Here is a 56,256-nt window from a genome sequence, read left to right on the forward strand (position 1 = left end):
CTGCTTTCTTTGTAGAGATTGGAACTCATGTGCTAAGCCCGATAAAAGAGCCCACAAAGCTGTTTGGAATAGCACTTCTAATAGGAGCTTTTGAGATACTATTGGCATTTGTGATAAGAACTATTGATAAAATCCTATCCGGCGATAAATTCGCAGCTTTCTTGGAGTATGGAGGTATACTAACAATAGCAATGTACACAGGAGCGGTTTACGCAGCAATAAGAAATGGAGCCGATGTGATGAAGACTGTCTCGGATCCTCTCTTTCAGGCAATGGTCATACCGCTATTGATAACAGCAACCGCACCAATGCTCAAATCTATGAAGGAGGGACATGGACTACTTCATGGAATGCCGGAAATGGTGTCAACACTTATAGAAAGCACCTTAGCTCTCCTTAGCAATTCTCTCTCATTCATAAGGTTAGCTGCCTTTGCAGTAGCTCACGAGACCTTTGGCGTTCTTGCAGGGATGTTCACTGTGGGCTCCACCTCGATAACTCCAGAAAATCTGATACACCTGCTGACTAATCCCGTTTCCCTAATAGCCTTCACCTTCATCAACATAGCTGTTATAGGGCTTGAAGGGCTACTATCCTTTATACAAGCAATGAGGCTCACATTCTACGAGTTCTTCACGAAGTTCTATTCTGCTAACGGCAGACCATTCCTGCGAGTGAGGGAGCTTCTCTCAGCCTGATGTGTTAGAGTTAAACTTTTAAAGAGAAACATCGCAGGTTCCACTAAAGGAGGTGCTTTCCGATGGACAAGGTGAAGCTGCTCAGAATATCCCTTTTGGTCCTATTAATACTTCCTCTGGTCGTATTTTCTGCATCAGTTAAAATAGTGTTTGCACAGACAGATCAAGCTAAACCAACAGATATATACAGATCACTAGGAGCTGCTTTGGCTGTTGCTGGAAGCACAATAGGAGCGGGAATAGCTTTATACGGTATAAACATAGGAGGATCAGCTCTTCTTGCTGAAAGACCAGAGGCATTCACTCAAGTTCTTCTGCTTGCTGGTTTGTCAGAGGGAATTGCTATCTATGGGCTCCTCATAGCGTTCCTACTGATGGGATAACGAAACTGCTTTCATTCAGTGTAAAGTTTGTTAACTATAATAACTGTGAGGACCGCTAAGTTTAGATATAAAAATAGTTTTTGGGCTGTACCTGATATATAGGGAAAAGCCTAGAATGAGCACAGGCGAGAAGATAGATGTGAGAGCTTCGTCCGTTCACCTGAAGGTCCCATGAAATAAGGAAGATCTATCATTATGGAAGTTAACATTAGACCAGAACAATGATTAGTAAAGCGAAAGCATATCATATATTTTTTCTGGCTCGATTCTGCTCAGCTTTCCAAGTATAACTGTTCTTACAGCCCAGGATTCCCATTCTGCAGCTACTACATAGCTAAATGGGAATATTGGGGAGAAAGGCTTCATTCGAGCTAGATTCCTTATTTTAGAATATAACTCTTTAAATAAACTTAGATCTAGCGTCCACGGAACTCCATATTTCTTGTAGATCTCCATTAGTTCTGAGGCCATTGATTTATGAGCTTCTGTAGATAGAAGAGTCTTGAGAGATTCCTCAAATGTGCCTGACTCTGAAAGAACTTTCCTCACATTTTGGGATAGAAATTCGAACATAGAACTATATACTTCCCTCCCTGCTCCCATCAGTTGGGATCTTAGTATGATCCCTAGAGCGTAATTCTCCACGTACATTCTAAACACTTCCCACATTTCCGTCCTTTTTGCCCATGCCATTATCTCCATCAAATAGGCCCTATCTATCCCTATATCTAGTGAAGGTATATCCATCTGGCCAGATGAAAGCCATTTTGAGATGAAATCTTTCAGTCTGTTTCGGGGAAGAAGGTCGCATATCTGACTTACATCGCCAGCTCTTAGGATAGAATCTATGTTCAATATAAATCCGCTTATAGGTAGAAATCTTTCCTCTGATACGCCTTCCTTCCTTATCAAGAGGGAGAATACCTTTCTTTTAAGGTTTTCAACATCATATTTTGCTAGATAGCGAACAACGGCTTCCCCAACAATATCCCCCTTTGATATCTCTAGGAATGTCCTTATCCTCCTGCCGAGCATTCTAAGGGTTACATCCGTCACTTTATCAGCCGATTTCAGATCTTCTTGCTTTTCTATGAACATACCATACTCTGTTGAACTTATCTCCTTGAAAAGAGACTCCCAGTCTGGAATCATTGCCCAAGATCTTATTTTATCAGGATTTAAAAGATGAGTCATCAGACCATGCGTCCTTACTACCAAATAACTCTCCTTTGACATTCACTCACCTCTCTTTATCTGTCTGTACTTCTTTATAGTCAAGAATTCCTCTAGATCTTCCTCCTCGAGCAATTCCTCTACATATTTTATTGCTGCAACATAGTCAGGAATCACTATCTTTTCAAGTGCATTCACTTTTCTCATTGTCTGAGCTAAGGCCTCTGCTATTCTTTCAAACCTAGCCTCTGCATTTACTAGCGGCATCATCTCTTTTATGGCTTCAGAAAGCTTTACTGCAGCAGCCATAACTGCTGAATTAAGAGAAGGTGAGACTGCAAGCCTGAACTCAGATGCTGTTATCTCTGGAGTCTCAACTCCGACAACGCTTTTAGTCCTAACTTCTATCTTCAGAGGCGTCGCTAAAAGGGCTGCCTTTCTCATCTCCTGAGGCCCGGCTACTGCATATGCCATCTTCACCATGAAAAATGCTTCTTCTAGCTTCTTATCTATATCCTTCCTGGCATGAAGCTGTTTCAATAGCTCTTGACTTTCCCTTATAAGCTGGTCCCTTTTCATCTTGAGTGCCTCTATTCCCATTTGCAAAAGAGCCGCTCTTTCTCTCAGCCTGATAAGAAATCCTTTTGTGGGAAGTATTCTTCCAACAGACCTAAAGCTCATCAGATCCCCTCATATACTACTGCCTTCTCCTCTCTCAGCTTTGGATGAAACTTTCTTATGGTTCCATCGCTTATTCTAGTTAGTTCTCCTTCAGGAAGCATTGATAAGACATCCCAGGCTATGTCGAGAGTTTCCTCTATTGTTCTTCTTTCCTTAAAGCCCTGTGATAGGAGTCTCTCTTCAAATCTCTTGGCAAACTCCAGATAGAGCCTCTCCCTCTCGCTTAAGCCCGCCTCTCCTACTATTTTCACAAGCTCTCTAGCCTTAACTCCCTGGCTATATGAAGCATAAAGCTGATCCGACACCTCTTTATGATCCTCCCTTGTTTTTCCAGCACCTATTCCATCTTTCATAAGCCTGCTCAAGCTGGGAAGGACATTTATAGGTGGATATATCCCTCTGTTGAAGAGGTCTAGATCCAAGAAGATCTGCCCCTCAGTTATATATCCCGTGAGATCTGGTATAGGATGAGTAAGATCACCTCCGGGCATTGTCAATATTGGCATGAATGTTATAGAGCCGGGTTTTCCCTTTATCCTTCCAGCTCTCTCATATATAGAGGCTAGGTCACTATACATGTATCCCGGATAGCCTTTTCTGCTGGGAACTTCTTCTCTTGCTGAACTGAGCTCCCTTAACGCCTCGCAATTTGATGTTATTATCCCATTGGCCACAATTAGCCTGCTTGTGGCTGGAACAGTGATATCATAAACAAAATCATGCTCGCTGGAAACCTCTGCTATGCTAACTATCTTGTCAAGCACATAGTTGCCATTGCACATCCTTCTAAGTGCAACATAATCTGGATCCTCATTGTTTACAAACCTGCTGAGCCTGTTCAACCACCTCTCCAGCGTCTTTCTCGATATTCTCTTCCTCAGATTCTCGAAATCAGATATATTACCTGAAGCTTCTATTGACTTCTGTGAAATTCCATACCTCTCTCTAAGTCTTTTGAACACCAAAGCTGCCCCCTTAGGCGCTAATCTCGCCTTCTCTGCTTTATATGAATTAAGTTTGGAGAGCATCTCTACCAATTTCATGAGTTTAGCTCTCTTTTCTGAATGAGCTAGCTTAATTCCAGAAGCAAGCCTCAACACGTCAGTTTTACCTCTTACTACAATATCATATACTGTAGATGTCTTCCATCCCCTGCTAACTCTGCTTACAATAGAGCTCTGAACTCCCATCCTTTTCAGAAGAAGCTGGATTCTGTTAGCCCTGAGCCTGCTTGAAGTCGTAATTATCACTGCTTTATTCCTCAGATTTATGCTACCATCTCCATCTATATAACCTGACAGAAATTCTCCTATATATTTTCTCGGCAACCTGACTATAGGCAGAAGTTCCTCCTTCTCTCCAGGCCTAGCCAAGCTCTTGAGAATGGAATAAGCCAAGGCATTTGCAAACCTAATCATAAATACCCCATTTTGGTCCCTCTGAACTTTTGCTCTAGGACCAATGAATGAGGATGTGAAATAGCGAGTGAACTCATCTATAAGCTCCTTGGACTTTGCTGAGAATCCAACTATATATTGTGATTGATATTTTGCGATATATCCATCGGACATAACCCAACCTAATAATCTTAAAATCTCCGGAGTTATTTTATAGTTTGGTATCCTAGTGCTAATTTTCTTCCCAGCTGTAATTCTATCAACATGTCCAGCTATATCTTTCATGCTGATTCCCAGTTCATTTGATATCTTCAGAACATCGGAGAGACTTAATGCTCTCTTAAACTTAGCCTCCGTAAACTTCCTGTAGCTTATTCCTAGCCTATTAGATGAAGCTTTCAGGTTACCATATCTCTCTATAAGCTTCTTTTCAAGCCAATCATCCTTGAAGTGCAGGTAAAACATGTTAGGATTATCCTGTAGAAGAGTTAGTACGTCTGGAACTTCCTCTTCCACTTCTATTGTTTCGATCGAATAGACCTCATCCCCTATTCTCAGCTCCTTTGCTGGAATCATTCTTGGCCCAGAAATGGTATCCACTAAAATCTTATGATCTGGAGTAACTTTAAGGATTGCTCCGCTTCTAAAAGTGATCTCTAGGAGCTTTCCAGAGTAGGCTACTTTCTCAACTGCTCCTACTTTTGCCTTTGTGTGCTGAAATTCGTTCCATGATAGTACTGTATAAGGACATTGTTGTGATGAGATTACTCCCAATTGAAGCAAACCTGACCCATTTCTCATGTCAATAAGTTTTCCTGCTTTTCCAGCAGCTAATTCAACTATCTCACCTATTGGTCTGGTGGTTCCATCCGCTAGAATTACCTCAGTATCCCCAGCAAAGCAATAGTTGGTCATATCGGTTACTATCACTAAAACATCCATGTCCAGATCAAAGGCCAAGTACTCTGCTGCAGTTAGTGCAACCCTTGGTGTGGTTATCCTCTCTATCACTGGGTCATTCGCTAGATTAAGGAACAGAATTGACCTGCTTAATGCACCGAACTCCTCAAATTGTTTCCTGAAGAACAATATATCATCATACTTGAGCCCTACTGCAGCAAACACTATTGCAAATCTCTCCGATTTCCCGGGAACTACCGCCTGTCTTGCTATTTGAGCAGCAACCATGTTATGGGGTAGTCCTGCTTCAGAGAAAAGGGGTAACTTTTGGCCTCTGACTAAGCTCAACATCCCATCAATTACGGATATCCCCGTTTCAACAAATTCGTCTGGGTAATCTCTTTTCACTGGATTTATCGGTGCTCCATTTATGTCCCTATAATCATCGGCTCTGATGGGAGGCCCACCGTCTATAGGCATTCCTGATCCATTGAACACCCTTCCGAGCATCTCATCTGAGACAGGAAGCTTCAACGTGCTCCCTGTGAACTTCACCATGACTTTTGTTTCTAGTCCTTCTGTATCACCCAAAACCTGCAGTATTGTCTTCCCCTTTCCCACTTCTATCACTTGACCAAGCCACTCTCTCCCATCATCGGAGTAGAACCTGACTACCTCCTCATACGATGCATCGGGAACCCCCCTCATGATGACTAGGGGGCCCTTCACCTGTTCTATTCCTCTATACACTTTCCCATAAAGGGCCATCAGGACACCTCCGCAACAAGCCTATTAAGCTCATCCTTTAGTTCTTTTAAGGCCTCTTCCAGCTCCTTATCAAACTCCTTCTCAGGAACGAACTTCAATCTTCTCAATCTCCCCAAAGAGGAGAGTCTCTGCATTTTTGATATAGGCACACCATAATCAAGCAGAGGCCGAGCCTCTCTGTAAAACTGTATTAAGGCTTTTAGAAGCTTAGCCTGCTTCTTTGGGGAGCAGAATGTATCCACTTCATGGTATGCATTTTGAACTAAGTAGCCTTCTCTTATTAGTTCTGCCTCCAAGAGAAGAAGTCTGTTTTCCTCTGAGAGGGCTGCCTCACCAACTACTCTAGCCACTTCCTCTAGTCCAGATGCCCTCTGAAGTATATCCATAGCCTCGGTTCTCAAGCTCAGCATATCCTCCCCAGAATTTCTCATCCACCACTCTTCAAGTCCAGATACATATTTAGAGAAGCTTCTAAGCCAATTTATTGATGGAAAATGTCTTCTAAATGCAAGATCTTTGTCTAAGGCCCAGAAAGCTCCTACGTATCTCATGGTATGCTGGGTCACAGGCTCGTTAAGATCTCCTCCGGAGGGGCTTACGGCTCCTATTATTGCCACTGATCCGATCTCATTTCTATTGCCCAGAACCTTCACTCTTCCAGCCCTCTCATAGAATGATGCTATATAATCAGGAAGATACGCAGGATATCCTTTTTCCGATGGTATTTCCTCAAGCCTAGAGCTAAGCTCCCTCAGCGCCTCAGCCCATCTAGATGTGGAATCTGCTGTCAGTACCACATGAAGGCCCATATCCCTAAAGTACTCAGCATACGTAATCCCCATGAATATGCTGGCTTCTCTTGCAGGAACAGGCATGTTGCTTGTGTTTGCTATCAACACGCTTCTCTCGAGAAGGGGTCTTCCGGTCTTTGGATCTATCAGCTTTGGAAATGTATGAAGAAGATCTGTCATCTCATTACCTCTTTCACCACAGCCTACATAAACTACCACATCAGCATCAGCCCACTTCGAGATCTGATGAAGAGTTACTGTCTTTCCGGTACCAAATCCTCCTGGAACAGCAGAAGTGCCTCCCTTTACTATCGGAAAGAAAGTATCTATAACTCTTTGTCCTGTAAGAAGAAGCTCCACTGGCTCTAACTTTTCCTTAAATGGTCTAGGGTATCTCACAGGCCATTTATGATACATCTTCAGGTCAACTTTTCTCCCTGCCCTTTCAAGAGTAGCTATCACTTCCTCAACAGTATAATCTCCTTCGCTAGCTATTTCAGTTACTTTGCATCTTCCCGTCCTCGGAGGAACCATTATTTTGTGATCTATCGCTCCTTCCCTCACAGTTCCCAGTACGTCTCCATCCTCCACTGTATCTCCTTTTTTCACAACAGGCTTAAACGTCCACTTCTTGTCTCTTGGAAGCGTGGGAACTTTTATCCCTCTTGTTATAAATGGCCCTCCGGCTATCTCTGCCACAGCTTCTAGAGGTCTTCCGAGACCATCAAGAACAGATCCAAGTAAACCAGGTCCTAGTTCCGCTGAAAGTGGCTCTCCTGTTCTTTCAACAGGTTCTCCAGGCTTAAGTCCGCCCGTCGGCTCATAAACTTGAATTACTGCTACATCTCCCTCTACCTTAACTATCTCCCCAATCAGCCTTTCTTCTCCAACAAGCACTACCTCTCTTATTTTAGCCCCTTTTAGATTCTCTGCAAAAACGACAGGACCTCTTATGTGGAGTATCTCTCCCTTTGCAAATACCTCCTCCATCTAGCTCCCTCCCAATATCATATCTAGTATCCTCCTCTGATTTCTGTCAAAGTAGTCTCTAAGCCTCCCCTCAAAAGTTCCATAAAATCTTATGGAATCATCTTCATTTCTCATGATCACTCCTCCCAAGGATTGGATGCTCCTATCATCCAGCCTTATCTCCACGTTCATCTCTTTAGAGATTCTTTCACTTATCTTTTTGATCATTTCCTTGTCCTTCTCTCTAGATGCCACATAAACAACTTTACTTCCAAGCACATTAATGCCCTCTTTAATATATCTCTCGAGCACTTCCTCGTAGTTTATTTTTCCCTTCCCATCCGAGATTTTTGCCAGTTCTTCTTCTATTCTAGCCTCTATTTCTCTTAGAATGCTCTTTTTAGCCTCCATTAATATTTTCTTGGCCTCTATTTCAGCAACGCTTTTTCTTCTCATAGCCTCTTCTGCAGCTTCTCTTTCTGCTTTTTCCCTCTTAGCCATCATTATTCTCTCTGCCTCCCTTCTTGCTTCTTCTATTATTCTCTCTGCCTCCTTTTTTGCCTCCTCTATTATCTCTTCTGCTCTTCTCTTTGCCATGCTGAGAATTGCATTGACTATGACTTCAGCCCCTTCCTCACTCACCGAAGATCACCTCCCGAACCAGTATATCTAGCACATCATTTATTCTCATGTCTAACATCTTCTTTATTCTCTCTGCCTCCTTTTTTGCCTCCTCCACTATCGAGTCAATATCAGAATTAGTCGAATGATCGATCTTCACCTGAGCCCTTCTTGCTTCTTCTATTATTCTCTCTGCCTCCTTTTTTGCCTCCTCTATTATCTCTTCTGCTCTTCTCTTTGCCTCTTCCACCATATTCGAGGATTTTTTTTCGGCATCCATCAGTACTTCTACAAGTCTAGGCATAACATCACCTCATATCTCCACCTCAGATGAGCCTATTGCCCTGGCTAGATAAGATTTTAGCTCATTTAACCTGATTCCTCTGGAACCTTCCATATCAGGTACCACTGCAAATACAGGAGTTATCCTCCCTCTATTTATAAGATCCATTCTTACGGGTGCTATTTTTTCAGCAACCCTCTCATTCACAAAAATAACCAAGGGCAGATTTTGCTCCTCCTTGAAAAACCTGAAAAGCTCTCTCGTTTCTTTTATGACGATAGCTCTTATTCCCACCATCTCAAATGCCATTGCCATTATCTCATCATCGACAACCGCCATAACTGAGTCTGAGCTTCCGCTCATCTCATGCACCGAATGATGTTCTTTCTAGCAAATATAAAGACAAACTCTTTATATACCAAGCGTGATGTATACTTGACAATACTTGCGGGGGTAGCCAAGCCAGGACAAAGGCGGCGGACTTAAGATCCGCTCCCTTAGGGGTTCGTGGGTTCAAATCCCACCCCCCGCATATAAAGAGGGATAGCTTGGCTGTTGAAAAGGAGATAAAAGTTAAGATGCCACATGATGAATTCGTTGGGATGTTGAAGAGTCGGGGGGTAAATTTCTCATTCATAAAAGAGATCTGTCAAGTAGATCTAATTCTCGACTATGATGATATGAGGCTTTTAAAAGAGGACTCGCTTTTAAGAATAAGGAAGGAGAACGAATCTCTGTTCATAACGTATAAGGGACCGAGAAGGCTCGGTAATGTGTACAAAGAGAGAGAGGAAATAGAAGGAGAGCTGGGATCAGAGGAGTCTGTACTAGCTCTAAAAATGGCCGGAATATACTTAAATGAGGATATCAGGGATGAAAAAGCACTTATTGAGTTTTTATCATCAAGGGGAATTAAAATCAGGGCTGTTGTCGAGAAACATAGAATAGTAATGCGGGTCTATCCATGGAAAAGCCTTATTTTCCTAGATGATGTTAAAGGGTTGGGTGAATATATCGAGATAGAGGGAGATGATTGCCAGGAGGTAGCTAAATTTTTAAATTTAAAAAATTTTGTAAAAGAAAGTTATGCTGAGCTTATTCTGAGAGAAAGCTCCTTACACCAGCTCTCTCTAGGAGATCCATAGCAGCTTTTTCTGCGTTCTCCATTATTTCGTTTTCATCCATTGTCTTAAGGTGACCTTCTTCAATTACCAATCTGCCATCCACTATGACATGCGTCACATCGGTTGATCTGAAGGAGTAAACTAAATGGGAAATTGGGGAGTGAATGGGCCGCCACCATGGTTTCTTTAGATCTATTATCACAATGTCAGCCCTCTTTCCCACTTCTATCGAACCAATTTCTAGGTTCATAGCTTTTGCAGGGTTTATGGTCGCCATATCGATCACATCTTGTGCTTTTATCAATGTAGGATCCCTATTGACAGCTTTATGTATTAATGCAGTTAGCTTCATTGTTTCTGGCATATCTAAGATGTTGTTGCTAGCAGCCCCATCTGTTCCAAGTCCTATTAACACTCCATGAGAGAGCATCTTTGGAATTGGAGCCACTCCAGCCGCTGTTTTCATGTTACTTACGGGATTATGAGATACCAACACCTTTTTTCTCCTTAATATCTCAATCTCCTCATCTGAAGGCCAGACTACATGTGCAGCTATTGTTTTTAAGTCTAAAACTCGATGAATTTCAGCGTATTCTATTGGTCCAACTCCATACGTGTGCTTTATCTGCTCTACCTCCCTGCTATCTTCAGATAGATGTATGTGCACCGGAACATTATACCTACTTGCAGCTTCAGCAGTGGCCTCCATAGCCTCTGGACCTACTGTGTACGGGGCATGAGGACCAAAAGATGGTATTATCCTTTTGCTTTTTCCTTTCCACTTCTTAACGAAGTTCTCAGCTACATTTAGCGCTTCTCTCCAGTTTTTAGTTTCGGGAGTCTCTCCGTCTATTATAGAGGATGAGAGCAGGGCTCTTATTCCTATCCTCTCAGCTGCCTCTGCTATTCTCTCCTCAAAAAAGTACATATCGAATATTGTTGTTGTTCCCGTCCTCAAAGCCTCAAGCATTCCAAGTAAAGACCCTTTTTCAACGTGATCCGGGGTTAATTTCCTCTCCATAGGCCATATCTTCTCATTGAGCCACTCAAACAGTTTCATATCGTCTGCAACGCCCCTAAAGAGGTTCATGGGTATATGAGTATGGGTATTTATCAGCCCTGGCAGTGCCGCCTTTCCTCTTCCATCCAGCACTATATCAGCACTTCTCTTGACTGTCCCTACTTCTAAGATAATCCCATCCTCTACGTATATATCCGCATCCTTCAGTATCCTCCTTCTGCCATCTTGAGTGATCACTATGGAGAGATTCCTCACTAATATGCTCTCCATAGGTTATAAAGGAGGAGATTAAATATAACGATGAGGGTCATGCCATATGTCTAAGATCTATGTACTAGTCCTCTTGCTACTTCTCATACCTTTTGCTGAAGTAAAAGGAGACGATAGACCCAGTCTTACCTACACTTTCATCGTGCATGAAAGCGGATTGACAGACATAATTTACAGATTCTCCTCAGAAAGCGGTGGAATAAGCTGGTTCCTCGTGCCAAAGTTTGAGAACTACACTGTGAGATTGGTAAGGGGAAACATTAGTTCAAGTTTAAAGGATGCTTACACGACATCAGGTGAGAAATTCTATTTTTACGAAAACTTCTCGTTCTCATATTCTCCTGGCACTATTCTTGAGTTGAACTGGAGCTATAAGTACGGGGCGATGATAATAGAACCGAATGGAATGTTTTACTCAACTCAGATTGGATTTAGCCCACAGACCGATTGTCGTGTTTTAGTCTACTTGCCGGGCGACTTCGGGATAGTATATTCCTATCCAGAAGAATATTATAGTACAAAAAATTCAAGTTGGATTCTGCTTTCTTATAGCAATTTCTCATCCAATTTTATGAGAGTAATGATAACCTTCAGGACAAAAAGAGAAGCTTCCCTGCTGAACTATAGCCAAGGAGGCCTGAAAATAGAGATACCAAAAAGATATTCTGATATAATAAATAATTTAACTTATATATATAATAAAGCATTGCCATATATAAAAAATATAACAGATACGAGCAATGAGCTTAACATTGTGCTCAGGTTCTCCATCCCAAGCGATATAAGCGGCCTCGGAACGCTTGGATACACAAACTTGAAGAGCTCATACGATATAATATCCGCTGGCAACATAACTCTCAACATAATACTCCTCAGAATGGTACCATATGAGCTACCACAGGTTATGATACACGAGATGCTTCACCAGTACATGTGGTATTCTGGCTTGGATGTGAGCCTAAGATGGGCGCATGAGGGTCTAGCAGATTACCTAGCCTCATATATCGCTAAAAGAATAGGTTATCCTGATGCCGGAAAAGAGGAGTTTAGTTCGTTAAGTGAGCTCGTAAACAGGACAGGAGGTAAGGTGGGATTTGTTGCTAGCTGGAGCGGAGGGGGACTTCCTATAAATCCAGATTTATACTATGCAGCATCCTTGTATGTCATAAAGACAGTAGGGGATGAAAATGGTGGTGTTGATTTGTACAGGAATTTCTTTCATATAATAAAGGGCGAAGGTGTTAGAGTTAGCGATCTATCTGGATTTATATACTATTTAAGCAAAGCTGCTGGGAAAGACCTGAGAGAAGAGTTCCAGTCTATGGGTTTCCCAATAAGGGCAGAGATAAAGGAATTAACCTATGCGAGGACTCTCACATCAATGCTATCTCCAATAAACCCCCTTAATTTTGCTTCCAACTCCTACCTAGCAGAAGCTGAAAGAGCAGTCGAGATCGGAAATACTGACATGGCCAAAGAGTACTCATATATTTGCATATTTACAGATATTTTTGGTCTAGTGATAGATATATCTATAATAATTATTATCTTAGGCGCTATAAAAAGAATGAAGAGGAAAAAGAAGGATGTTCTCACAGAATACTCTCCATTTTCTCCATCTCAAGCAGACGGTTCCACCAATCAATAGCCTCTTTCTCCATCTTTTCTATTTCTTCATCAGACAAATGCCTAAATCTTCCTTGGATTGAGAGATAATCTTTTAGAGGTCTCTTTTTTGGAGGTTTGACCGTCACTCTGAGCTTTCCATTTTCAATCTCATATAATGGGAAGAAATAAGTATCTGTTGCAAGCTTGGCTACATCAACTGTCATACTGGAGTCTATGCCCCAGCCGGGAGGACAAGGAGAAAGCAGGTGTATATATCTGAAGCCCTTTATCTTTGAAGCTTTCTCAAACTTTCTTATCAGATCAAAAGGATATCCTACACTAGCAGTCGCAACATATGGGACTTTATGCGCAGCCACTATCATCGGAACATTCTTCTTTGGCTCCTCCTTTCCCTTTAAGGTAGTTCTGGTCCAAGCGCCCTTTGGTGTTGCACCGGACCTCTGTATGCCTGTGTTCATATATGCCTCATTGTCATAGCAAACGTATATTATATCTTCATTCCTCTCAGCCGCACCTGAAAGCGCCTGAAGCCCTATATCCGCAGTTCCTCCATCTCCAGCCCATACAACCACATTTATATCCTTATTTAGAGTTTCATAGGCTCTTTTTATCCCGCTTGCAGCAGCAGCTGCTGCTGCAAAAGCTATATTCAGGATAGGGGCTTTTATCGAAGTGAGAGGCATAGGACTCTGTACAACTGAAAAGCAACAGGCAGGCACTACATACACCGTGTTTTTTCCTAGAACTCTGGATGCAATTCTAAAAGAAAGACTTAGACCGCATCCGGGACAGGCTGCTGACCCTGGAAGATACGCACCCTCCATTTTCATCAAATCCTTAACTGTTAGGGGCATTATATCACCTCCTCAAATCCTGACGATCTCACTCTCTCTTTAAGACCGTACCAGTAGGTTATCATATTCTTTCCTTCCTCTTTTTCGCTGTGAAGGACCATTTTCTCTATATCCTTGTAAGTGACATCCCTCCCGCCGAGACCTGCTACATAGGATACTAGCTTAGGTCTCTCATCCAAATTATAGAGAGCAGATCTTATTTCCATTGCCAGAGGACCTCCGTATCCGAAGGAATAGCTTCTGTCTATCACGGTCAAGGTTCTAGCTTTCGATAGTATGGTTCTTGTTTCTTCTTGCGGAAATGGCCTAAATAAACCTATTTTCAGCAAACCTACTTTCCTTCCATCTTTTCTCATGCTATCGACAGCCACCTCAGCTTCGGAAGCGAGAGTGCCTGATGCAATAATGATGTGCTCTGCATCATCTACTTTGTAGCAATGAACCATTTCGTATCGCCTTCCGAAAATCTCATAAAACTTGTCTGCTGCCTCTTTGAACACCTCTCTGGCGTTTTTCATCCCTCTTTCTATAGACCACCTCATTTCCATATACTCCTCCTCTGGCATGGTTAGATTTCCCATGTCAACCGGATTATCTGGGTCGAGAGACCAATGAGGTGGTCTATACTCTGGCAGGAAGTAATCAACATCATCCTGATCTGGTATGTTAACAGGCATATGGGTATGGCTGAGGATAAAGGCGTCCATACACACCATGAAGGGCAGAAGCACTCTATTGTTCTCGGCTACCCTGTACATTATCAATATGGAATCCAATGCCTCCTGAGAGGACGAGACGAAGAACTCCATCCATCCTGTATCCCTCTGCGATATAGCATCCTGATGATCCGCATGAATGTTCCATGGCGGTCCAACGGCCCTATTTACCACAGCCATCCCTATAGGAAGCCTGGATCCAGCTGCCCAGTGAAGTACCTCATGCATATAAAGCAATCCTTGACTAGCTGTTGCTGTAAAGGTCCTAACACCTGCCGAGGACGCTCCTATGGCCGCAGCCATAGCACTGTGCTCACTTTCAACTCTTATGTACTCAGCAGTCATCAAGCCCTTCGCTATGAATTCTTCTATCACCTCAACTATCATTGTTTGAGGAGTTATTGGATATATCGGAATCACTTTTACCCTTGCCAATCTAACTGCATGAGCTGCAGCTTCATTAGCATTTATCAGCTCCCACATTCCTTTCTCCTTCATTCTCTCTCCTCCACCATAGTTATAGCCTTTGCAGGACAGATTTTAGCGCATACACCGCATCCCTTGCAGTAATCATAATCCACTGTAGGAACATCGTCAGCGAGTATTGTCTCTTCTGGACATAGAAGCCAGCATTGCCAACATTTAACACATTTCTGAAGGTCTATTACGGGTTTAAAGACCCTCCAAGTCCCTGTTTTTCCAGAAGCTCCTCTAGAAGGCTTGGATATAGGAAGAACAAGCTCCTTTGATAGGCCCAAACATCCCCCCTAGAATGAAGAAGTAAAAATATTTACATTTTTCCCTTCAGCAAAAAGCCCTATCAGGTTCAATAATGAAGAGATCACCAAGAAGAGAAACAATAGAATAAAGATTGAGAAAAATATTGAGATAGGCTCAGTAAGAGCCTCCTCTTGGCCCTCTTTCTGGTCTCTCTGGCGGGAGGTTTTCCTCGAACACCAGCAATTTCTTGTTCTCAAAGAGAAGCTCCATTGTTCCTCCCTGCAATGAACCAGGCTTTACACTTACTTCTATTGGCTCATTATCCCTCATGGGATAATATATCTTCCAGACAGAGGACCTAAGTCCCGGACTCTTCTGATCTAAAAATTCTAGAATCCTCTCGGTCATAGGAACTCCAACACGTGCTGCCATAGAATCACCTCTCGACTAGCTATGGTTGACTAACTAACAGAAGCCCTACATAAAAACTTTGCGGAACCAAATGGTGAAAAGCTAAATATTACTTTTCAGAGGTATCATGGGGTATAAATGACTTATCTGAGATTTCTCAACATAGATTCAGACTATGATCAGTCAAAATACGTGATAATACCGGCACCCATGGACATAGGTTCTTCATGGGGGGTCGGATCTAGATTTGGTCCTCTTGCCATTATAGAGGCATCTAGACACATAGATCTATATGATATAGATTTGGGCTTGACCTTGGACTCTATATATACGATGGAAGAAATAGAACCTACAGCAGAGATTGCGAAAAATTTGGATTTAGTTAAGGATGTTATATCAGATGTCCTTTCGCACGGTAAAGTTCCAGTACTTATAGGAGGAGATCACTCTATTTCAATAGCTTCTTCAAGAGCATCATCCATGCATGGGGCTTGTATCTACATAGCAATGGATGCCCATGCAGACTTGTATGATGAGTACAATGGGTCAAGGCTGAGTCATGCATGCGTGACTAGAAGAGTCCTCGATCTCCCCACTATTGAGAAAGCAATTTTGATAGGCGTGAGAACCATGGAGTTGGAGGAAGCTGTTTTTGCTAGAAATGACAGCAGAATAGTTCTTATCAGATCTACTGACGATTTAGAAGTTCTAGACAACATAGAGGGGAAGAAAGCCCATCTGAGCTTTGATGTAGATGTTATAGATCCCTCTGTGATACCATGTGTTGGATATCCTGAACCGGGTGGTATCTCTTACAGGGATGCCATAGCTTTCCTTAAAGCTATTTTTGAGAAGTTCGATGTGATATCGATGGATTTCGTTGAGTTCTCTCCCTGCCCGGGAAGGAGAGATGATTCATTTACTATAGCAAAATTAATATATAAATCTATACTAATGCATTATATATCACAACTTCATCGACACTCACAATAACACTCGATTAGGTGTTTCTTACATAAATTCCTCAAAAGAGGCTCTGTTACAGCAGCTAGTACCAGTATTTCCGCCCAAGCCTTGAGAAGAACCATTAATATAACAGTTTCGGTTACATATTGTGAGATTCCAGGAATAAAGACCGGAGCCCATATAGCCATGGTTAAATAGGTAAAAATCGACTCTGGCACATATCCAATCACTATAGCTGTAAATGGCCTAATTTTTCTCATTAATATAGATGAAAATATACCAGTGAGAGCTTTTCCCGGAAAGATCAAAAGACCGAATAACGGTCCGTATGCACCTTGGAGCCCAAATCTTATGTATGGGGATATAGACACTATGATACCGGTAAGGCCTCCGTAAATAGGACCTAGCATACCAGCTGAGAGGAATGTCCCTATGTGGGACAGATCCAAAGCTATTTGTGGATGAATCAACGTTAGAAGCTCAAGCGAAGAAAAGCCAAGCACATTTCCAAGAGCTCCTAACATCACAGATAGAACAAACTTCTGCCCTTTGTTCACTGAATATCACCGCATATAGCGAAGAAGATGGAGATAAAAATATTTTGTTTTTGATTTTTGTTTCATAAATGGAATAATAAATCTCAGATTTTTGCCAGCTCTATCTGTTCTTTTCTAAGAGCTTTCCTAATCTCATCAACAAGCAAATCTATTCCCATCTCTTTTTCAGCCGATATGGCAACTATTCTATCGAAACCAGCTTTTTTAAGCTCTATTGACCTCCATTCCAGTTCCTCCGGGCTCATTAGATCAGATTTATTCAAAACAGGAATTATCTTTTCTCTCGCCACTCCTATGCTATCGAGAATTCTGAGCACTTCCTTTAGCTTAAGTTGGAACTTAGCCCATTTATCAGAGGAATCTATCACAAGCACAACAATATCTGAGTTCAGAATATCCAATAGGTTTATCTCAAAGGAGGATATAAGCCTTGGATCCTGATCTACAACAAATCCTATTGTATCAACTATCAATAGATTATCTCCAACCTTTGCATACTTGCTTGAGAGAGTAGTAAAGGGAAGCGGTCCAACCGGCCTATTAAGACCTGTTAGTTTGTTAAAAAGAGTTGTCTTTCCAGCGTTGTAGTGTCCCACAAGCACGGCTATCTTATCTCCTCTGCTTTTTCTTTTCTCTATTTCGAGCATTCTTGCCTCCTTTATTTTCTCTATCTTATTCTTGAGTATCTTTATCCTCTTCTGAACTGCATTTATTTGTTTGTGATAAGCATACTCTCCGCCTCCTTTGAATCCTGCCCTTGTCTTCTTGAATTTCATTGCCGCTTGTAGTTTTATGTATGGAAAGGATTTTCTCAGCTCAGCCAATTGTATCTGAAGTTTAGATAGTATGTCTCTGGATGTCTCATTGAATATCCTCAGAACGACATCGTATCTATCCAGAACCTCAGCTCTCAAGGCTTTCTCCAAGTTCCACTTTTGCTTACTTGTTAGGGTGTTGTAAAATACAATTATATCGGGATCTATCGCCTTAACCTTGTCCTTCAGTTCCTCAAGCTTTCCTCTGCCGAGAAGATAATCCACTGCTGGCTTGCTTCTAGTCTGTATCATTCTGTAAGCTACATTATATCCTAGGGCCTCAAGAAGTTCATTTAGAATTTCCATTCTTATTAGATAGTTGGAATGATCGTGTATCTCTGTTTTTACCATCACCGTTACTGCTTTTCCTGCCACAAGCATTCCTACTTCTGGAGGATATAAGTTTTCTGCACTGGGTTAAGTACTCCCCATACTTTATATTAGTTGTACAAGGATACAAAAATTTTAAAGGATCATATAACTAATAAATGACTGATTTCTCATGCCTGCGCAAGAAAATTAGAAAAATAATTCCAATAATTAACGGCCAAAGTTTTTATAATCCTGATCTTATTAAATCTATTTATTTAGGAATTATTGGTCTCTCATAAAGCTCTTTAGGACCCTTTATTGTCGCATCTATTATCAGTTTGGATTGAGGCAGCGCCACAGGAACCTGCCTTCCATTAATCTCCATGTACCTTATGTTACTGTGATCTAAAGTTGATCCTCTAGCACCCTTTATAAATATATAATCATCGGGAACATGAGCTCTTTGGTTAATAGCTCTCATTACTTCTTCATAGTTATATACATCAATGTCATCATCCACTATAATAATTCTCTTGAGGCTTCTGTGGGCATTTATCGCCGCAATTGCCGCCATAACAGGCTGACCTTCGAAATTCTTTCTTATGCTTATCGCTGCTTCAAGCCATCCAAATCCTCCAGGGGTCATAGATACTCCAGTGACATCGCAGTATCTACTAACCGAGTCGAATATAACTGCCTCCACTGGAAGTCCCATTAACATCTCATGTTCCTTGCTAGCAGGAAGTATAGCTTGGTATATAGCCTCATCTCTGTAAAGAACCCTATCAATAGTTAAAATCGGTTGCTTTCTTATTATATCTTTCCCTATTATCTCATAAAATGGCCCCTCCTCCCTTAGATCCCAAGGTATTATCCTCCCAACCAAGACAATCTCCGAGAAGGCAGGTATTGCCAGATCCTCCTCTCTAACAATAGATATAGGATCTCCCTGTATTGAGCCTGCTATTTCCACCCTGTCTTTGTCCTCGGCTGGAGTAGCAGCTGCTATGATAAGACCTAGCTCTGAGCCTATGGATACCACAACCTTTAGATCTTTTCCGTTCTTTTCAGCTCTTTTTACAAGTTTGTAAAGTTTTCTTCCTTCAACTATTCTTAATGTAAGAATATTTTTGGAGATGAGCATCATTCTATGGTACGATGCTGAGAATATCTTGTTTTCGTTATCATATGCTATAATTATACCTGCTGTTATGTATCTAGATGGTTCCCCACTGTAGTGCTTCAGGATAGGCAATAGATTACCTATATCCACCCTATCTCCCTCTACAGAATTTCGCATAACAGGAGCTTCTGTTTTTTCTACCTCTATAGGTTTTATTCCTGAGCTTATTGCTTCCAGTATCCTCTTAGAGATATCCCTTTCTGTACTAAGACCCAAAAGCAGCTTGATAAATGTCCTATTATTTGCTATTCCTCCTAAAACTCTGAATTTGCTCTCTTTTCCATCCGGCATTACTGGCTTCTCAAACAAAACAGGTCCTTTTCCATCTAGAAGTCTTAAATGATATGAGATTCCATGTATAACATTAACAGGTTCCTTTATCACATTGATGAACCCATTTCTGTTAGCGGTTTCTACTATTCTCCTTATATCAAACATGAAGGCACCCTCTGCTACTTGTTAGAAACAGATTTATACTTTGACCCCGTAAGGGATCCTATGAGCGAGAGGATAAGGCTTGCTAGATCCCACTATATAGATGAAATCACGGATAAACTGGCTGGATCAGAGGTCAAACTGGCTGGATGGGTTAGAAAGAAGATGGAACTAGGAGGACTCACCTTTATCATACTGAGAGATTCAACTGGAGTTATACAAGTTGTCTTCAGAGAAGACAGAATAGGAAAGGAAAAAATGAAGGAAGCAAGAAAACTCAGCATGGAGAGTTCTGTAATTGTTTCTGGCAAAGTAAAATTGGATAAAAGAGCTCCAAACGGACTGGAAATAGAAGCAGAGGATTTGAAAGTTGTCGGATATGCTGAGGAGTTTCCAATAAAACCAGGTGTGGGAAAGAAATTTTTATTTGATAACAGGCACCTTCATATAAGAGGAAGGAAGACCCAGGCATTTTTGAGGATAAGAAGTGAGCTAATAAAAGCATTTGAGGAATGGTATAATTCCCATGGATTTACTAGAGTTGAGGCTCCCACTTTTGTTGGAACAGCTGTTGAAGGAGGAGCGACCTTATTTGAGGTGGACTATTTTGGGAAGAAGGCCTATCTAACTCAAAGCTCTCAGTTCTACTTAGAAGCAATGATTTTCTCTTTTGACAATGTCTACACAATACAACCGAGTTTTAGGGCAGAAAAATCTAGAACCAAGAGACATTTAACTGAATTCTGGCATCTAGAAGCCGAGATGGCGTGGGCAGATTTAAATTCTATGATGGATATAGTCGAAAACTCACTTAAATATGCCGTGGAGAAAGTATGCGAGAGGGCTGCAGATCAGCTGAGCATATTAAAGAGGAAATTTGAACCTCCATCAGGGAGATTCCCAAGGATAACATACGATGAAGCGATAGAGATAGCTAAGAGAAAAGGAGTGAGGATAGAATGGGGGGAGGATTTAGGAGCAGAAGCTGAAAGGGCTATATCTCTTGAGTTTGACCTTCCTGTATTTGTCACTCATTATCCAAAAACAGCAAAAGCATTTTACCATAAGATATATCAAGAGGATCCGAGAAAGGTTGTGTGTGCAGATCTTCTGGCACCAGAGGGTATAGGAGAGATAGTCGGGGGAGGACAGAGGATCGATGATCTGAACGAGTTGCTGACTAGAATAAAGGAGGAAAACTTGGATCCTGAGAGCTATAAGTGGTACATAGACTTGAGAAGATATGGAACAGTCCCTCATGCAGGATTTGGACTGGGGATAGAGAGAACAGCTAGATGGATAAGCGGCGCTGATAGCGTTAGAGATGTTGTTCCATTCCCAAGGACTCCTACAAGGATAAATCCGTGATTTTTTCCTCCTCCTTCCTGATAAATCTTTTTTCAAGAGTATCAACAAATGCCCTTGCTTTTTTCTCTCCTAGGATGCTTTTTAGTTCCCCATAGCTCGCATTAAAAACTCCTTTTAGGGATCCAAATTTTATTAGAAGTTTTTCTGATAGTTTTGGCCCTATCCCAGGAAATCCTTGAAGAATGAACAAAGTCCTCTCTTTCTCCTCCACCCTTCCCTTTCTTCTAGCTGTTATGGACTGTAAGCCTTCTTTCTGTCTCTTCTCGGCTAAAGATGCAATGAATTCTACTGTTGCATCCCTGTCAGGAGTGTTTACAACCGATATTCCCTCCGCTATGATTCTGGAGATAGCTGAATACAGTATCTTCTTCTCCCTCCCGTCTAGCCCGAGGAGATCTCCTTCTACTATAAGGACTACTTTTTTATATAGTTCTCTCATTCGCTTTACCTGATTAAAGAGCCTTCCATCATAAATAGAGGATAGAAAATCTCTAACGGTTTTTCTCTCTATACATGTATCATTTCCTAAAATGTAGTCCCCTGGCTCAAATTGCCTTTTCTCGGCCCATATCCCCCTAGATCTCAGTCCTAAGAATATTTCCTCAGGCTCCCTGTTCTCCACTATCACTCTGGTCAAATCTATCGCCTCCCTTCGATAGCTCAGTAATCATATTCCTGACCCTGTTTGTCAGAAAGGATATCTCATATTCCACCTTAGGAGCTTCCATCTCCTCTACTATTATTCTCGGTACACCGTCATTTCCTATCCTTGCCGACCCTCTAACAATTACCTCCTCTCCATTGAGCTTATTCCTCAGATCATCAGGAGAGTACCTGTCTAGTTCTAGCCCTTTCATGTCTATTTCCTCTAGCATTTCTTCAACAGACTTCTTCACTACCTGTTCCACATCCTTTCCTGTTATTACCGCTTTTGCAACTCCGGTTCCATCATCTATAAATATGGTTAAACTTGGTCTCGGAAGACCTGTAGTATCACCACAATTGGGACATATGAACTTTCCGTACTCTCTTTCAACTCTTTCTCCGCACTTTTCGCAATACCATCTTATGAATATATCTCCCACGTAGCTCACAAGACCCCTCACTTCAACAAGACCTCCAATAGCTTCCGATATCGAAGTCTTCGTGTATATAATACCTTTTGCAGTCGAGTAATCCATAAAAGCACCACTTTCTGTTCTACTCTCTATAATTCTAATCTTGGAACCTTTATCTATCGATAGAAAATCTCTATCTCCCAATTTTACTGTATATGCATCTTTAATCTCGACGAGGCACGGAACTCTTGTCCTAGATAGCATCTCTGCTGCATCATCCCAAGCTCTGCCTGGCAATAGCTCTCCATTCTTTTTTATTATAAAGTACAGCATTTTCTTGGAACCGTTTCTTAAAGCTATATCCCTTATTTTTGATAAATAAATTATCTCCCCTTTGAAAAAGCCACTTGTCTGAGGACCTTCCACGAAAACTTCTGTCAGAGCTGTTGAGTGCAGTTCTATGGATCCGTTTCTTTCTCTTATTCTCATGTTCTTCAGTACAACTGGACTGTTAATTTGCACACCAGACAGAAGATCTACTTTTTCATTCCAGAAGACCACTCTTATCTCATCTCCGGTTTTCTCATCCCTGAGAGTAAGAGTCACCCTTCTTCCAGTTTCCCCGTCCTTCTTAGAAAATTCTGCTGGCTGAAATATATTTGATAATATCCCTCTTACATCAACTTCAGGGAGAGGAAATTCTTCAGATAAAATCTCAGCTACCGATAAGATTCTAGCTGATGGAGTTGGATATTCAGGAAATTCTCCTTCCAGCACATTTATCTCGCTTTCAGAGTCGATATTTATGGAGATCTCTTCCCCTCTTCTTCCTATTCTTGCTCTGGATATCATCACCACATCCCCTTCTTGGATTTCCCCTTTCTTTATTCTGTCAACTATGCCTTTACTCCAGACAACAGCTCTTGCAGTTTTCTTTCCGTCTGATATGAAAAATTCAGCTCTTTCGGTTTTTTCCCCATCCCTAGAAATATATGGCACCACGCCGATCATCCTAATTATCCTTCCTCTTATCATCGCCCTTCTCATTCCAGGAACTACTTTTTCCAGTGGGATTATCTCAGGTCCCTTTATTTTCTCCGCTTTCTGCTCTAATTTCACCCCAAGATCATGAGCAACCAAGTAGACAGCTCCATCTTCTCTCAATATTCCATCATATTCAGCTACATACTTTCTTACCATATTCCATATCTCTTCCTTACTTTTACCTGATTTTCTTGAGATCTCCTCTACAATAAATTCAAGCTCGTCGTTCAAGATTAGATCCCTTTCCCAACAACCTCAATTACACAGGGCTTATCTTTTTCCCCCTTTATATCAAATTTTATATTAAAGAATTTCTCACATAGCCATATGTTTGATATTGCATGAAGCGTCAGATTGGACACCCCAATAGCTGACCTTCCACTAGATATTGCAAGATAGGGTATTAACATGTCCCCTGTATGCCTGTCAAAAGCCATTCCTGTTCTTATCTCATCAATTAGTTTTAATGCTGCCTCCTTTCCTACTATTTCACTCGGTTTCCCTCTTTCACCAAGAGAATCTGCTCCTATTGTGCTATTGGACTCTGCCCACACTGTTATTCCAGCCCCTGGACCAAGATGGCCATCCTCTGACCATTCCACGCCGATCTCAGGGTTAAATCCTTCGTTTTTAAGAATTTTTGTAGCAGATAATGCAATTCTCTCAGCAATGTCCTTTCTGAGTCTTACTGCATGGGCTAATCCCCCTACTTTCCTTATCTCGCCAAGTCTTACCATCTCTATATTTTTTATCTTTGAAATTGGATTTATCCTGAGAAATACCCTTCCTCCGCCCCGCGGATAATGACCCCTCTTAATCAGCTGTAGCTCTACATTTATTCCTATAAGAGATAAATTTTTAAGAAATACGTTTCTCATATAATCAACTGGAGGTGCCATCCTCACATCCGTACCACCTATAAGCTCCAATTCTATGGGAGAATTTGCCCTGATCGCAACAGGTAAAACCGCCTGTATTATAAGCGAGACGCTTCCTGCAGTACCCACATCAAATTTGTACCTTCCACCTCTTACTTCTCCAGGAATAAACTCAACAGTAGTAGATCCTATTGCTAGACCACTTACTTTTGCACTAGATATCTCAGCCAACACCTTGGCTGCAGCTAGATGTTGAGGTTTTAGGCCAGGAGGATCTCTTTTAGCCCTTATATTCTTGATTTTTACGGGTATCCCTGAGAGAGCTGACAAGGCGAGGGAATATCTAAAGAGGGACCCACCTCCCTCGCCATAGCTCCCATCAATTTCTATCATAAAAAACACCTATTTTTAACTTACATTTGCAGTTCTCTTCTGTGAGGTCGCAAGAATACATTGTGATCGAAGAGGTAAATAAATTCTTTGTGGGAATGGTGTTCAGAGAGGGAAAACTTTTTTGCAACACTTTGCCTCTTGACAGCTGGGATAAAGCAATTTTCTATCTGAAAAGAAACTATGATATCAAGAAGTTTCATGGTGAGGTGGATCCTCGCATTCAGGAGAGAGCAAGAAGAGTAGCCGAGTCTATATTTGATTTATTCATGGGAAAGCCCGTTTCTGTTGATCTTAACATCCTCATCGAGACCCCAAATTGGAGTGTTCTTACCTCTCTGTTGAGGATCCCTCGTGGAAAGGTCTGTACTTATGGGGAACTAGGCAAATTTTTTAAGATGAACCCAAGAGCTATGGGAAGGATAATGGGTATGAATCCTTTTCCTTTGATTATTCCGTGCCATAGAGTGATAAGAAGTGATATGAGCCTTGGAGGGTACTCTTATGGAGTGGACTTGAAGAGAAAGATCTTAGAGAGGGAAGGTGTTAAGATAAACAGGACCAACAAAGTTGATATATCCTCCCTCTATAGATTCACGGAAGCAGAGGTGTAAGCTTGGGGGTTGTAATTAGACCTGTATTTGCTCTGGATTTCGGCACCAGTTTGGTTAAATTCGGCCCCATATGGAGGGGAAAGTACCCAGATTTCATAGAAAATAGAGGATATTTTCCCAAGATTTCCAAAATATCAGCGGAGATAAGAGGTCTTGCTGCTGAGGAAGTTATAGTAGGACCTGCTGTATCGGAGTACTTGGAATCAAAAGCCGATCTATCTAGACTCTATTATCCCATGAGAAATGGTGTAATAGCAAGAGATGATGAGCGAGGTTGGAAGATTGTCAAAAAGATAATTAAGTACACACTCGAAAAGTACTATCCTGGAAAATATGATCCAAGCGGAAGGCCTTTTGATGGTTTTTACGTTGTAGTTGCTCTAGCAGCTCAATCACCAACTTACATGTACGAGAGGATGTTTGAGATCCATAAAGAGGTAAATGAGGAACATGGAAGAGGTCTTATAAAAGCTGTTACAATAATACCCCAGCCTCTTTCTGTTGCTATAGCTGAAAAAGCCACTACATGCACTGTGATAGAGTCAGGCCATGGAAACACACAAGTCACTCCCATAAGCAGGGATGTGATAAGAGCTGCTCTAATTCCACTAAACAGAGGAGGTTACGATTCTGACAGAATTACATCTCAGATATTAAAGGATATTGGCTACTCGGATCTGGCAAGAGAGGAGAAATTCGTCAGAATATTCAAGGAGATGGCTGGTCTTGTTCCATTAAATTTAGATAAAGCAATAGAATGGACAAAGGCACATAAAGGAGCTGTGAAGAACAGGTTTTCAATACCGGGAACTACTGTTAGCGTAGATATGGGAGACAAGGCATGGATGAGGTTTCTAATAGGTGAGTTCTTCTTTAATCCAGGACATGAGCTTTACCAGAGTTATTACACTAGAGGATTCGCTCCACCAGCCGATACTGTGGTGGGAGGGGAGGTTATACCCGGAAATGTGAGCATTGCGGAGGCAATCAGGCTCTCAATATCTAAGACTCCTGTAGAGATACAATCCAGCTTAGTGAGAAGGATAATACTCTCAGGGGGTGCCTTCAACTGGAAGGTTCCTGACGGAATGGAGGGTGTTGCTGTCAGCTCTCCTGAGAAAATAAGAATACAGCTGAGGGAGCTGGGGATTGATTCTCAGCCATCCATGATAGCAGATCCGCAGTTCAGTGTATGGAGGGGATCTATAATATACGGGAATTATGTTCCAGAGGACCTCACTTGGGATTGGAGTTCTCTTGAGGGGTGGATGTACTTATAGATTTCAGTACACTCAAGAACCTCTGGGAGTCCTCTCCCATATAGGAGTTGTTAAACATCACATATGAGACCTCAGAACTCAAGCCAGATATGAATTCAGCGAGATGAGAGAGCTCTTCATCCCCATACTTGTACTTATACACTATTTTCCTTCCCTTTCTTCCTCCATGAAGCCTGAAGTAAGAGGTTCTTCCAACCAGCGCAGGTCTATCGTATAGAGGGTCTACTACATGTATTATGTCAAGTTCCCTTAGAATACTGTCTAACTTGTCCTTCCAGCTTTCATGTCTTACCTCCCAGCCAATTTTGTCTACATCACCCCTTATGGACTTGAAAAATCTGTATGCATTATCAATATTCTCTTCTGTAGCTTCAAAAGAAGGGGGACTCTGAAATATGATCAGCTCTGGGTTTAAGGGCTTAATAGACTCTAGAAATTCTTTCCACAACTTGAGATTATCCTCACTGCATCTGAGCAACCCTACATTTCTTCCATGTGGAAGGCCTTTCTTCCTCCAGAAAGTGCTGTTTGGATCATGAGTGAGAGCCATCCATGCTTTTGGAACAAATTCAAACCATTCAGGGGACTCCTTTCTCCAAGAAGAAGCGAGTTTCTGAGATATAATTTTATAAAATGTATTCTGCACTTCAACTACATTGAATAAACTGTAATATTTCTTTTTAGAGAAGCAGAAGCCACAACATCCCACTTTGATGTGCATTTAATAAGATGACCCTGCTAAAATATATTTCTTATGACAGTGCCTGAAGAAGTCCTTAAGCTCGCAGAAGATATAAAAAATATGAGAATAAGGGGTGCCGGCGAGATAGCTAGAGCGGCTGTAAGGGGATTAAGTATAGCTGCAGCAAAATCGGAGGCCACCAATAGGGAGGAGTTTCTGAGAGATCTTGATGATGCTGCTAAAGTGCTTCTACTGACAAGACCTACTGCGGTATCCCTGCCCAACGCATTAAGATATGTCATGGTTAGGGCGTATAAAGCATATGAGGAGGGAAGGACTAAGGATGAAATAAAGGAAAGTGTATTTAAGGCATCTGACGAGTTCTACAAGAACTCTCTTAAGGCCATTGATCTAATAGGAATGTATGGATCGAGAAGAATAGAAGATGGAGATATTATAATGACTCATTGCCATAGCACTGCTGCTGTAAGTATTCTAGTGAATGCATGGAGAAGTGGGAAGAGGTTTGAGGTTATATCTACTGAAACTAGGCCCAGGTATCAAGGAAGAATAACAGCATCGATTCTTGCCAAGGAAGGGATACCTGTATCTCTCATAGTGGATTCGGCTGCTAGATTTTTCATGGAGCATGTAGATAAAGTTGTTGTAGGAGCTGATGCTGTGGCTGCAAATGGAGCTGTAGTGAACAAAATAGGAACGTCCATGATTGCTTTAGCTGCCCATGAGGCCAGAGTCAATTTTATTGTAGCTGCTGAGACCTATAAATTCTCTCCAGAGACTGTTTTGGGATCTCTCATAAGGATAGAGGAGAGGCCAGCTGACGAAATAGTGGAAACACAGTACCTAAAAGACAACCCGGGAGTGAAAGTCAGAAATCCTGCTTTTGATGTCACTCCTGCCTCTTATGTCGATCTAATAGTAACAGAAAAGGGCGTAATTCCTCCAGAAGCAGCTATATTGATACTTAAAGAAGAGTTTGGATGGTTCTCCAGCGTAAACCTGCCTAAATTCCTGAAAGAAGGATTAGAAACTCCTGTGGAAATGAGCGAATACTGATTAAAACTGATGCTTCGGCCTGAAAGTTATCACTGAGTTGCAAGGATTCCCCACTTCTTTACCGCTACTTTCACCTCTTCATGGCTGTTAAGTATTTCTGGAAGTCTTTCCCCTCTGAGAAAGGCATCTATGCATTCCCTCATGGATTTAACTCCTGCTTCTTCTCCCATTGGATGTTCATATACTGCTTCATCAGCTATTATTGCTTGTTCCTCCCCAAAAATAGCTAAGTTTGCCTCCACCTCCCCTGGATGAATGTTTCTTGCTACTGGCAGAGATTTCTTAACTTCAATTCCTGATGTGAGAGCCCTATCTATGCTGAGAACTTCCTCTCTGTTTGTTCCGTAATAGCCAGGTCTCTCCACGACATCGGCACCATAAAGTCTAGCAAGCTTAGCCAAGATGGATGGAGAAAAAGAGCTCTGATATGATGGAAGGTTTACGTATAGAAAAATTCTCTTTCCAAATTCCTCTCTGATCGTAACAATGCCGTCCATGCACCCCACATTTAAATCATAAAATAATGTCCTTGCACCACTATCAAGGGATTTCTGAACTATGTCTACAAGTTTCTCCAGTTTGGATGTCACATTTACCCAGTAAACTGCCCTTCTTCCAGTTTCCTCTTTGATCTTATCTATTTTTTCCTCTATAAGAGATATCCTTAAGCCTATTTGAGATGCCTCTTGGTTGATCAAACCTGGAATATCTCTTACAAAGTCTAAGCCTGCTGATATGAGTTTATATGAGACATCTGCCAAATCTGCTGGATGTATTCCCTGGATAGGCCTCAAAACTGCACCCAGCATAACTCCTCTCGCACCAAGAGACCTGTTTATCCCTTCAGCCCCATTGGAAGGTCCTGGCATGTGAGAGAAATCGGCCTCAACATCCTCTAACCTGATATCTCCATGAGGCAAACTGTCTATCACTAGAGCTAGGGATTGAAGCAGACCAGATTCTGTATCTAGAATTGTCTCTGGAATTTGGACATAAAATGCATCTCCCTCACTGCTTAGCGAGAGAAGGGCCCTCTCCTCATCAGTCTCAACCCATTTTCTTAATCTCTCAAACCATTTTATAAATGAAGTATGATCTTCCCTCACAACAAATTTTAGCCTTAGTGCTCTAGTACTCATAAGATCCTCATCTCTCAGATCTACACCTAGAATTTAAATATTTATTATTGACTCGAATCGAGAAAGGAAACTGAAGAACCTTTTTGCTACGCAAGTTTTTATTGAAAGATTTGTCATGACTGCCAGATGGAAAACTCATTCTGTCTTGTTAATGGAAAAATTTATGTTTCCTTCAAACCAACAAAAATAGCAGACTCTCTCGTTGTTATAAATGGTAGGGTAGTTTATACGGGTGATGAAGACAAAGCGAGAAATATAGTAGATGCACTTGACCTAAAATTGATAGATCTTAAAGGAAAAGTTGTTCTTCCTGGCTTTGTGGATTCTCATGTTCATCTAGATGAGCTTGGCATGTATCTGGAGATGCTTGATCTAAAAGGCGTTGAAAGCATAACAGATCTAAAAGAGAGACTTAGATCCCATAATGGAAGGAATAAATGGATATTAGGACATGGATGGGATCAAGAAAATTTCAAAGAAAAGCGATTTCCGACCAGATGGGATCTAGATGAAGTAGTTAGGGATAAACCTGTTGTACTCACTAGAATCTGCGTTCATGCTGCTGTTCTTAACACTAAAGCAATGGAGTTGACCGGGCTTTTGAAAAGCGAAGATCCGAATGTAATTAAGAATGAGAAAGGAGAAGCCATCGGTATCGTTATGGAAAAAGCGCTTGAGAGAGTGAGAGAAAAAGTGAAGGAAGATTTAACTCAAGAGGACTACATAAGATTTCTCTCTAAGGCCATAGATTTTGCTGCATCTCAAGGAGTAACAACAGTCGGATTTGTTAGCTGTGATAGAAATAGTCTAATAGCTCTATATCATTTGAACAGCGAGAAGAAGTTGAAAATTAGGATTAGAGTCTATTTAAATCCAGAAGTTCTGGAAACATTGAGAAACTTAGGGATGAAAAGAGGATTTGGCGATGAGTTCTTGAGAATAAATGGGTTGAAGATCCTAGCAGATGGCTCATTAGGGGCTAGGACGGCTTGGCTTTCAGAACCTTATTCCGATTCATTCACAAGTGGTAATCCAAATATAAGCAGGGAAGAGTTGAGGAGGATAGCAGAGGAAGCTGATAAAAGCGGACTCCAGCTTGCAGTGCACGGAATAGGAGATAAAACCATAGATATGATACTTGATATATACGAAAATATAAAAACTTTCGAAAACAGGCATAGAATAGAGCACGCATCTGTAGTGCGTGATGACCAAATCACTAGGATTAGTGGGCTTGGAGTCGTGTTATCCGTTCAGCCTCATTTTGTCATAACAGATTGGTGGGTATTAAATAGAGTTGGAGAAAAGAGAGCAAAGTGGGTTTATCGATTCAAGAAGATGCTCTCAAGCGGCATAAACTTGGGTTTTGGGACAGATTGTCCTGTGGAGGATTTAAACCCATGGAAAACAGTTTATGCTGCTGTAACAAGAGGAGGCAAATCTCTACCTCTTTATGAGATCACAAAGGAAGAATGTTTAGACTTGGAGGAGGCTCTCTATTGTTATACTAAGGGATCTGCTTATGTGTTATTTGATGAGGAGAACTTGGGCTCTCTTGAGAAAGGGAAACTGGCTGATTTCATAGTACTAGAAGAAGATCCATTTAAGGTCGATGATCTGAGGAAGCTACGTGTTCTGGAAACTTATGTAGGCGGAACCAAGGTTTTTAGTGCCATGAACAGGTAATTGATGCTTAGATTACTTAAAGCAGCATTACAAGCCTCTTCGAACAATTTAACTTAATAATTTTATAGTTATAAAATTTAATACTAAAAATTCTCATTTGTATGACTGTCAGTCCCAGCTTAGCAGATCTACAGTTACTATATCCCCATCCTTCAGGTTCAATTTTCTTCTGAGGTTATCCTTAGATATAACTTCTATGACATCAGCATTATAGTGCCTTCGCTCTGGAAAAATAGCATGACATAACTCTCCATTTAGTCTAACTGGGTATATTCTGACACTTCCGAAAGTTCTTCCTGACTCGGTAAACCCCGGCACTATGACAGGCCTGACCTTTTCAATCCACTTTATAACACTATATATAGCGGATTTTGATATTATCCTCAAGTTAAGAGTCCCCTTGAAGGGTTCGTAACCAAGGTGCTTAAGGAACTCCCTTCTGTAGCCCTCGAGAGACATGTAATATGCTCCCTCTCCGAGTCCCGTGAAAACCTCGCCAGCAATTCTTTCAATGGGCTTTTCTCCGGAGGATATAAGCTCACAAACTCCATTGAGAAGAGCAAGCCCCTTGGCACTCACTATAAAGTGATGTCTCTTTCCCTTAACAGCTCTTATTACATATCCGCCATTTTCTGCCTCCTTAAACCATCTAACTAAGGTAGGTTTTGGTATACCCGTGAATTCTGCTAAATCAGATAAACTTATTGGCTTATCCCTTCCTCCTGACTGAATTAGAGATATGAGAAGTAGAACTGTCCTCTGATTTACCCTATTGCTTATTGCCATGTTATCCCTTCTAAGCTTCCTTAGGAAAACTATATATAGCTTGATATCCGAATCTTATTGTGGAAATTCCAGCCGAGATTTCGCTGAGAAAGCTCATGAGAAGACAGGGATATCAGCTTATACTAAATCATTCAGCCTTAAAACCGTGTTCTTGGTTCAGAGAAGCTATAATGAGAGGTAGAACATGTTATAAACATAAGTTTTTTGGTATACCATCTTGGAGATGCATACAAATGTCACCAAGCATATACTGTAATTTTCAATGCCTTCACTGCTGGAGGACTAATGCAAGCGATCTTCCTCCGGAAATGAGATGGAAAGAGATTCCAGATGAGAGTTATAAATGGGATGATCCCGAAGAAATAGCAGAGGAGTCAATAAGAATTCAGAGAATGATTGTTCAGGGGTACAAAGGAGTCAAAGTATTCAGCAAAAAGATGCTGGAGGAAGCGGAGAATCCAAAACACGCAGCTATATCACTTACAGGAGAGCCCACCCTTTATCCTTACATAGGAGAGCTTGTTGAAGCCTACAAAAGGAGGGGGATGACCACATTTATAGTGACAAATGGCTCCATGCCTGATGTAATAGAGGGACTTTCCACAGAGCCCACTCAGCTTTATATAACGGTTAATTCTCCAAACAGGGAATCCTTTAACAGAATTTCAAGACCTCTTGTCCCTGATGCTTGGGATAAAGTTGTAAAAACTCTTTCTCTGATAAAATCTCTTACATCTCCTGTTGTCATGAGGATAACAGCTATAAAAGGAGTAAACATGCATCTTGCAAAAGAATTTGCTGAGCTTATTGATAAATTCGAGCCCACTTACGTGGAGCCAAAAGGATATAGTTATGTGGGATATTCAAGAAGGAGGATGTCAAGAGAAAACTCTCCATCGCATGAGGAAGTTAGATCTTTTGCTAAAGAAATAGCAAACCTAACATCTTATAAGATTATAGATGAGCAGAAGGAAAGCAAGGTCGTCCTTTTATCTAAGCTGGATAAACCAATAAGATTTTATTGAGAAGAGGTGATTCTATTGAATATAGTCCTCCTTCTGGGTGGTCATATATTCAATGAACTGAGAGAAGGAAAAATAAGCGAGATAAAGGAGATAGCAGATCTTTTAAGAAGACTTTTAAGAGAGGGAAATAGAATTGTCGTGGTAGCAGGAGGAGGTTTATTAGCAAGGGAGTACATAAGTATATCGGAGAAGCTCGGTGCAACAAAGGCAGTCCAAGATATCATTGGCATAGAGGCAACTAGATTAAATGCAATGGTTTTAATCTCTGCTCTCTTCGATATTTCCTATCCTTATGTCCCTTCATCATATGAAGAGGCCGTCAAAGGTCTTGACTCTAAAGGTCTTGTTATAATGGGAGGAATAGCTCCAGCTCAGTCAACAGATGCAGTAGCTGCGATAATGGCAGAGCTAATAAGAGCGGATATCTTAGTAAAGGCTTCTGAGAAGGGAGGAGTTTATGAGAGGGATCCGAAAGAGGATCCAAATGCAAGAAAATATGATAGAATGACTTATGACGAGCTGGAGAGGATAATCCTTGAAAAGAAGTTTCTTCCAGGAAAATATGATCTTTTAGATCATCTGGCTCTCCTAGTCCTTAAGAGATCAAACATACCCCTAGCTATAGTGCCACCAGATGCTGAGTCGATAGAGAGAGCTCTAAAAGGCGAAGTTATAGGTACACTAGTGAGATTTTGACATTCTTCACGGCTAAAGCTAGGAGATTCTCGGCTTATTGGGATGGTCCTCATCCAATCAGGTTAGAGAGCTGTGCAAGGGTGGCTTTTGCTGTAGGCATGTAACCTATAGTCTGCTTGAATATGTTCATCGCTTTGGCCTTCATAAGCTATATAAAAGTATAGACGATTAATCTTATGATAGAAACTATGGGATTTTCTATTGATTTTGCAATTATTTATATATAAACTAAAATCCGCACATGGTTAAATATTCAAGTCTAGCTGACAACAAGGTGTGCTCATGCTGAGGAGACCTATAAGACCTCCAGCTAAGCCAACTAAGTTAAGGGCCCCTCTTACCCTGAAGAAGTTACTTTTTGAAGCAGTTTTTGGGATTATCTATGCATTATTAACATTTCCCATATCCCTTCTTATAGCAGAGTTCAGCGTCTGGGTGTCAAGCGTGTGGATGCTGACTAAAGCAGATGCATTCAGGAACTTTAATTTATTTTTATGGCTAGTGCAGCTGATGTTCATGATAGTTCCACTGTACCACAAAAGGTATATGAGGGCACTTTTCTTCATCATAACAAGCCTTCTAATATATTATGCTGTCTTCTTTATCGCTGCTTTTGATCCCTTATCCCTGTTTGGTTACTGATCTAACAGGATAGCACAGGCGGAAAAGATCAGAAAGGGTAAGAAGTATGCTCCGGCCGGGATTTGAACCCGGGTCTGAGGCTCGAGAGGCCTCCATGCTTGGCCGGGCTACACCACCGGAGCCCGGAAAATCAGGGGTGTGAAAATAAAAAGCTATATGTCAGACTTATTGAATAGGAATCTTTTTCTTTTTGGTTAAAAAAGCTGGTTGGGGTAGAAATGCCTGCTACTGTTGTTGTTGGAGGGTTCTATGGAGATGAAGGAAAGGGGAAGATACTGAGTTATCTTTCCCTTGCAGATGATGTGGATATAGGAGTCAGAGGAGGGGTAGGGCCAAATGCTGGACACACTGTTGTGTTTAAAGGGAAGGAGTTCAAGCTAAGACAGATCCCATCCGCTTTCGTTAATGAGAGATCTCTTCTCTTGATAGGCCCTGGTGTGTTGATAAATCCCGAGGTCTTTTTCAATGAGATAAAAATCACTGGAGCTGAAAACAGAATATACATGGATAAAAACTGTGGTATAATAGAGAGGAGACATATAGAGATGGATTCCTCTGACCTTCACTTAAAGGGAACTGTAGGCACTACAGGAACGGGAACAGGTCCTGCAAATGCAGAGAGAGTCCTTAGAAAGCTTAAGATAGCAAGAGATGTGCCGGAGCTTCAGAAATATATAGAAGATGTTCCAAAAATAGTAAATGAGGCAGTCGATTCTGGGAAAAAAGTTCTCATTGAGGGAACCCAAGGCACATTTCTCTCCTTATGGCATACAGACTACTATCCATTCTGCACATCCAAAGACACGACTGCCTCAGCTATATGCTCAGACGTGGGTCTGGGACCGAAGAAAATAGATGACATCCTAGTTATATTTAAATCTTATGTAACGAGAGTTGGGGGAGGGCCTCTCGAGAATGAGTACAGTGAGGAGGAGGCCAGAAGGCTGGGAATGCTGGAAGTAGCCACGGTAACAGGGAGAAAGAGAAGGTCGGCTCCCTTCAATTTCAAGCTTGCGAAGAGAGCCGTCATGCTGAATAGTGCCACGCAAGTAGCGATAACAAAATTAGATGTGCTTTTTCCAGGGGCCTCAGGAGCCAGAAGATATGAAGATCTTCCCAGAGAAGCAAGGGATTTCATAGATATGGTTGAGAACGAGCTGAAAGTTCCCGTGACCCTTGTTGGAACAGGAAAAGATGTTATGGATGTAGTTGATATGAGAAAGGAGAAGCTTTAAAATGGGGGCGCCGGGATTTGAACCCGGGTCTGAGGCTCCCGAGGCCTCCATCCTAGCCAAGCTAGACTACGCCCTGCAACTTAATGTGGTCTTTATAAAAACTGTTTCCCTGAGGTAGCAGGAAGATTATGTTTGAGGATATCCTTACTATAAAAAGAGAAATCATGCACACCTTCGATAAAATAGCAGGTGATTACAGCAGCAAGAGGAGAAAGCCTTGGCCTGAAATAAAGCTTGTACACGGCCGAAGAGTATTAGATGCAGGATGTGGACCTGGAAGGAACTCAAAGTACTTTTTAGATGTGGGTTCTGATGTTTTCTCGGTGGATATATCAATAGAGATGCTCAGAATAGCAAGAAAGATGATCCCCGATGCTGAACTAGTACAGTGTGATATCACATCCCTTCCATTCAGAAACAATGCATTTGACTGCATTCTGCTTGTTGCAACACTACATCATGTGCCGTCTAAGCCGGAGAGATTGAAAACGTTAAAGGAGATATTTAGAGTGACATCTTGCGGAGGAGAAGTATTAATAACAGTATGGTCTGTTTTTCAGCCCAGATTTCTCAAAAAAATCCCTAGAATGGCATTAGATAGAATCTTGGGTAGAGTTAAAGAGCTGTGGGACACATATATTCCATGGGGAAAAGAGAAGAGATACTATCACCTCTTCTCAAGAAGAGAGCTTGTGGGTTTAGTTAAAAAAGCTGGTTTTTATGAGATAACTATTCATGAGGAGGGAATTTTTCCCAGAAACCATGTGGTGATAGCTAGAAAGGGAGTCGAAAATGGTGAGACATGCTAGGGTGTTATCAGGAGTGGCTGTAGTAGCAGTAATGACGAAGCCTAGCAAATGCCCTCATGGAAGGTGCTCTTATTGCCCCGGTGGAGAGAATATACCTCAAAGTTATGTAGAGGAATCACCTGTTGTTGTCAGGGCAAGCAAAGTTGGATATGATCCGTATGTACAAGTTCAGGATAGACTGAAACAATTTATGGATGTAGGATACTATCCCTCAAAAGTGGAATTGATAGTGATGGGCGGAACCTTCACAGCAATGCCGCAACAGTATCAAGAGGAGTTCATAAAGGACTGCTTTGATGCCCTGACTGATTTCCCCTCAAGCACTTCTTACAGAAGCAGGGGCATAGAGGAAGCTCATCTGAGAAATGAAAAAGCTAGCTCAAGATGTGTAGCCTTGACTGTGGAGACAAGACCTGATTGGGCAAAGGAAAAGCAGGCAGAATTCATGCTGAGGCTTGGGGTCACTAGGGTGGAGATAGGAGTTCAGTCGATATATGATGATGTGCTGAGAAGAGTTGAGAGAGGTCACACAGTAAGGGATACTATTGAGGCCACAAGAGTATTGAAGGATAAGGGGTATAAACTGTGTTATCATATAATGCCGGGTTTACCAGGAAGTGATCTAGATAGAGATTTTGAGATGTTCAAGGAGATATTCGAGAACAGCTCTTTCAAGCCAGATATGCTTAAAATATATCCAACCTTGGTCATAAAAGGGACAAAGCTGTTTGAGGAGTGGAAGTCAGGAAGATATTATCCTCTAGAGGATGACGCTGCTGTAGATCTTCTGGCAAGAGTCTATGAGATAATGCCCAGATGGATAAGGGTGCAGCATGTTCAGAGGGATATTCCGATCGAGAGAATAGAGGCAGGAGTGAAAAGGAGAAATATAAGGCAATTAGTGGAGGAGAAGTTGGAGAGGAGAGGAATAAGGATAAAGGAGATAAGGTACAGAGAGGTTGGACATGCTATTGCTAGGGGGATAAAGCCAGATTTCAAGAATATAAGCATACTAAGAGAAGATTATGAGGCTAGTGGAGGAACAGAAGTTTTCCTGACCATTGAAGATGAAAAAAATGACGTTCTCATGGGCCTTCTCAGGTTCAGAGTCCCAATCCATGGGAACATTGGAATAGTAAGAGAACTTCATGTGTACGGCATTCAGGTGCCGATAGGCTCATTTAATGAAGAAAGTGCTCAACACAGAGGATTTGGAAGAAGTCTTATGGAGAAGATGGAGGAAATCGCTGTAAGCGACTTTGATGTGAAGAAGATCCTTGTTATATCTGGTGTAGGTGCAAGAGAGTATTTTCGCAAGCTTGGATATCATAGAGAACAGGGAATTTTCTATATGCAGAAGGAACTTTAGCTATGGGGCCGGCGGGATTTGAACCCGCGACCACCAGCGCCCCAGGCTGGCATCCTGAACCAAGCTAGACTACGGCCCCGTTATATGACGGATGCTCCATTGACTTTCAGCAACCACCTGTTTAAAAAAGCTATCGCTGAGAGGATATCGATGTTGGACGATAAGCTGGTTGGTCTGTTATTAGTTATGATTATAGCATTATTAGGTTATAAAAAAGACGCTGTAAATCTATCGGGCCTAGCTTCAGGAATTATCGTAGGATTTGTTACTGTTCTTCTGGGAGGACTTTTGCTATTCCTTCCATTGCTCACTTTCTTCGTTCTTGGATCTATGTTTACAGTGTATAAATATAATTTGAAGGAGATAAAAGGCGCTGCTGAGGACAGAAAGGGAAGAAGAAGTTGGAACAATGTACTATCAAACGGCGTTCCTCCGTTGATCTTCCTGCTTATCTGGAGATTTAGCTCAAACGATGCCTTTCTTTTGGCTTTCTTCAGTTCGATAGCTGCTGACACATCAGATACTTTAAGTAATGAGATAGGAGTTCTAAGCGAGAAGGATCCTATCCTCCTGTTCTCTTGGAAAAGAGTTCCTGCTGGAACCTCAGGTGCTGTATCACTTCTTGGTACAGTTACAGCTTTGCTCTCTCCACTCCCCATATCTTTTGAATCTTACTTTATCTCTGGTGGAAGTATCAGATTTCTTATGATCCCTGCCTTTTGTGGCTTTCTTGGAAGTCTTTTTGATAGTATTCTTGGAGCCTTAGTTCAGGAGAAGAGAATTTGTCCTGTTTGCGGAAGAATAACAGAAAAGAAGATCCATTGCGGCTATTCTACTCGATACCTAGCGGGAGTAAAGGGTTTTGGGAATGGATCTGTGAACTTCACAATGAGCCTTGCAGCTGGAGCTTTATCCCTGGTGATTCCATGATCTCCGTCATAATACCAACGAAAAATGAAGAGAAATACATAAAAAGGTGTCTAATTTCTCTGAACAGACAGAGAGAGTATATAGGGGAGATAATAGTAGCAGATGGGGGAAGCACAGATAAAACAGTGGAAATAGCTAGAAGATACGCAGATATAGTTTTAGTAGATCCTAGGCTTAATAGTCCGGGAAAGGGAAGAAATGCTGGGGCAAATGTGGCAAAAGGAGATATACTGGCTTTTGTCGATGCTGATACCTTAGTTAACGATGAATGGGGAAAAGCAATAACCGAGGCATTCAACCAGAAAGGGGTTTTGATGGCCTCTGGTCCTGTTTATCCCTATGACTCAAGCATTTTATTGAAGATCGCCTATATCTTCTCGTACGATTTTCTTGTGAGGGTCACAAGGTTCCTCAGGATAACTCACTTTCTTGGATTAAATGTGGCTTACAGAAAGGACTTCTTCATTAAATTAGGTGGTTTTCCAAATACAAAACTATCTGAGGACATACTGCTCTCAATGAAGGCTAATAAATATGGAAAATCCGTCTTTAGCAGGAAGATGTCTGTTCTAAGCTCAGCCAGAAGATTGAGAAAACAGGGGATCGGATGGATTTTGTTATATCTAATATTTAATGAATTGAAAGTTATTTTTAAAGGAAAACCCCTTGAGTACTATCCTGAAGTAAGATAAAAATAATAATATTTTACTTCGATTGTTCGCACAGGTATTGCACTAGAAAGTAACCCTCTTAAACAAACCGAAAACTTTATATACCGATTGATGCCTATTTTAGTTGATAAAAAGTTTTCGGTTTGTGAGGGGTTAGTCTTGGAAAAAGAGGAGGAACTTAGATGCCCCAGATGTGGGAGTACTAATATAATAGAAGATCCTGATGCAGGTGAGCTAGTTTGCGCTGATTGTGGTCTTATAATATCTTCTGGCGTTCCCACAGAGAGAAAAGAATGGAGAGCTTTTGATTCAGATGAATACATAAAGAGAGCCCATACTGGGGCTCCGATATCTCCTACAAGACCAAGTTTTGGTCTGGATACAGGTTTTATTGGTCAGGATAGCGTGAGTAAAAAGTCCGCAAAAAGGTTTCAGAGAACAAAGAAGCATGTCAGTGACTCAAAGGAAAAGACAATAGAACCAGCCCTCATGAAGATAAAGGATGTTGCTGAGACATTGAACATACCGGAAGAGGCTGTGGAGGATGCCGCCATGTTATATAGAATGGCTGCAGGAAAGGGATTAGTAAAGGGAAGGAGCATGGATGCGATGGTGGCTGCTGTGATCTATGCTGCATGTAGAAGGATGGAGATCCCAAGAACTCTTGAAAGCATAGCAGAATTTTTTGGACTCAAGGAGAAGGATGTGGGCAGAAGCTTCAGGTTTCTCTTCAGAAAACTAGGAATAAAAATACCTCCTCCCAAGCCGGAGAAATTTGCTTATCATATATGCACTAAATTAGGTCTCTCAGAGGAGGTAGCAACCCAAGCAACGAGAATATTAAAGCTTGCGAGAAAGATGGGTGCTACAATGGGAAGAGAGCCCGTGGGTGTAGCCGCTGCTGCTGTTTATATGGCTTGCCAAGAGCAGGGGATTCACAGAACACAAAGAGAACTAGCTCAAGCAGCTGGAGTTACTGAGGTCACTGTAAGGAACAGGTATAAGGAGCTTCTTGAGAGAATAAGACCTACTCTGAAGCAACAAAGCACTGAAGGGGAATGATATAGCCCGCCTAGGTTATTTAGTATGAATAGCTGCTATTCTTATGTAATTTTGAACTATCTATCTGTTTTTGGGCTGAGAATTAGGTTATAAAGGCCTTAGATTGCCTGAAAGAAGCTCTTTGAGATATACAGATACACCCCCTAAAGAGGATTAACATATTTAATCTGATCTTCGGATAGCAGTCAAGAAGTTGGCCTTAAAAGAAGTATTACAACAGGATAATTGAGCCAATGAGCATGAATAATTCACCCTTGTTCTGTTGTTTTTACCATTAATCATAAGGAGACGTTAACCGGTAAGCTTAAATTCCGACCTTAAACAACTGACAGGAGAAGGGAAGTTTTATGGTTGAGGATAGGTGTCCTGTATGTGGTCTTCCTAAGGAATTATGCGTTTGTGGAGAGATTAAGAGAGAAGAACAGAAGATAACAGTGAGATCAGAAAGAAGGAAGTATAGAAAGGAGGTTACATTAATAGAAGGCTTAAATCCTGGGGAGCTGGATATTAGATCGTTGTTAAAGGATATGAAGAGCAAGCTCGCATGCGGCGGTACATATAAGGAGAAAGAGAAGACCATAATACTTCAGGGAAATCATGTGAAAAAAGTCAAGCCGATGCTTATAAAGTGGGGGATCCCTCCGGAGAAGATAGAACTTCTAGGTTAAGTTTTTAAATGGAACATTGAGGATAGGCGTATGTACGAGTGTATGAGATGTGGTTACGTTTTCTCGAAAAGCGAGATGGAGGAATTCTTTAAGGACTATAAGTGTCCTCGGTGTGGTTATAGAATAATAAAGAAAGTGAGAAAGGAGGATATAAAAAGAGTGAAAGCCATTTGAAAAGGGGATTTTACTTGAGCTCCCTCTACAGAAGAGCAGCAAAAGAGATAGTGTACATCATTTTAGTAGCTCTATTATTGCTAGTCCTTGTAGATTTTGGACTAAATTTAGTTTTTGGGGTTAAGTATCCGCTAGCTGTTGTTATGTCAGGATCTATGAAGCCCACACTTGAACCAGGGGATTTAATCCTGGTGCAAAAAGTGGATCCCATGAACCTTAAAGTAGGGGATATAATTGTCTTTGAAGTACCATGGAGCAGCACGCCAATAGTCCACAGGGTAGTGGCGATAGAGGATGGTAAAATTTTCACTAAAGGTGACAACAATCTCTATCCAGATCCCGGCTACAGATCCCCTGAGGATATCTATGGAAAGGTGATTGAGGTATCCGGTAATCCGTTTAGGATTCCTCTCGTAGGATATATACTTGCTTTTACACAGACTATCTATGGAAAGGCTATTTTAGTTGTCCTGCTGGCAATAATGGTTATAAGGGACATATACAGAAAGGAATAAGGATTATCATTAATCTGAAGGACAGAAAAAGAAAGATGTTAAAGTGGGCCGGGTGGGACTCGAACCCACGGCCTCCGCCTCGTCAAGGCGGCGTCATAGCCGCTAGACTACCGGCCCATACCATATCACCGCTATCTAAATAAATTTTCCTCCTTAGCAAGGGTATATATATCTGTTATTGATTGAACTAATCTTGTTATAGTATTGAACATAGCCCTTGCTTTTGTTATCTCATCTGCGCTGAATTTCACCAAGAGAGTGTCATCTGTCCTCTCAAATAAGATATCCTTATAATCAGGCTTGAGCGAGAGCGTTATCAAATTCAGAAATTCCTTATCTCCCCTAAGCCTTATCTCTATCTCTATCAAATAAATATGCCACCCCTTTTATGTATATTCTGGGTCCCAGCTCCTCCACTGGATCCGTCAAAAAGAAGCTTATTGCCGGTCTTTTATTTAGATGAACAAACAACACAACATCTGAGTCCACTTTCCCGAGCTCTTCTGTCTTTATGGGACACTCGAGCACTGATATGCCCATCCCCTCTCCTAATAAATTTGACAGCTCCTTCATATTATCATCAGAAAAAGCTATCTCAATTGTCTCCACTTTTGGAACCCTTTTTTCTGTAATCTCTCTTCTTAAAGCAACCCCAGAAAACAGAATTGATCTTGGATTGGGTTCCGGCGGAGTCTTTGCGACATCGAAAAATCTCATTCTAGACGGATTCCCTTTTATCTGATCTATTATGACAAGTTTAGATGCACCAAGCCTTATGGCCCTCTCGGACAGGTCGATTATAGAGCTTTTTCCTCTGTTTACCTTTATAGCTCCAGGAATAACTCTGCACAAGTCCTTTATAAAGGATCTAGTTCTCTGAGATGGATATCTTGATGTGGTGAATATAATCAAGTAGGATCACTGCTGTAGCGCTGATTCTGCATGAGTCGCTATAGAGGTTTCCGGTTCCCAAGCACCTCCTGTGAACTCAAAACCACATTTTCTGCATCTCCAAACGCCAACAAACACTCTTTTGACAGCCAAAGCTCCACAGTTGGGGCATTTATACACTGCCTTACTTTTCATTAAGACCTGCTCAGCTCTTCTTCTCACTCTGTATCCATACTTAACGGACGATATCTTTGATCTAGGCGGTCTCTTGACCAACTCTTAACACCTCCTCAAGCACAGACATCAACTCCTTCCTCTTCTCCCTGGCAATCTCATACATCTTTTTAATCTCAACGTCTCTAAAGAACCCCTTTCTTAATTGTATAGAACATATTCTCCCTTGCCCATCTATGGCCATCGTGATCATCGCATCGGATGCTATTTCTTCGTCTAGATTAGGATCTAGGAGTATGTAGTCCCCTATCTTAACAAATGTGAAGTTCATCACCGGATCGCTAACCGGAACTGAAATCTGCTCGTTCATCACCGCTGGTGTTCCATCTGAGCTCAAGCTTACCTTTGGGATTTTAGATTTGGCGAGCGCTATCACAGTAGCTAGCGTGAGAGCATCCGCTAAGTTGCCCTTGTGATCCAATACATACATGTCCAGAAATAAAAGATACACAAGCTTTCCTGGAACTATTACTAATTTATCTAAGTCAACATATTTGGAGCTCCTTAAAGCTCTATCCACTATTCTAGCTAGCTCTATTGAGTTCTCATCTGGAGGACCTGGTTCAAAGCTTGGCGATGCAAGCGGAAGCAACTCTACATTAGAGACCATTACTCCCTTTTCTGGGGTGTCAGGAAACGGCTCTCCTATATCTGCGCTTACCCCAACCAGAACCTTAGTTCCGCCCAACGAAAGCCAAGCCTCCCCGCAGGATTTGGTGTAAGATCCTGGTCTTACCTCTATTTCTCTCATTTCATAAAAGGATCTTCCATCAACCCTCTTTCCATTTTTCAATTCCTTCAGCATATATTCCTTCATCAGAGATGAACCTATGCTTTCTTCATACAGTTTGACCCCCTCCCACAACTTTTCTTTCCACGAACACAAAAGGCCTTCTCAGAGCCTCTTTTTGTAACTCATACACGAGTTCACAGCAGGACATACCGAGAGATAATGCCTCATTGAATTGGGATTCGTCCATCGGACCATCCATTTGCAGTAAAGTTATCACTCTGTCCTCGAACATCACAGCTATAGGCATGTCAGCATCTCCCCACATGTCCTCATCATGTCCAGGATCCACAACAATGACATCGCCTATTTTCCCTATAGAGCAAGCAGCAACAAGCCCCCTCATCGCTATTCCAGCCTCTGCTAATGCTAAAGAGGCTGCTGTTATTCCAGCCACTCTAGTGCCAGCATCTGATCTGAGGACTTCAACAAATATATCTATCGCCGCTCCTGGATACTTCTCGACGAAAATAGCCTGTTCTAGTGCGTTTCTTATAACTTTTGATAGCTCAATGCTCCTTCTGTCCGGCCCAGGCTTTCTCCTCTCCGGTGTGGAGAAGGGGGCCATGTTGTATCTAACTCTCACTAGGGCTCTGTCCGGCAAAGCCATGTGTTTTGGATGCACTTCTCTCGGCCCAAATATTGCTGCAAGTATTCTGTTTCCTCCCCATTCAACTAGAGCTGAGCCATCAGCTCTATCAAGCACTCCAACTTCCATTTTTATCGGTCTCATCTCCCTCGGTCTTCTGCCATCAGTTCTAAGACCATTCTCATCTATCAGCTTCTCAGGCCTTCTCTCAACGTACAACATCAGGAACCACCTGCTAAAATCGTATCTAATAGTTTTGATATTCTATCGCTTAGACCTGATATGTGGGATTCCTCCTGTATCACCTCAAGCGCCCTCATTATCGCCATAAGACTCCTGTGATCCCTTGGCTTCACCACAACAAATCCGTTCTGAGCAACCAGTATCTCGCTCCCAGTTTTGCTCGAAAGTATGTTTAACATGGAACCTCTCCTCCCTATAACCCTCGGAACCTTAGCTGGATCTATTTCCAGTAAAACACAACCCGATATCTTGCCCAAACCCTCAAATTCTAGCGTTAAGAGTGGGCTTGACATTCCATCAAAAGCCTTCACCTTGGCTAGTATGACATCGCCTACCTCAAGACCCAATTTGTTGTTTCTTGGCGGGACTATTACAGCAGTGAATGGAGAATTTATATCGACAAGTATAGTTCCCCCGGATATCTTTTCTATTTTTCCAACGACTAAATCATTCACTTTTGGAATATAAGCTGATGCAAGTGGAATTACATCCACTTTATTGCCCTCTAAAGATGCCAAACCCAGAAGAGCCGATCTCAAGAAGCCCTCCTTGTCGATATACACATTATCTCCTGGTGTCATCCCTTTTGCAATTTTTTGCCCGGGAATCACAATTTCCCTATCCTTAACATAGACTTCAGATCTGTTCAAAGCTCCACTCTCCCCCCTATTTTTCCAATCCTCTCTGTTACAAGCATCTGAGCACCAACTGGTATCTCCACATGAAAACTGACAGTTGATCCATCTTCGGACCACTTTTCTGATAGTATATCTCCCTGTCCCTTGAGGAAACCTCTGACCTCTGACCAGCTTGAAGCTGGCACTATAACTTTTATTTTAATCTTAGAACTTTTTAATGGAAGATACTTTCTTATTTGTTCAACTACATCCTTAACCTGTCTTTCTGGTTCCTTAAATGGATCTATTTTTGCCTTGGACTCTTTTATTGCACTTATTATTCTCTGAAGAGAATGAGGCGCATTTGTATTTGGATCTACATAATTCTTCTGTATAAAGCTTGCTATCCAGTTCATCTTCTCCTCCTGCAGCTTTTTCCTTCTCTCAGCAGTTATCTGGACCTCCCCCTCCCTTATTATTATCTCAGCTATTTTATATATGTCAGTAGTACCAAAAACAGAATTAAGATCAGATTTTGAGGCTTTCTGTCCCTTCTTGAAGTCGGTAAATACCTCCTCCAGAGCTATCACATCGCTTATCGGGATCTTCTTTCCCTCGAGCAGCTGGTATGCCTTATCTGCATTTACCACTATTTCGAATTTTTTCCCTCCTTTTTCCAGCCTAGCAAGCACTGTTTCAGTCATGTTATCTTCCCCTTAAGAGGGCTTCTCCTCTCTTGGAAGCTTGTTTATTATCCTCTGTATTTCCTCCTTTGTAAGGAGCCGGAACTCCTTCGTTTTTGTGTCTATAACAGCCATCTCAACTGTGTTTTCATTTATAGGCTCCTCCTGTCCCTTTGCTGCAGCAGATACAGCAAGAACTAGAGCTTCCTCAAGCGACATATCCGGCTTGTATCCATCTCTGAGGTAATCGTTCACCTTATCTGAATTCATGCCTGCTGCATAAGCTTCATAACTGTAAAATGCTCCACCAGGATGTGTTATGTAAAGCTCGGGCTGATCGTCAACCCCTCCAAATATCATCATGACACCAAATGGTCTGAGACCAGCATACTGGGTATACTGCTGCTTAAACATGGCTATCCTCTTTGCTAAGTTCTTCACAGTTATAGGTTCTCCGTATATTAGTTTATTGTATTGTGCCTCCTGTCTGCTTCTGTCTATGAGCATTAAGCCGTCTCCTACAAGCCCTGCAGCTATAGCACCTATGTGCTTGTCTATCTGGTGTATTTTTGTTGGTGGTTCGGCTAAAGGCGAGACATATTTCTTCACAGCAAGAAGTACTACACCCTCCTTGGACTTAACTCCCAGCGCTAATGCAGCTCTTTTTGTCGCAGCTAGAGCATATTCCACCTGAAGAAGCCTACCATCCGGACTGAAGACGGTTATAGCCCGATCATATCCCCGAGAAAGTTGTGGAAATACCAAACTTCTCACCTATCTTTTGTTGTCGCAGAGGGCTTATAAAGAGTTTATTTTTTATATATCAGCTAAAATATTATATTATATTAGGCTTTCCCTCCCTATTTAAAACCTCCCTTATCTTCCTCAAAGACCCGGAGATCGAGAGGATCCGCAAGTAGCCCTGGGCCTCCGGGAGACATGTTACTAAAAGGAAGATTACATCACTATATGACTTATTAGTACATTTTATAACTCCATATGACCCATTAAAATACATAACTTTAAAATCGATTGTTGAACCGCACACAACACCGTACATCTTGCTTCTTGCTTTCCTCAGAAGATCAGATAGATCTCCCTGAAATTCTGGCTCCACCTTGAAGAGAATGTACCTCCTTCTATCCTTTACTCCAATGGGTATCTTAGGCTTTAACTTTTTTCTTCTCAATCTGGACCATAACATACTTAGCCACCTTAATATCCTAAACTTCAACCTTTTTCACACCCTTGTCAAGCAGATTTCTCCTCTCCAAAGCGTGATATGGATAAGTGCTCACCGAGCAGACCCACCTATCCAAACTACCTCCTAGTAAAGAGTATGCCACAGAATAAGAAGCTATTTTATCGAGAAGATGACCGCTAGGAGATCTCATCCTTGTGATTATAACCGGGACCTTCCTGAAGAAAGCTATCTCTATTTCCCTCCTAATATTTCCAAGGTTTATACCTTTCTTTGCCATTGAAAGCAAATCTAAGAGAGGCACCTCCAAGAACCCTTTTTTCTCCTCCAGATAAACAGCACAGACATCATCAAATATCATATCAGGAACCTTTATCACAATAGAGTCTATTATCTTCGCTTTAGATGCCTCTCTGCACTCCACTAAGGAGTGAGGAACAGCTGAAAGATAATCCACTAGAGGTCTCAACTTTCTGGCAGTTTGCATCCATTTACTTTCAGACGTGTCCACTTCTGCTGTTAAAATAATCTTCACATCATCTTGGAATGTTATATTCTTCTTATCTTCCTTGGACGATATGATAACACCTATTGCAGCAAGACCAATTATTTTAGCTCTTTCAAGATCGTTTCTATAATTAAGAGCATCAGAGAACTTTAAATCAATGAACTCATTTGCCGGCAAGGAGATCATCCAGCACTTCTGAGAGGAGATCTTTAACTGAGTATGGTTTATAATAGTGAATTATAAGTTTTACAGCTCCTCCGTATCCTCCTTTGAATAGCGATAGATCTTTGAGAAGTAACTTCTGCTTATCAAATCTTATGTGCAACTTAGCACCCTCCAAATTTCTATCCAGCGAACTTGCTATTTCCTCTATCACTGATCTTTCCATCCTACTTTTTATGGAGTTCCACTTGTCCTCAGCTTCTTTCCCCTCTATAGAGAGCAAAATCCTTTTTATTGTAAAGCCATGTTCCGAGTGCACTTTCATTACAGTAAAATCTCTGTCCTCCTCTATTAAGTTCCTTATTATCGTCTGAGCAATATCCACTCTCTCTGTTGGATATGTAAGGAAGTCTACTTCCAGCCTCCTCACCTTAAGGCCCATCAAAGTTTACTCCTTCTCTTCTTTTTCAATCTTTTAACATGAGGAGGTATTCCTCTACTTTTCCTAAGACCTCTCATCTTTTTTCCAGCGCTTGTCAGACCTCTGAAAACTCTCCTCTTATTGGCTGGATTGAGAAGCCAGTTTAGGTCCTTGTCCGATTTAATAGCTGGGTTGTGTGGATCCACCATTATGACCTCATACCAGAAGTACTTTCCATCCTCGGCCACATAGTAGGAGTTCAGAACCTCCATATTTGGAAACTTTCTAGCAGCTCTCTCCTCTGCTATAAGCCTTATGCTCTTCGCTGGAGTTAGCTTTTCCACTCCCATTCCTGCTGGTTTTCTTCCTGCTCTAGGTCTTGGCTTTCTCCTCCCTCCTCTTCTTACCCTAACTCTTACCACTATAATTCCTTGTTTGGCCTTGTATCCAAGCTCCCTAGCCCTGTCCAGTCTAGTGGGTTTATCCACTCTGACAACGGCGGGCTGTCTCCTCCATTCCACCAACCTAGCTCTCCAGAGTTTTACCAGCTCTGGATCCTTCTTTCTATTTCTCCATATGTACATCTCGTAGAACCTTGCTGGCAATTCCTTCACCTTGCTCGAGGAGCTCCTCTTGTGGGATTTAAAACCTAACTTTTTAATATATGTAGTTTTGCACATAAAGTATAAAAGGAAAGGTTGCTTCACTTTGAGATGCTCTTAGGAATAGTTGGAAAGACAAATGTGGGAAAAAGCACTTTTTTCTCAGCTGCCACTATGTCTGAGGTGGAGATAGGAGATAGGCCTTTTGTCACAATAAAGCCAAACGAGGGCATTGGATATGTGAGAGTTAGGTCTGTCTGCACAGAGCTTAATGTGAAGTGCAATCCCAAATACGGTTGGTGTAATGGAATAAACAGATTCGTCCCAATCAAGCTGATGGATGTGGCAGGCCTTGTTCCAGGAGCACATCAAGGTAGAGGATTGGGCAACCAGTTTTTAGATGATCTAAGGAAGAGCGATGCAAATATAATAATCGTAGATGCTGCTGGATCCACGGATGATGAGGGTAGACCAGTCCCCCCTGGAACTCACGATCCCATAAGGGATGTTCAGATAGTTGAGGAGGAGTTCACCCTCTGGATTGCTGGAATTTTGAGAAAAAATTTAGAAAAGGTATCTAGGAGGATACTATCTGGAGAAAAACCGGAAAAGTTGCTTTCTGATGTGTTGTCTGGGCTAGAAGTTAAACCTGAAGATGTAAAGAGAGCGATGGATGAGAGTGGGTTAAATCCAAAGATTCTTCTTCAAGGAAAAAATGAAGACATTCTAAGGTTTTCGGAATGTTTGAGGAGAAATTCTAAGCCCTTTTTAATAGCTGCGAACAAGATAGATGTATCAAAAGCTGGAGAGAATTTTGAGAGAATGAAAAAAGAGCTTAGAGAGGTTGTAATTCCAGTTTCGTCTCAAGCCGAGCTGATACTCAAGAAAGCAGCTAAAAGCAAGCTAATAAAATACGAACCAGGAGACAGCAGCTTTTCCATCATAGATGAGGCAAAATTGACCGATGCACAAAGGAAAACCCTAAAGTTAATTGAAGAAAGGGTCTTAGATGTTTATGGATCGACAGGCGTGCAGAAAGTGCTGGAATCTGCTGTATTTGATGTCCTAGGATCTGTTGTGGTTTTTCCTGTGGAAAATGAAAATAAATTCTGCGATAAAGATGGAAACATCCTTCCAGATGCTTTTATAATGCCAAAAGGATCTAGAGTTATCGATCTTGCAATGAGAATACATAGCGAGGTAGCCGAAAGAGCTGCCTTCGCAATAAACGCTAGAACTAAGGAGAGAATCTCTTTAGAGACAGAACTTAAGCACAGAGATGTTATTAAAATATTTTTGAGGAGATGATTACACAATAATCCATCCGTTTACTCTACATGCACACCTGATAGCTTGATTTGAGGATAATATCAGACCATATTCCGATGGGGTTAGCTCTATCCCCTCCGCATAAGATCCATCGCAAAGAACAGATCTCTTAATCATAGTATTATCGCCTAAAGAGGCCCCTTTCATCAACACAGAGTCCTCTACAGAGCTGTTTTTCCCAATAATGTTGCCTTCCTCAAGTGTGACGTTCTTTCCAATGAACCCCCTTATGAAGGAGTCCCTTCCTATATATGCTGGGCCCTCCAGTTTTTTATCCTCATCTACCTTGAAATCCCCTCCAATGATCAAAGGTCTTTCTATCTTCGTTCCTTTGGGTAGGGGATCAGTAAAGCCGCCCAGAATATCCTCAAATAAGTATTTCTGGGCCAAAAAAATATCCTCAAATCTGCCTATATCGGTCCATTTATCACCTAAATCGACTAAAGCCACCTTGTCTCCCCTTGTAACAGCCCTTGTTATGGCGTCTGTTAACTCATATTCCCCTCGAGGAGATAGGCTTATGTTCTTCAAATGGTCAAATATTGTCTGCGAGAAAAGAAAAACCCCAGCGACAACCATATTGGATGGCTCTTCTCCCTTTTTAGGTTTCTCTATAATTCTCTTTAAATAACCATTTTCCTGAAGGATGACCCCATAATTCCAAGGATCCTTTACCCTTGCAACTCCAACCACGTGATCAGCTCTGTCCTTGGCGGATATCAGCTCATCCAGCATGTTCCATTTGAAGTAAACATCAGCATATGTTAGGATAAAATCCTCCTTCAAGGAGCCTTCTAGATTTAAAAGGGCATCTCCAGTTCCCATGAGCTCTTTCTGCCGGAATATTCTTATGCTACTATAGGAGAACAGGTGTTTCTCGACAAGCTCACATAAGTGGCCTACAAGAACAGATATTTCGGCTACACCGGATTTAAACAGGGCGGAAATATGATAATCCAATAAAGAGGTCCCGGCAAGAGGTATGAGGGGTTTTGGTCTGGTTAGGGTTATAGGTCTAAGCCTCTTCCCCTTTCCCGCTGCTAACACTCCTGCTTTCAACTTCTCCTCTCACCACTTCTGGAAGAGCTTCGCCAAACCTTAAAACCACTATTTTTCGCGGCTCTATATTTTTAACTGGGGCTATCTTCGTCGATAATCCCTGGATATTTGTGTTTATTTTAGCTGGGTCCTCGAATATAGAGGATCTCACTAGTTCTTCCAAGGAAAGCTGGGGTATTAACTCATCTAGATACTGTTTAGCTCTCAACCTTATAGCAGTTTCCTGGCTGTGTCTAACTCTCACAGCTGTTGTTATAAGATAGAACACTCTAACATGATGCCCATCTTTTGTTATGCCCTCTGACATAACATCTATTCTGCTCGTCCTCCTTTGTATTATCGACCTGAGATAATCCCTGTTAAGCAACTCCTTGACGAATCTCGCATAGGATTTAGAGCCATCAACCCTGAATATCTTGAATACCAGTTTGTATTTTTCATGTGCAAAATCTCCTGTTATATCTCTGACAGATACCTCCACGTTTCTTCCTATCAGACTGTCCTGATCGGAGGCTAGGGTTTCTCCTAGCCATTGGCCTGGAAACACATCAGCAGCATAGATCTGGAACCATGTCTTCGATCTCTTTGCCTTCTTCTTTCCACTTGACGACAAATTTTCTCCTCCCTATGCTGAGATAGACGATCAAACTTAAATTTACTTCTGGTGATTGCCAGCTGCTTGGGTTTAAAAATTTTTATCCCATCAACATTGTAAGAGCTGTTATGATCAGAATAGAGGATGTAACTTTTACCTATGCCGGAAGGAAAAAGCCTGCTATAAGGAATGTAAACCTTGATATAAATCGTGGGGAGTTTATTCTAGTAGTTGGAGCCAGTGGAAGTGGAAAATCCACATTGTTGAGGCTCTTAAATGGACTTATACCGCATTTCTATGAGGGGGAGTTCAGGGGAAGAGTCTTAGTTGATGGTGTTGACACAAGGGAAACCAGCGTATCAAAGCTATCTAGAAAGATCGGTTTGGTATTTCAAAACCCAGATAACCAGATAGTAACTTTGCATGTGAAGAGAGAGCTTGCATTTGGGCTTGAGAATATAGGAATGAGGAGGGAAGAGATAGAAAAGAGGATAAGAGGAATTATAAAGGAGATTCATATGGAGAGAATCGAGGATAAATACACGGATGAGTTGAGTGGAGGGGAAAAGCAGCTTCTGGCCATAGCCGCAACCCTTGCGATGGAGCCCGATATAATAGTCTTAGACGAGCCTACAAGTGAGTTGGACACTGCTAACGCTATGAGAATAGCAGGTATATTGAGGAAAGTCCATGAAAAGGGGAAGGGTGTGATTGTATCGGAGCACAGACTGGATCTTTTCATCCCCTTAGCTGATAGAATAGTTGTCATAGACGATGGAGTTATAGTAGCAGACGGTCCTGCCAAAAAAATAGTCAAAGAAGTAGATTTCGCAAAACACAGAATAAATGAGCCCCTAGCTATAAGAATTTACAGAGAGGTCACTAGAAGAGGAATTAGTATTGAAGAAGTTCCACTGGGAGTGAAGGACATCATAGAATTTCTAAGAAAGGTGAGAGGGAATTGATAGAGATAGAAAGAGTGAGTTTTAAGTATTCAGGATCAAATGAATATGCGTTAAAAGACCTAAGCCTCTCCATAAGCAGGCCTAGTATAACAGCTATCGTTGGAAGAAATGGTGCTGGAAAATCCACATTGTTGAGGCTCTTAAATGGACTTATACCGCATTTCTATGAGGGGGAGTTCAGGGGAAGAGTCTTAGTTGATGGTGTTGACACAAGGGAAGTTGATATCTCTGATCTCTCAAGAAAGGTGGGTTTAGTATTTCAGAATCCAGAGCATATGTTCTTCTCCGAGACTGTATGGGATGAAGTCATCTTTGGACCTAAAGCACTGGGAAGGAATGATTTTGAGGAATTAGGGGAAAAAGCATTGAGATTAACCGGGTTAACTGATATGAAGGATTATCCTCCTTGGTCTCTCAGTGGAGGAGAGATGAAGAGGCTATCTATAGCCTGCATCTTGTCCATGGAGACTGATTATATAGCCCTGGATGAACCAACTGTTGGACAAGATGCTGTATCAAGGAGGGAGCTAATAGAGATCTTGAGGAATTTAAGGAATATGGGAAAGGGAATTATAGTAGTTTCTCATGATTTAGAATGGATCTCCGACCTTAGACCGGATAGAATAATTGTGATCAGAGATGGTTATGTGTTTGTAGATGGAGGTCGTGATCTCTTAGCTGATGTCACTATACTGGCTAGAGCGGGTCTAATTCCTCCAATGAGTGCGATAATTGGAAGAGCGATTGGAGTGAGAGGTTTTGGGATTGATGACATCTTGAAGGAGGTCTTAGGTTGATAGACCCTACAAGGATATTCAAGGCATTTCAGATATCAAAAGAAAGAACTCCATACTCATCGCTTCATCCGATGACAAAATTCCTAATATTTTTGTCGTTTTTAGTGATCCCATTGCTAAGAGATGATATAATCTCACAATTATCCATATTTCTGCTTCAAGTGCCTATTATGATCTGCTCAAAAACTGGAAAAAGAATAGGAGAAAGTCTTAAGGGGTCTTCTCTATTTCTCATAATGATAATTGTACTCAATTATATATTTATAAGGGATCTTCTCTATAGTATAGCAATGGGATTGAGGCTGACAAACCTGCTTGTGGCTTCAGCCATTTTAATGGTAGCAACGAACCCAATGGAGATAGGGGATATTCTATTTATGATCAGAGTTCCGTATTATATAACCTTTTCATTTGTTATAGCTCTCAGATTTGTACCTGTCCTCGCAAGAGATGTTGAGAACATAGTTGCAGCTCAGAGAAGTAGGGGTATGAAGATCGCTACTGGAGGGCTTCTGAAAAGGGCGAGAAGCCTCATTCCTCTTCTTATTCCAATGATAATAATATCTATAAGGAGAAGCCAGCAGTTGAGCGAGGCTCTCGAGGTAAGAGCTTTTGGAAGTGGAAAAAGGAGTTTTTATTACTCTTATAGATGGAGCTACTCTGATATAATTTTTATCTTGTATACTATTATATGTTGGATAGTTATAGTGAGAGGGTATCCTTTCCCCTAGTTCCACTCTAGATCTTCTAGGGCTTGAGGGGAATGGATGAGTTTTCCTCTCCACGAATTCACCTATGGAGGTGAAGGAGATGAAACAGCATGGTGTGTCTGCTGGAGATTTATACAATCAGAACCCACACATTTCCGGATCCCTGGGTTTCACAATCTCCCTCACGAATACCGTTGCATAAGATCCTGAATTCAAAAAGAAACTCATAAAAACAGTTTTTCCAAACACAAAAACCTTCAAATCTTTAGCTATGGAAATCCCTGGCCTCAATGATCCCAGAGAAGAGCATTCAGGGATCTCTTTTATAAGGAAGTCATCTAAACTGATATTATCCTCTTTCAACATCTCTTTGAGCAGTTTATCCATATATGGATTTTTCACTTTTGTATATGCTCCAGGTACTGGTATAAGAAGAGTTCCCTCCTGCCTTCCATCATACCTCCTTACCCAACCATCCCTTCCTAGAACAAGATCTCCCTCCATCGGGTTAAGTTTATCTAAAGCCCTTTTGGAGAGAAGCTTGTTGAACAAAAATGATTGATAGGATTGCACAAGAATTCTCAAAATTCCCACTCCAACCGATCTAAGAGACCTTATGTAATCACTCTCAGGCGTTACCTTAAATCCCCTTTCCGCCAATGCTTCTAAAGCATCCTTAAATCTCCTCTGCAATATCATCCTTCCTATCTCATGGTTAAATGGTCTCTTATACCCAAACCTCTGATATCCATAAAAATTTAAAAATCCTCTCGAGGCAAGTTTTGCTAGATTTACGGCTTTTTCAGGACAGGTCTCTCTAATCCCTATAATGAATTTATTTCCCGATCCAATACCGGGAGCAAGAAACTTATCATATTTTCCCACCAATCTTATTGTAATTCCATCTCCTTTACAAAAACTTCTTCCCCTGACCTCGCTTGTAGCAAACTGAAAGGAGATCGATCTTTTATCCTTCATTCCGGCAAAACCAATTTTATCAACTCTTATCCCTAACAATGAAGATACAACACTCTTTAACCTGAGAAAATCCACTGGCATTGTCTTTGCAATAACATAGAGAAAATATCCCCCTTTTCCATCAAACCCATTCCTCATAGCCGAGGATGCTGTAATTCCATCCAAAACCTCGTCAACCAAGAAATCGCTCAATCTTCTCCGCAAATATCCACTTGAGAAATCATTAGTGAGGTAGCACATCATCCCAAGCTCTTTGTCTATATCAGGAGGTTCCAAATAGCTCACCTTAACAATTTCAATCCACCAGTTATTTTATCTATTCTCTCGGAGAGGTCTGGTCCTACGGCAACAGCTGTTGCAGTTCCGGGTGGTATCTCAGTTAGTCCGGCATCCCTGACCAGATAGCATGCTAGTCCAGAGGATTTAGCCTCCTCATAGATTTTCATAAGCTCCTCCTCAGACTTCACCTCAACAACGACCTTCTTGGATCCCTCCTCCTCCCAAATTTTGAGGAGATCCGGATATTTCTTCCTAGCTTCTTCGACAGCACCACAAGCAGCATGAGCAACTTGAACAGCTATCTTTCCTCTACTCATTTCCAGATCAGTTCTAACTACTATAACTTGTTTGGTCCTCATTATGTGAAGATCATCAGTAAGGCTTAATTATATTGTGGGTTGTCTTTACTCAATGGGAGTAAAAATAGGAGATCTGGTGACAGCAGTTGAGATAGAAATAAAGGACCTCTCAGGAAAGAAAATAGCCATAGATGCTTTTAACACAATGTACCAATTTCTCTCGAAGATAAGACAGCCAGACGGCTCTCCTCTTATGACAAGCAAGGGGGAGATAACCTCAGTTCATTCTGGCATACTTTACAGGACAGCAAACTTACTTGAGGATGGGATAATACCAGTTTATGTGTTTGATGGGGAGCCTCCTGAATTCAAAAGGGAAACTGTGGAGAAGAGGAGGGAGGAGAGAGACGAGGCAAAAAAGAAGTGGGAAGAAGCCCTAAAGATGGGAGATCTTGAGTCAGCGCAGAAGTATGCACAAGCAGCCCTCCTTCTCACAGAGGAAATGATAGAGGATGCAAAAAAGATACTGAAGTTGATGGGAGTTCCTGTTGTCCAAGCACCAAGCGAGGGAGAAGCTCAAGCAGCTCATATGGCTAGAAAAGGAGATGTATTTGCAGCAGCATCTCAGGATTATGATTCTCTCCTATTTGGCTCTCCAAGACTCGTGAGAAATCTCACAATAACCGGAAAGAGGAAGCTTCCAGGAAAGGATGTCTATGTGGAAAATCCACCGGAGATAATAGAGCTGGAGAGGACTCTGTCGGACCTAGGAATAACTAGAGAACAGCTGATAATAATTGGGATAATAGTAGGAACTGATTACAATCCA

The 56,256-nt window shown here is 41.5% G+C and carries 64 protein-coding genes, 5 tRNA genes and 1 pseudogene (1 of these 70 only partly in view); 28 read left to right on the forward strand and 42 right to left on the reverse strand.

All coding sequences use genetic code 11. The annotated features are described in order from the left end of the window. Both D6D85_RS09330 and D6D85_RS09335 read left to right on the forward strand, forming a co-directional pair. The coding region (locus D6D85_RS09330; protein WP_272914436.1) for a V-type ATPase 116kDa subunit family protein at positions 1-698 on the forward strand (698 nt) is incomplete at its 5' end. A 62-nt stretch (positions 699-760) separates the two neighbouring features. Then, a complete protein-coding gene (locus D6D85_RS09335) occupies positions 761-1,081 on the forward strand; it encodes an ATP synthase subunit C (RefSeq protein ID WP_125671783.1) in 321 nt (106 codons plus the stop codon). Between the two features lie 225 nt (positions 1,082-1,306). On the opposite strand, the gene D6D85_RS09340 is transcribed toward D6D85_RS09335, so the two are convergent. From D6D85_RS09340 to D6D85_RS09370, 8 genes and pseudogenes are all read right to left on the reverse strand, one after another. Beyond that, complete coding sequence (locus D6D85_RS09340) at positions 1,307-2,317, reverse strand: V0D/AC39 family V-type ATPase subunit (protein WP_125671784.1); 1,011 nt, start codon at positions 2,315-2,317, stop codon at positions 1,307-1,309. Then, the gene (locus tag D6D85_RS09345; RefSeq protein ID WP_125671785.1) at positions 2,318-2,935 is read right to left on the reverse strand and encodes a V-type ATP synthase subunit D; all 618 of its coding nucleotides are present in this window, start codon (positions 2,933-2,935) and stop codon (positions 2,318-2,320) included. It lies immediately after the preceding gene. Next, the gene (locus D6D85_RS09350; protein WP_237558814.1) at positions 2,935-5,247 is read right to left on the reverse strand and encodes a V-type ATP synthase subunit B; all 2,313 of its coding nucleotides are present in this window, start codon (positions 5,245-5,247) and stop codon (positions 2,935-2,937) included. Before D6D85_RS09350 ends, D6D85_RS09345 begins: the two co-directional genes overlap by 1 nt. Next, positions 5,236-6,000 (reverse strand): annotated as a pseudogene (locus D6D85_RS16860) (V-type ATP synthase subunit B); the annotation flags it as partial. The pseudogene D6D85_RS16860 and the gene D6D85_RS09350, both read right to left, overlap by 12 nt. Beyond that, a complete protein-coding gene (locus D6D85_RS09355; protein ID WP_125671787.1) occupies positions 6,000-7,781 on the reverse strand; it encodes a V-type ATP synthase subunit A in 1,782 nt (593 codons plus the stop codon). The gene D6D85_RS09355 and the pseudogene D6D85_RS16860, both read right to left, overlap by 1 nt. Beyond that, positions 7,782-8,402 carry a V-type ATP synthase subunit E gene (locus D6D85_RS09360; protein ID WP_125671788.1) on the reverse strand — a complete coding sequence of 207 codons (621 nt, stop codon included), beginning with the start codon at positions 8,400-8,402 and terminating at the stop codon, positions 7,782-7,784. Next, entirely contained in the window at positions 8,395-8,685 is a 291-nt protein-coding gene (locus D6D85_RS09365) for a V-type ATPase subunit subunit G family protein (protein WP_125671789.1), read from the reverse strand. Before D6D85_RS09365 ends, D6D85_RS09360 begins: the two co-directional genes overlap by 8 nt. Before the next feature lie 9 nt (positions 8,686-8,694). Further along, complete coding sequence (locus tag D6D85_RS09370; protein WP_125671790.1) at positions 8,695-9,027, reverse strand: V-type ATP synthase subunit F; 333 nt, start codon at positions 9,025-9,027, stop codon at positions 8,695-8,697. A gap of 84 nt (positions 9,028-9,111) precedes the next feature. Between D6D85_RS09370 and D6D85_RS09375 the strand changes: the two genes are divergently transcribed. Next, positions 9,112-9,196 (forward strand) — tRNA-Leu (locus D6D85_RS09375). A gap of 16 nt (positions 9,197-9,212) precedes the next feature. Then, positions 9,213-9,809 carry a class IV adenylate cyclase gene (locus D6D85_RS09380; RefSeq protein ID WP_125671791.1) on the forward strand — a complete coding sequence of 199 codons (597 nt, stop codon included), beginning with the start codon at positions 9,213-9,215 and terminating at the stop codon, positions 9,807-9,809. Here the strand turns inward: D6D85_RS09380 and D6D85_RS09385 are convergent. Next, positions 9,760-11,079: an amidohydrolase gene (locus D6D85_RS09385; RefSeq protein WP_125671792.1), complete on the reverse strand. Its 1,320-nt coding sequence runs from the start codon at positions 11,077-11,079 to the stop codon at positions 9,760-9,762. The two genes, D6D85_RS09380 and D6D85_RS09385, sit on opposite strands and share 50 nt — an antisense overlap. 46 nt (positions 11,080-11,125) lie before the next feature. On the opposite strand from D6D85_RS09385, the gene D6D85_RS09390 reads away from it, so the two are divergent. Beyond that, positions 11,126-12,727: a hypothetical protein gene (locus D6D85_RS09390; RefSeq protein WP_125671793.1), complete on the forward strand. Its 1,602-nt coding sequence runs from the start codon at positions 11,126-11,128 to the stop codon at positions 12,725-12,727. Here the strand turns inward: D6D85_RS09390 and porB are convergent. From porB to D6D85_RS09410, 4 genes are all read right to left on the reverse strand, one after another. Beyond that, complete coding sequence (gene porB / locus D6D85_RS09395) at positions 12,672-13,562, reverse strand: pyruvate synthase subunit PorB (protein ID WP_125671794.1); 891 nt, start codon at positions 13,560-13,562, stop codon at positions 12,672-12,674. The genes D6D85_RS09390 and porB overlap by 56 nt on opposite strands. Next, positions 13,562-14,776 (reverse strand): pyruvate ferredoxin oxidoreductase, encoded by a 1,215-nt coding sequence (gene porA / locus D6D85_RS09400; RefSeq protein WP_237558809.1) that lies wholly within the window; start codon positions 14,774-14,776, stop codon positions 13,562-13,564. Before porA ends, porB begins: the two co-directional genes overlap by 1 nt. After that, on the reverse strand, positions 14,773-15,036 hold the full coding sequence (locus D6D85_RS09405) for a 4Fe-4S binding protein (RefSeq protein WP_125671795.1): 264 nt from the start codon (positions 15,034-15,036) through the stop codon (positions 14,773-14,775). Before D6D85_RS09405 ends, porA begins: the two co-directional genes overlap by 4 nt. Before the next feature lie 136 nt (positions 15,037-15,172). Continuing rightward, a complete protein-coding gene (locus tag D6D85_RS09410) occupies positions 15,173-15,430 on the reverse strand; it encodes a hypothetical protein (RefSeq protein ID WP_125671796.1) in 258 nt (85 codons plus the stop codon). Between the two features lie 117 nt (positions 15,431-15,547). Here D6D85_RS09410 and speB point away from each other — a divergent pair, with 117 nt between their 5' ends. Next, positions 15,548-16,402 (forward strand): agmatinase, encoded by an 855-nt coding sequence (gene speB / locus D6D85_RS09415; protein ID WP_125671797.1) that lies wholly within the window; start codon positions 15,548-15,550, stop codon positions 16,400-16,402. On the opposite strand, the gene D6D85_RS09420 is transcribed toward speB, so the two are convergent. The 3 genes from D6D85_RS09420 to D6D85_RS09430 all read right to left on the reverse strand — a co-directional run bounded on the left by D6D85_RS09420 (position 16,384) and on the right by D6D85_RS09430 (position 19,680). Further along, positions 16,384-16,932 carry an ECF transporter S component gene (locus tag D6D85_RS09420; protein ID WP_125671798.1) on the reverse strand — a complete coding sequence of 183 codons (549 nt, stop codon included), beginning with the start codon at positions 16,930-16,932 and terminating at the stop codon, positions 16,384-16,386. The two genes, speB and D6D85_RS09420, sit on opposite strands and share 19 nt — an antisense overlap. Positions 16,933-17,015: 83 nt before the next feature. Further along, entirely contained in the window at positions 17,016-18,122 is a 1,107-nt protein-coding gene (locus D6D85_RS09425) for a GTPase (RefSeq protein ID WP_161969804.1), read from the reverse strand. Positions 18,123-18,330: 208 nt separating this feature from the next. Continuing rightward, complete coding sequence (locus tag D6D85_RS09430) at positions 18,331-19,680, reverse strand: UbiD family decarboxylase (protein ID WP_125671800.1); 1,350 nt, start codon at positions 19,678-19,680, stop codon at positions 18,331-18,333. A 60-nt stretch (positions 19,681-19,740) separates the two neighbouring features. Between D6D85_RS09430 and asnS the strand changes: the two genes are divergently transcribed. Then, complete coding sequence (gene asnS / locus D6D85_RS09435; RefSeq protein WP_125671801.1) at positions 19,741-21,045, forward strand: asparagine--tRNA ligase; 1,305 nt, start codon at positions 19,741-19,743, stop codon at positions 21,043-21,045. On the opposite strand, the gene D6D85_RS09440 is transcribed toward asnS, so the two are convergent. Genes D6D85_RS09440 through rtcA form a run of 3 tightly spaced genes read right to left on the reverse strand, consistent with a single transcriptional unit; the run spans position 21,026 to position 24,418 of the window. Next, positions 21,026-21,673, reverse strand: coding sequence for an ERCC4 domain-containing protein (locus D6D85_RS09440; protein ID WP_237558815.1), 648 nt, complete (start codon positions 21,671-21,673; stop codon positions 21,026-21,028). The two genes, asnS and D6D85_RS09440, sit on opposite strands and share 20 nt — an antisense overlap. Beyond that, positions 21,648-23,378, reverse strand: a complete 1,731-nt coding sequence (locus D6D85_RS09445) for a hypothetical protein (RefSeq protein WP_125671803.1) — start codon at positions 23,376-23,378, stop codon at positions 21,648-21,650. Before D6D85_RS09445 ends, D6D85_RS09440 begins: the two co-directional genes overlap by 26 nt. A 2-nt stretch (positions 23,379-23,380) precedes the next feature. Next, positions 23,381-24,418, reverse strand: coding sequence for an RNA 3'-terminal phosphate cyclase (gene rtcA / locus D6D85_RS09450; RefSeq protein ID WP_125671804.1), 1,038 nt, complete (start codon positions 24,416-24,418; stop codon positions 23,381-23,383). A gap of 41 nt (positions 24,419-24,459) precedes the next feature. On the opposite strand from rtcA, the gene D6D85_RS09455 reads away from it, so the two are divergent. Together D6D85_RS09455 and D6D85_RS09460 are read left to right on the forward strand one after the other, a co-directional pair. Beyond that, positions 24,460-25,029, forward strand: a complete 570-nt coding sequence (locus D6D85_RS09455) for a methylated-DNA--[protein]-cysteine S-methyltransferase (RefSeq protein WP_237558810.1) — start codon at positions 24,460-24,462, stop codon at positions 25,027-25,029. Positions 25,030-25,031: 2 nt separating this feature from the next. Further along, positions 25,032-26,309 carry a hypothetical protein gene (locus tag D6D85_RS09460; protein ID WP_125671805.1) on the forward strand — a complete coding sequence of 426 codons (1,278 nt, stop codon included), beginning with the start codon at positions 25,032-25,034 and terminating at the stop codon, positions 26,307-26,309. Here D6D85_RS09460 and D6D85_RS09465 read toward each other — a convergent pair. Next, positions 26,266-27,030: a DUF72 domain-containing protein gene (locus D6D85_RS09465; RefSeq protein ID WP_125671806.1), complete on the reverse strand. Its 765-nt coding sequence runs from the start codon at positions 27,028-27,030 to the stop codon at positions 26,266-26,268. The genes D6D85_RS09460 and D6D85_RS09465 overlap by 44 nt on opposite strands. 33 nt (positions 27,031-27,063) lie before the next feature. On the opposite strand from D6D85_RS09465, the gene D6D85_RS09470 reads away from it, so the two are divergent. After that, the gene (locus D6D85_RS09470) at positions 27,064-28,068 is read left to right on the forward strand and encodes a ribose 1,5-bisphosphate isomerase (protein WP_125671807.1); all 1,005 of its coding nucleotides are present in this window, start codon (positions 27,064-27,066) and stop codon (positions 28,066-28,068) included. Between the two features lie 29 nt (positions 28,069-28,097). Here the strand turns inward: D6D85_RS09470 and D6D85_RS09475 are convergent, their stop codons facing one another. Further along, entirely contained in the window at positions 28,098-29,207 is a 1,110-nt protein-coding gene (locus D6D85_RS09475; RefSeq protein ID WP_125671808.1) for a RuBisCO large subunit C-terminal-like domain-containing protein, read from the reverse strand. A gap of 126 nt (positions 29,208-29,333) precedes the next feature. On the opposite strand from D6D85_RS09475, the gene D6D85_RS09480 reads away from it, so the two are divergent. Continuing rightward, positions 29,334-30,893, forward strand: a complete 1,560-nt coding sequence (locus tag D6D85_RS09480) for an amidohydrolase (protein ID WP_125671809.1) — start codon at positions 29,334-29,336, stop codon at positions 30,891-30,893. Between the two features lie 108 nt (positions 30,894-31,001). Here D6D85_RS09480 and D6D85_RS09485 read toward each other — a convergent pair whose 3' ends face one another. Then, on the reverse strand, positions 31,002-31,679 hold the full coding sequence (locus D6D85_RS09485) for a DUF120 domain-containing protein (RefSeq protein WP_125671810.1): 678 nt from the start codon (positions 31,677-31,679) through the stop codon (positions 31,002-31,004). A 95-nt stretch (positions 31,680-31,774) separates the two neighbouring features. On the opposite strand from D6D85_RS09485, the gene twy1 reads away from it, so the two are divergent. The 3 genes from twy1 (at position 31,775) to D6D85_RS09500 (ending at position 34,042) form a co-directional block, all read left to right on the forward strand. After that, a complete protein-coding gene (gene twy1, locus D6D85_RS09490) occupies positions 31,775-32,704 on the forward strand; it encodes a 4-demethylwyosine synthase TYW1 (RefSeq protein WP_125671882.1) in 930 nt (309 codons plus the stop codon). A 15-nt stretch (positions 32,705-32,719) separates the two neighbouring features. Then, positions 32,720-33,400, forward strand: coding sequence for a UMP kinase (pyrH, locus tag D6D85_RS09495; RefSeq protein ID WP_161969806.1), 681 nt, complete (start codon positions 32,720-32,722; stop codon positions 33,398-33,400). A gap of 282 nt (positions 33,401-33,682) precedes the next feature. Beyond that, positions 33,683-34,042: a hypothetical protein gene (locus tag D6D85_RS09500; RefSeq protein ID WP_125671812.1), complete on the forward strand. Its 360-nt coding sequence runs from the start codon at positions 33,683-33,685 to the stop codon at positions 34,040-34,042. A 47-nt stretch (positions 34,043-34,089) separates the two neighbouring features. On the opposite strand, the gene D6D85_RS09505 is transcribed toward D6D85_RS09500, so the two are convergent. Next, positions 34,090-34,164, reverse strand: a tRNA-Glu gene (locus D6D85_RS09505). A gap of 96 nt (positions 34,165-34,260) precedes the next feature. Between D6D85_RS09505 and D6D85_RS09510 the strand changes: the two genes are divergently transcribed. After that, positions 34,261-35,277 (forward strand): adenylosuccinate synthetase, encoded by a 1,017-nt coding sequence (locus tag D6D85_RS09510; protein ID WP_125671813.1) that lies wholly within the window; start codon positions 34,261-34,263, stop codon positions 35,275-35,277. A 2-nt stretch (positions 35,278-35,279) separates the two neighbouring features. Here the strand turns inward: D6D85_RS09510 and D6D85_RS09515 are convergent. Beyond that, positions 35,280-35,351: transfer RNA gene (locus D6D85_RS09515), tRNA-Pro, on the reverse strand. 90 nt (positions 35,352-35,441) lie between these two features. Here D6D85_RS09515 and D6D85_RS09520 point away from each other — a divergent pair. Further along, entirely contained in the window at positions 35,442-36,086 is a 645-nt protein-coding gene (locus D6D85_RS09520) for a class I SAM-dependent methyltransferase (protein WP_161969807.1), read from the forward strand. Continuing rightward, positions 36,070-37,455, forward strand: coding sequence for a tRNA uridine(34) 5-carboxymethylaminomethyl modification radical SAM/GNAT enzyme Elp3 (locus tag D6D85_RS09525; protein WP_125671815.1), 1,386 nt, complete (start codon positions 36,070-36,072; stop codon positions 37,453-37,455). The genes D6D85_RS09520 and D6D85_RS09525 overlap by 17 nt, the downstream gene beginning before the upstream one ends. A 3-nt stretch (positions 37,456-37,458) precedes the next feature. Here the strand turns inward: D6D85_RS09525 and D6D85_RS09530 are convergent. After that, positions 37,459-37,534: transfer RNA gene (locus D6D85_RS09530), tRNA-Pro, on the reverse strand. Between the two features lie 74 nt (positions 37,535-37,608). Here D6D85_RS09530 and D6D85_RS09535 point away from each other — a divergent pair. From D6D85_RS09535 to D6D85_RS09560, 6 genes are all read left to right on the forward strand, one after another. After that, positions 37,609-38,385, forward strand: a complete 777-nt coding sequence (locus D6D85_RS09535; protein ID WP_161969808.1) for a DUF92 domain-containing protein — start codon at positions 37,609-37,611, stop codon at positions 38,383-38,385. Beyond that, the gene (locus D6D85_RS09540; protein ID WP_125671817.1) at positions 38,382-39,077 is read left to right on the forward strand and encodes a glycosyltransferase; all 696 of its coding nucleotides are present in this window, start codon (positions 38,382-38,384) and stop codon (positions 39,075-39,077) included. Before D6D85_RS09535 ends, D6D85_RS09540 begins: the two co-directional genes overlap by 4 nt. Positions 39,078-39,215: 138 nt before the next feature. Next, positions 39,216-40,118 carry a transcription initiation factor IIB gene (locus D6D85_RS09545; RefSeq protein ID WP_161969809.1) on the forward strand — a complete coding sequence of 301 codons (903 nt, stop codon included), beginning with the start codon at positions 39,216-39,218 and terminating at the stop codon, positions 40,116-40,118. 347 nt (positions 40,119-40,465) lie between these two features. Further along, on the forward strand, positions 40,466-40,786 hold the full coding sequence (gene yciH / locus D6D85_RS09550) for a stress response translation initiation inhibitor YciH (RefSeq protein WP_125671819.1): 321 nt from the start codon (positions 40,466-40,468) through the stop codon (positions 40,784-40,786). 30 nt (positions 40,787-40,816) lie between these two features. Next, entirely contained in the window at positions 40,817-40,960 is a 144-nt protein-coding gene (locus D6D85_RS09555; RefSeq protein WP_125671820.1) for a DNA-directed RNA polymerase subunit P, read from the forward strand. A gap of 14 nt (positions 40,961-40,974) precedes the next feature. After that, the gene (locus D6D85_RS09560) at positions 40,975-41,475 is read left to right on the forward strand and encodes a signal peptidase I (RefSeq protein ID WP_161969810.1); all 501 of its coding nucleotides are present in this window, start codon (positions 40,975-40,977) and stop codon (positions 41,473-41,475) included. A gap of 44 nt (positions 41,476-41,519) precedes the next feature. Here the strand turns inward: D6D85_RS09560 and D6D85_RS09565 are convergent. The 13 genes from D6D85_RS09565 to D6D85_RS09625 form a co-directional block, all read right to left on the reverse strand. After that, positions 41,520-41,592 (reverse strand) — tRNA-Val (locus D6D85_RS09565). Between the two features lie 14 nt (positions 41,593-41,606). After that, entirely contained in the window at positions 41,607-41,843 is a 237-nt protein-coding gene (locus D6D85_RS09570; protein ID WP_125671822.1) for a hypothetical protein, read from the reverse strand. Beyond that, the gene (locus tag D6D85_RS09575; RefSeq protein WP_125671823.1) at positions 41,818-42,387 is read right to left on the reverse strand and encodes a Brix domain-containing protein; all 570 of its coding nucleotides are present in this window, start codon (positions 42,385-42,387) and stop codon (positions 41,818-41,820) included. Before D6D85_RS09575 ends, D6D85_RS09570 begins: the two co-directional genes overlap by 26 nt. 6 nt (positions 42,388-42,393) lie before the next feature. Next, entirely contained in the window at positions 42,394-42,642 is a 249-nt protein-coding gene (gene rpl37ae, locus D6D85_RS09580; RefSeq protein ID WP_237558811.1) for a 50S ribosomal protein L37ae, read from the reverse strand. Then, positions 42,623-43,486: an exosome complex protein Rrp42 gene (gene rrp42 / locus D6D85_RS09585; RefSeq protein WP_237558812.1), complete on the reverse strand. Its 864-nt coding sequence runs from the start codon at positions 43,484-43,486 to the stop codon at positions 42,623-42,625. Before rrp42 ends, rpl37ae begins: the two co-directional genes overlap by 20 nt. Beyond that, positions 43,440-44,201 carry an exosome complex exonuclease Rrp41 gene (gene rrp41 / locus D6D85_RS09590; protein WP_125671825.1) on the reverse strand — a complete coding sequence of 254 codons (762 nt, stop codon included), beginning with the start codon at positions 44,199-44,201 and terminating at the stop codon, positions 43,440-43,442. Before rrp41 ends, rrp42 begins: the two co-directional genes overlap by 47 nt. Beyond that, on the reverse strand, positions 44,201-44,872 hold the full coding sequence (locus tag D6D85_RS09595; RefSeq protein ID WP_125671826.1) for an exosome complex protein Rrp4: 672 nt from the start codon (positions 44,870-44,872) through the stop codon (positions 44,201-44,203). Before D6D85_RS09595 ends, rrp41 begins: the two co-directional genes overlap by 1 nt. Then, positions 44,869-45,543 (reverse strand): ribosome assembly factor SBDS, encoded by a 675-nt coding sequence (locus D6D85_RS09600; protein WP_125671827.1) that lies wholly within the window; start codon positions 45,541-45,543, stop codon positions 44,869-44,871. The genes D6D85_RS09595 and D6D85_RS09600 overlap by 4 nt, the downstream gene beginning before the upstream one ends. A 12-nt stretch (positions 45,544-45,555) precedes the next feature. Continuing rightward, complete coding sequence (locus D6D85_RS09605; protein ID WP_237558813.1) at positions 45,556-46,296, reverse strand: archaeal proteasome endopeptidase complex subunit alpha; 741 nt, start codon at positions 46,294-46,296, stop codon at positions 45,556-45,558. Positions 46,297-46,357: 61 nt separating this feature from the next. Further along, positions 46,358-46,726: an Rpp14/Pop5 family protein gene (locus D6D85_RS09610; protein ID WP_125671828.1), complete on the reverse strand. Its 369-nt coding sequence runs from the start codon at positions 46,724-46,726 to the stop codon at positions 46,358-46,360. A 19-nt stretch (positions 46,727-46,745) separates the two neighbouring features. Further along, complete coding sequence (locus D6D85_RS09615) at positions 46,746-47,417, reverse strand: hypothetical protein (RefSeq protein ID WP_125671829.1); 672 nt, start codon at positions 47,415-47,417, stop codon at positions 46,746-46,748. Next, on the reverse strand, positions 47,395-47,835 hold the full coding sequence (locus D6D85_RS09620) for an RNA-binding domain-containing protein (protein WP_237558816.1): 441 nt from the start codon (positions 47,833-47,835) through the stop codon (positions 47,395-47,397). The genes D6D85_RS09615 and D6D85_RS09620 overlap by 23 nt, the downstream gene beginning before the upstream one ends. Further along, the gene (locus D6D85_RS09625; RefSeq protein ID WP_125671885.1) at positions 47,835-48,398 is read right to left on the reverse strand and encodes a 50S ribosomal protein L15e; all 564 of its coding nucleotides are present in this window, start codon (positions 48,396-48,398) and stop codon (positions 47,835-47,837) included. Before D6D85_RS09625 ends, D6D85_RS09620 begins: the two co-directional genes overlap by 1 nt. A gap of 129 nt (positions 48,399-48,527) precedes the next feature. Between D6D85_RS09625 and D6D85_RS09630 the strand changes: the two genes are divergently transcribed. Then, on the forward strand, positions 48,528-49,724 hold the full coding sequence (locus D6D85_RS09630) for a redox-regulated ATPase YchF (RefSeq protein ID WP_125671831.1): 1,197 nt from the start codon (positions 48,528-48,530) through the stop codon (positions 49,722-49,724). Here the strand turns inward: D6D85_RS09630 and D6D85_RS09635 are convergent, their stop codons facing one another. Both D6D85_RS09635 and D6D85_RS09640 read right to left on the reverse strand, forming a co-directional pair. Continuing rightward, positions 49,725-50,804: a sugar phosphate nucleotidyltransferase gene (locus D6D85_RS09635; RefSeq protein ID WP_125671832.1), complete on the reverse strand. Its 1,080-nt coding sequence runs from the start codon at positions 50,802-50,804 to the stop codon at positions 49,725-49,727. It lies immediately after the preceding gene. Next, positions 50,761-51,417 carry a 30S ribosomal protein S3ae gene (locus D6D85_RS09640; protein WP_125671833.1) on the reverse strand — a complete coding sequence of 219 codons (657 nt, stop codon included), beginning with the start codon at positions 51,415-51,417 and terminating at the stop codon, positions 50,761-50,763. Before D6D85_RS09640 ends, D6D85_RS09635 begins: the two co-directional genes overlap by 44 nt. A 110-nt stretch (positions 51,418-51,527) precedes the next feature. Between D6D85_RS09640 and D6D85_RS09645 the strand changes: the two genes are divergently transcribed. From D6D85_RS09645 to D6D85_RS09655, 3 genes are read left to right on the forward strand one after another with little or no spacing between them, the layout of a single operon-like run. Then, positions 51,528-52,364 (forward strand): energy-coupling factor ABC transporter ATP-binding protein, encoded by an 837-nt coding sequence (locus tag D6D85_RS09645; protein ID WP_125671834.1) that lies wholly within the window; start codon positions 51,528-51,530, stop codon positions 52,362-52,364. Then, positions 52,361-53,161 (forward strand): energy-coupling factor ABC transporter ATP-binding protein, encoded by an 801-nt coding sequence (locus D6D85_RS09650; protein ID WP_161969811.1) that lies wholly within the window; start codon positions 52,361-52,363, stop codon positions 53,159-53,161. The genes D6D85_RS09645 and D6D85_RS09650 overlap by 4 nt, the downstream gene beginning before the upstream one ends. After that, entirely contained in the window at positions 53,158-53,892 is a 735-nt protein-coding gene (locus D6D85_RS09655) for an energy-coupling factor transporter transmembrane component T family protein (RefSeq protein ID WP_125671836.1), read from the forward strand. Before D6D85_RS09650 ends, D6D85_RS09655 begins: the two co-directional genes overlap by 4 nt. A 117-nt stretch (positions 53,893-54,009) precedes the next feature. Here D6D85_RS09655 and truD read toward each other — a convergent pair whose 3' ends face one another. Continuing rightward, a complete protein-coding gene (truD, locus tag D6D85_RS09660; protein ID WP_125671837.1) occupies positions 54,010-55,125 on the reverse strand; it encodes a tRNA pseudouridine(13) synthase TruD in 1,116 nt (371 codons plus the stop codon). Positions 55,126-55,130: 5 nt separating this feature from the next. Beyond that, positions 55,131-55,487, reverse strand: a complete 357-nt coding sequence (gene pth2 / locus D6D85_RS09665) for a peptidyl-tRNA hydrolase Pth2 (RefSeq protein ID WP_125671838.1) — start codon at positions 55,485-55,487, stop codon at positions 55,131-55,133. Positions 55,488-55,539: 52 nt separating this feature from the next. Here pth2 and fen point away from each other — a divergent pair, with 52 nt between their 5' ends. Beyond that, positions 55,540-56,256, forward strand: the 5' portion of a protein-coding gene (gene fen, locus D6D85_RS09670) for a flap endonuclease-1 (protein WP_125671839.1). It continues 309 nt past the right edge of the window; the window shows 717 of its 1,026 coding nt (coding positions 1-717); it begins with the start codon at positions 55,540-55,542; the stop codon falls past the right edge of the window.

The organism is Candidatus Methanodesulfokora washburnensis (assembly GCF_003947435.1).
GTDB lineage: Archaea > Korarchaeota > Korarchaeia > Korarchaeales > Korarchaeaceae > Methanodesulfokora > Methanodesulfokora washburnensis.

Coding starts and splice junctions, on each gene's coding strand:
- D6D85_RS09485 (WP_125671810.1), bottom strand. CDS start 31,679: ATGGCAATAAGCAATAGGGTAAATCAGAGGACAGTTCTACTTCTCATA.
- D6D85_RS09465 (WP_125671806.1), bottom strand. CDS start 27,030: ATGCACATCAAAGTGGGATGTTGTGGCTTCTGCTTCTCTAAAAAGAAA.
- D6D85_RS09370 (WP_125671790.1), bottom strand. CDS start 9,027: ATGAGCGGAAGCTCAGACTCAGTTATGGCGGTTGTCGATGATGAGATA.
- speB (WP_125671797.1), top strand. CDS start 15,548: ATGACTTATCTGAGATTTCTCAACATAGATTCAGACTATGATCAGTCA.
- D6D85_RS09625 (WP_125671885.1), bottom strand. CDS start 48,398: ATGTACATATGGAGAAATAGAAAGAAGGATCCAGAGCTGGTAAAACTC.
- D6D85_RS09520 (WP_161969807.1), top strand. CDS start 35,442: ATGCACACCTTCGATAAAATAGCAGGTGATTACAGCAGCAAGAGGAGA.
- D6D85_RS09355 (WP_125671787.1), bottom strand. CDS start 7,781: ATGGAGGAGGTATTTGCAAAGGGAGAGATACTCCACATAAGAGGTCCT.
- D6D85_RS09600 (WP_125671827.1), bottom strand. CDS start 45,543: ATGACTGAAACAGTGCTTGCTAGGCTGGAAAAAGGAGGGAAAAAATTC.
- porA (WP_237558809.1), bottom strand. CDS start 14,776: ATGAAGGAGAAAGGAATGTGGGAGCTGATAAATGCTAATGAAGCTGCA.
- rtcA (WP_125671804.1), bottom strand. CDS start 24,418: ATGATAGAAATTGATGGGAGCTATGGCGAGGGAGGTGGGTCCCTCTTT.
- D6D85_RS09390 (WP_125671793.1), top strand. CDS start 11,126: ATGTCTAAGATCTATGTACTAGTCCTCTTGCTACTTCTCATACCTTTT.
- D6D85_RS09475 (WP_125671808.1), bottom strand. CDS start 29,207: ATGAGTACTAGAGCACTAAGGCTAAAATTTGTTGTGAGGGAAGATCAT.
- D6D85_RS09470 (WP_125671807.1), top strand. CDS start 27,064: ATGACAGTGCCTGAAGAAGTCCTTAAGCTCGCAGAAGATATAAAAAAT.
- yciH (WP_125671819.1), top strand. CDS start 40,466: ATGGTTGAGGATAGGTGTCCTGTATGTGGTCTTCCTAAGGAATTATGC.
- D6D85_RS09615 (WP_125671829.1), bottom strand. CDS start 47,417: ATGATCTCCTTGCCGGCAAATGAGTTCATTGATTTAAAGTTCTCTGAT.
- D6D85_RS09385 (WP_125671792.1), bottom strand. CDS start 11,079: ATGGAGAGCATATTAGTGAGGAATCTCTCCATAGTGATCACTCAAGAT.
- D6D85_RS09335 (WP_125671783.1), top strand. CDS start 761: ATGGACAAGGTGAAGCTGCTCAGAATATCCCTTTTGGTCCTATTAATA.
- D6D85_RS09630 (WP_125671831.1), top strand. CDS start 48,528: ATGCTCTTAGGAATAGTTGGAAAGACAAATGTGGGAAAAAGCACTTTT.
- D6D85_RS09350 (WP_237558814.1), bottom strand. CDS start 5,247: ATGACCAACTATTGCTTTGCTGGGGATACTGAGGTAATTCTAGCGGAT.
- D6D85_RS09345 (WP_125671785.1), bottom strand. CDS start 2,935: ATGAGCTTTAGGTCTGTTGGAAGAATACTTCCCACAAAAGGATTTCTT.
- D6D85_RS09555 (WP_125671820.1), top strand. CDS start 40,817: ATGTACGAGTGTATGAGATGTGGTTACGTTTTCTCGAAAAGCGAGATG.
- D6D85_RS09480 (WP_125671809.1), top strand. CDS start 29,334: ATGGAAAACTCATTCTGTCTTGTTAATGGAAAAATTTATGTTTCCTTC.
- D6D85_RS09430 (WP_125671800.1), bottom strand. CDS start 19,680: ATGTTTGATATAAGGAGAATAGTAGAAACCGCTAACAGAAATGGGTTC.
- D6D85_RS09365 (WP_125671789.1), bottom strand. CDS start 8,685: ATGCCTAGACTTGTAGAAGTACTGATGGATGCCGAAAAAAAATCCTCG.
- D6D85_RS09340 (WP_125671784.1), bottom strand. CDS start 2,317: ATGTCAAAGGAGAGTTATTTGGTAGTAAGGACGCATGGTCTGATGACT.
- rrp41 (WP_125671825.1), bottom strand. CDS start 44,201: ATGTTGTACGTTGAGAGAAGGCCTGAGAAGCTGATAGATGAGAATGGT.
- D6D85_RS09540 (WP_125671817.1), top strand. CDS start 38,382: ATGATCTCCGTCATAATACCAACGAAAAATGAAGAGAAATACATAAAA.
- D6D85_RS09645 (WP_125671834.1), top strand. CDS start 51,528: ATGATCAGAATAGAGGATGTAACTTTTACCTATGCCGGAAGGAAAAAG.
- pth2 (WP_125671838.1), bottom strand. CDS start 55,487: ATGAGGACCAAACAAGTTATAGTAGTTAGAACTGATCTGGAAATGAGT.
- asnS (WP_125671801.1), top strand. CDS start 19,741: ATGAGCGAGAGGATAAGGCTTGCTAGATCCCACTATATAGATGAAATC.
- twy1 (WP_125671882.1), top strand. CDS start 31,775: ATGAGAAGACAGGGATATCAGCTTATACTAAATCATTCAGCCTTAAAA.
- D6D85_RS09525 (WP_125671815.1), top strand. CDS start 36,070: ATGGTGAGACATGCTAGGGTGTTATCAGGAGTGGCTGTAGTAGCAGTA.
- D6D85_RS09500 (WP_125671812.1), top strand. CDS start 33,683: ATGCTGAGGAGACCTATAAGACCTCCAGCTAAGCCAACTAAGTTAAGG.
- D6D85_RS09610 (WP_125671828.1), bottom strand. CDS start 46,726: ATGTTATGGTCCAGATTGAGAAGAAAAAAGTTAAAGCCTAAGATACCC.
- porB (WP_125671794.1), bottom strand. CDS start 13,562: ATGCCCCTAACAGTTAAGGATTTGATGAAAATGGAGGGTGCGTATCTT.
- D6D85_RS09620 (WP_237558816.1), bottom strand. CDS start 47,835: ATGGGCCTTAAGGTGAGGAGGCTGGAAGTAGACTTCCTTACATATCCA.
- D6D85_RS09510 (WP_125671813.1), top strand. CDS start 34,261: ATGCCTGCTACTGTTGTTGTTGGAGGGTTCTATGGAGATGAAGGAAAG.
- D6D85_RS09410 (WP_125671796.1), bottom strand. CDS start 15,430: ATGGCAGCACGTGTTGGAGTTCCTATGACCGAGAGGATTCTAGAATTT.